Origin of the sequence: Dasania sp. GY-MA-18, assembly GCF_024734385.1 — a bacterium.
In the GTDB taxonomy this organism is placed as follows: Bacteria; Pseudomonadota; Gammaproteobacteria; order Pseudomonadales; family Dasaniaceae; genus Dasania; species Dasania phycosphaerae.
Genome location: NZ_JANHAP010000004.1, coordinates 230686 through 276616 on the forward strand (window position 1 = coordinate 230686; position 45931 = coordinate 276616).

The following is a 45931-nucleotide window of genomic DNA, read 5'->3' on the forward strand; positions in this document are numbered from 1 at the left end:
GCCCTGCTTAGATAAAAATAATTTTTTAACGCCACTGGATTTATTTTTACAATCTACGTTGTTTAGACAAAACAATGAAACCATAGATACGCAAGGCGACCTCAACACACTGCCACAAGACAATATTAAAAACGTTGATTACTATGAAATCATCAACAAAAAATCGGGCTACACCATTATTCGCAACAACCCGATTAACCACGAAGGCTGCCCCAGCTTTTTTAATGTGCAAGCCATAGGCAGCCGCGATAACAATGGCTTACTACTGTTTACTATTTACTGCGACCAAAAAGAGTTTAGCGAGCAGGAATATGGCGAACAATTATATAACGCTGTAGCCCAGCACATACTGCAACGCCGGCAATCCAAAGAGCGCTACCCCTGCTACATTACCGACTTGGATTTAAGCCTAAGCAATGAAAAATCCGGCGACAGCACCCCCACTAACCGCTACTTGTTTTATAAAAAGCGCTTAGAACAGGCGCTTAACGCCGCCCTGCTGCAGGTTTAATTGATAAGCCAGCCCAAAAGCCAATAGCCCTATTCAAGCTTTCCCGTAATGGAAACAAAAAAAACAATGATACACAGCGCAAACTATCAAGCCGTATTTCACGAGGTTGTAGCCGAGTTAAAAAACGTGGCCGACCAAGGCGAGGTCGCCTCATACATACCCGAATTAAGCAAGGTTGACCCCAATAAGTTAGGCATACATCTTTCTACCACCCAAAAAGAGCAGCACAGTTTTGGCGATGCCGACGAAGCATTTTCCATTCAAAGCATAGCCAAAGTGTTTTCGCTAACCTTAGCGTTAAAAATCATAGGCAAAGACCTATGGAAGCGTGTAGGTGTTGAACCTTCCGGCTCACCGTTTAACTCTTTGGTGCAGTTAGAATACGAAAAAGGCATACCCAGAAACCCCTTTATCAATGCGGGGGCCATTGTGGTATGTGATATTTTGGTTAGCCACTTAAAAAATCCCAAGCAGGATTTATTGGCATTTATTCGCAAAACAGCGGGTATAGCAAGCATTGACTATAGTGCCAAACTCGCCGATTCAGAAAAACAAACTGGCTATAGAAACTATGCCCTGGCCAATTTTATGAAAGACTTTGGCAACATACACAATGATGTGGAGACAGTATTAGATTTATATTTTCACCTGTGCTCCATAGAGATGAGCTGCAAGGACTTAACCCAAGCCTTTTTGTTTCTCGCTGCGGGCGGCGTTAACCCTATGACGGGTGAAACCGTTATCAGCCAAGAAAGAACCAAACGTATTAATTCCATTATGCTGACCTGTGGTTTTTATGACGAGGCCGGTGAATTTGCTTTTAAAACTGGACTGCCCGGGAAAAGCGGCGTGGGCGGCGGCATAGTCGCCATACACCCCGGTGAATTTTGCATTGCCGTTTGGAGCCCCAAACTAAATCGCCGCGGCAACTCTTATATGGGCATGAGGCTGCTAGAAGCCTTTACCACCAAAACTAAGTCTTCAATATTTTAAGTGGTTAGTCGATAACCAGAGACTGACTACATCCCCTCCAAAGCCTTATTGCGTGCCTCTAACTGCGCCCGCACTTTTTTTGCTTCTTCGACTAACTCTGGCGCTTTACTCATATCAACTGTGCCGTCGGTGTTGAGCAGCCGGCTAGTAATTTCAGGGCTTTGTTCCGGCTCTACTACAGGTGGCGCGGCCATGGTGTTGACTGCCCTGGGCATATCCTGAGCCTGCAATTGTTTTAAGGCGTAATCGGGTATTTGATTATAGTTATCGGTAAACTGCCAGTTACCTTCTTTATCTTGCCATTTGTAGAGCTGCTTTTTATTGCTTTCAAAGACCTTGCGGCCTGCGGTAAATTCGCTGGTGGTATTGGCAACCTTGCTGACGCTTTTGGTAATTGTCTCCAGCGTTTTTTCATCGGGTAGCCAATCCTTAGGAGTCATAATCGGCTGGCCATCACTGCCGGGCATAATCATAGGCACCACAAAACCCAAAACAATTAAGGGCAAAAAAACGCGTATATACTTCCACATAGTTCAGCCTACCTCCATTCACCCATTCTTAAAGCAAACATAAAGACGACATCGGGTGCTGTTTCTACGGCTATGTCTTCGCTGATAGCAAAATCAAAAAATAATTTATCAGTGACCTTAACACTGGCCCCCAGCAACAATTGCACCGAGTCATCGCCTATTTGTTTTAGGGCGCTATCATAAAACGCGCTGTGAAAATCCAGCTGCGTTTTAAATGACAAACTCTCGCTATAGGCCCAGCTTAAGGTAGTGGAGCCAAACCAAACCTGGTCCTCTTGTTGCTGAGCTAATACCTCGCCATCCCCCAGATTTAACAGGCCGCCACTGAGGTGAAAATTAATACCGTACGCTTCTTTTAAGCTGCGATCACTTAGGTGCAAACTAATATAACTATCTGCCGCATCAGAGCCTCGCAGCCTATCGACATTGCCTGTGGCAAATTTGTAGCCGGCGCGCACAGCCCAACTACGACGGGTATTTTTGGCGAGCTGGTAAGCCAGGCTTAGCGACACATCCCCCAGGCCTTCGCCATTATCCTGCATATCCAATAGCACCTGCTCTCCGTTTTGGTAGGCATAGCGCAGCTGATCTTTAGGGTAATCCACCCGGTCGCCATCGGGTAAACCAAAGGTATCGTGCCAGCCCTCTATAAAGCCATCCATGCCACCCGCTTGCTGGCTGATCACCGGCAGGCTTAAACCCAGCTCCCAGCCCTTGGCTAGGCCGTATTTCCAGTTAAGGGTGGAGCGGTAGGTTTCGCCATCCAAAATTATAGCCTCACCCTCTCGGCTTTCAGCCACAAAGGTATTGCTGCTTTCAGCGCTTAAGGCCCCCTGCCAATAGCCGCTGCGGGTGAGTTTGGCGCTTTGCGCATCGGGTAGGCCGTGTATTTGTACTAGGGGGTTACGGTTAGCACTCAAAAAAGGCTGGTCTAAACTGCTGCCCTGAGCCGCGCTACCGCTGGCCACGCTCACTAGCAAGGCCACTTTAGTTACCGCTGAATATTTTTGCACTCCACACTCCTTGAATGGGTTTAGGGTTGTTTCATAACGCTAAGTCTAGCAAAGCTTAGATGAAACCTTTGCTACCAAGGTGGGCAACGGTATAATCGCCGCTCACTGACTTGGACTTGATTATGCGCCTGCCTGCACTTTATCTATCGATTAGTTTGTTACTGCTATTAGCTGGCTGTGGCCAAAAAGGGCCTTTATTTTTGCCCTCTGATCAGCCCCCCGCGCAAGCCAGCCCAGAGCTAACCCCACCGCTGGCCGATAGCGACGCCAGCGCCGAGTAAATTCTCTTTATTTTCTACCCTGTTATAGGTTTCAACTTATGGACGCTTTTCTATACCAAAACAATGAGCTATTTGCCGAGCAAGTTGCCCTTAAGCAAATTGCCCAAACCTATGGCACCCCTACTTATGTGTATTCGCGTCGCCACTTGGAAGAGCGTTTTTTATCTTACCAAAATGCCTTACAGGGCCGCGAGCACTTAATCTGCTATGCGGTAAAAGCCAACTCTAATATCGGTGTGTTAAATGTCTTGGCGCGCTTAGGCTCGGGCTTTGACATAGTCTCTATAGGCGAGCTGGAGCGGGTATTAGCCGCGGGTGGTGAGGCCAGCAAGGTAGTGTATTCCGGCGTGGCCAAAACTAAAGCCGATATCGCCCACGCCCTAAAGGCGGGCATACACTGCTTTAACGTAGAGTCTGAGGGCGAGCTAGAGGCCATTAACCAAGTGGCCGCCGAACTGGATATGCAGGCCCGTATTTCACTGCGCCTCAACCCCGATGTGGATGCCAAGACCCACCCCTATATCTCTACCGGCTTAAAAGACAATAAATTCGGTATAGATATAGAGCGCGCCCCGGCGGTATACCAGCGCGCCAACAGCCTCAGCCATATAGAGGTTATTGGTGTGGACTGCCACATAGGCTCGCAGCTCACCGAAATCAGCCCCTTTTTGGATGCTTTAGATCGCCTGCTGAGCTTAATTGATAGCCTGGCCGAGCAAGGCATAGTGATTAAACACCTGGATTTAGGCGGCGGCCTAGGGGTGCGCTACCAAGATGAAACCCCGCCCGAGCCCGGCGAATATGTAGCCGCCGTGCTAGAGCGCTTGGGCGAGCGCGAGTTAACCCTGGCCTTTGAGCCCGGCCGCTCCATCGCCGCTAATGCCGGGGTGCTGCTGACTAAGGTGGAATACCTCAAGTGCAACCCCCACAAAAACTTTGCCATTATCGATGCCGCCATGAACGACATGATACGCCCTGCCCTATACCAGGCCTGGCTTAATATACAGCCAGTCACGCCCAGAGCTGAGGGGGTATCCAAGCGCTACGATATAGTTGGCCCGGTATGTGAAACCGGTGATTTTTTAGGCAAAGATAGAGAGCTCATTTTAGAACAGGGCGACTTATTGTCCGTGGCCGGTGCCGGTGCCTATGGATTTACCATGAGTTCCAATTACAATAGCCGAGGTCGAGCCGCAGAGATCATGGTCGATGGCGACAGCTGCCATGTGATACGCGCCCGCGAAACCATCGCCGACCTGATGCTAGGTGAAGCCTTACTGCCTGAATAAGCAGGCCTTAGCTAGGCAGCTACCAGCATGCACATTTAACACGCGCTCCCTTTAGCCCAACGCCATCGCTAAAGCCCAGCGCCCTAATGAGTCGTTTAGCCGGCCTAGGCCGTTAAGCCGCTCTGGATACAGCCATGCTGTTACACTTTACAAAAATGCACGGCCTAGGTAACGACTTTGTAGTGATAGACCTTATCACCCAACGTTACCGCCTGCGCCCCAAAGACATACTGCTAATCGCCGACCGCCACTTTGGCATAGGTTGCGATCAAGTGCTGGTGGTAGAACACCCCCGCAACCCCGATGTAGACTTTCGCTACCGCATCTACAACTGCGATGGCAGCGAAGTAGAGCAATGTGGCAATGGCGCGCGCTGCTTTGCCAAGTTTGTGCTGGATAAAAAACTCACCGGCAAACGCAAAATCAAAGTAGAAACCAGCAGCGGCATTATCGAGCTGGGCGTCACCGCCGATAAGCAAGTGCGGGTGAATATGGGCAAGCCACAATTAAAACCGGCCGACATCCCCTTTCAGGCCGAGGCAACAGCGCCCAGTTACAACCTAGACGTTGACGGCCAAAGCCTAAGCTTAGGGGCAGTCTCTATGGGCAACCCCCACGGCGTATTAGTGGTAAATGATGTAGCAACAGCCCCCGTGCTAGAGCTAGGCCCCGTGCTAGAGGCCCACCCGCGCTTCCCCCAAAAAGCCAATATAGGCTTTATGCAAATCATTGACCGCCGCAATATTAAGCTGCGCGTGTTTGAACGCGGCGTGGGCGAAACCCTAGCCTGCGGCACCGGTGCCTGCGCTGCCGTAGTGGCCGGGCAAGAGCAAGGCCTGCTGGACCAAAGCGTTACCGTCACCCTACCCGGCGGCGCACTATTGATAGAGTGGCGCGGCCAGGGCCATCCCGTTATGATGACAGGCCCTGCCACTACCGTCTTTGAAGGCGCCATACAACTATAAAAAGCAACTATAAACACAACATAAACAGGCAGCTATAAAACAGGAACTTTGCGTGAGCAACCATAATAACGATATTGAAGTCACTGAAGAGCAAGTGGCGTTATACCTTAAAAACCACCCCGGCTTTTTTTTAAAGCGCGACGACCTGCTCTGCGAAATAGAGCTGGCTCACTCCAGCGGTGAGGCCGTATCGCTACTGGAGCGGCAGGTTAGCCTATTGCGCGAGCGCAATATGGACATACGCAACCGCCTTAACAGCCTATTAGACAACGCCCGCAACAACGACCGCCTGTTTGAAAAAACCAAAGCCATAGTGCTGGCCCTGCTAGAGGCCAAAAGCCTGGATAGCATAGTCAACACCTTTACCCGCGGCCTAAAAAACGAATTTGCCATGGACTTTGCTAGCCTAATCCTCTTTGCCGATCCGCAAAGCCAGCGCAACAGCGCCTCGCGCATAGTCCCCTTGGATGACGCCTTTCACGCCATCCCCGGCCTACTTAAAAGCAACAAAGCCACCTGCGGCGTACTGCGCCCCGAAGAGCTGAGCTTTTTGTTCCCCAACCAACACAAAGAGGTAGGCTCCGCTGCCGTGGTGCCACTGAGCTTTGGCCACTCGCTAGGGGTTATCGCCATAGGCAGCAAAGATGCCCACTACTTTCGCTCCAGCATGGGCACCTTGTTTTTAGGTTACATAGCCGAGGTGCTTAACCGCATATTACCTCGCTATCTTAGCTTAGGTTAGGCCCATGAACGGCGAGGGCTGGCAGCAGCAAATCGATGACTTTATCGACGAGCTGCGCACCGTGCGCCAGCTTTCACCCCATACCCTAAGCAGCTATCAGCGCGACTTAAACAGCTTTGCCCAGTATTGCCACAGCATAGACATCAACAACGCCGAGCTAGCCCTTAGCGCCCATGTGCGCCAGTGGGTGGCCGCGCGGTTTCGGCAAGGTGCCAGCGGCCGCAGCCTGCAGCGCGGGCTATCGTCACTGCGCAGCTTTTACAAATACCGCAACCGCAAAGGCAGCCCCCACAACCCCGCGCTGGGCATACAAGCACCCAAGTCTGCTAAAAAATTACCCAAGGCCTTAGATGCCGACAGCGTAGGCCAACTCTTAAACCTAGACGACGGCGACTGGCTGGGGCTGCGCGACCGCGCCATAATCGAGCTGTTTTATTCCTCGGGCCTGCGGCTATCCGAATTAGTTAGCATTAACCTAGGCGACATAGACTGGGGCGACGCCCTGCTCAGCGTTACCGGCAAAGGCAATAAAAGCCGCAGCCTGCCCATAGGCCGCTATGCCATAGAGGCCCTGCAAGCCTGGCTAACCGTGCGCGAGCAGGCAGGGCCTGTGGATCAAGCGTTGTTTATAGGCAACAAAGGCAAGCGCCTAGGCCAACGCGCCATACAACTGCGGCTAAAAAAACACAGCCTGGCGCAGGGCATGGGCCAAAATGTAAACCCGCATATGCTGCGCCATTCCTTTGCCAGCCACATTTTGGAATCCAGCGGCGACCTGCGCGCGGTGCAAGAGCTATTAGGCCACGCCAATATCTCTACCACTCAGGTCTATACCCATTTAGATTTTCAACACCTGGCCAAGGTCTATGACTCGGCTCACCCGCGCGCCAACCGCAACAAAAAACGCAAGGATTAAAGCAGCCACTTATGCCAAGCATTAAAACTATCACCTTTGATTTAGACGACACCCTTTGGCAGGTTAAACCCACCCTGCAACATGCCGAGCAGCAAACCTATCAGTGGCTACAAACCCACACCCCCGCACTCACCGAAAAATTTGACCTAACAAGCCTGATGCAATGGCGTATGCAGCTGCATAACAACCGGCCAGAGCTGGCCCACCAAATCAGCGAGTCGCGAAAAATCGCCATCGCCGAGGCGCTGATTAAAGTCGGCTACCCCCACCAGCAGGCACAAAACTTATCGGCGCAAGCCTTTGCCGTATTTATCAAAGCCCGCCATCAGCTGGATATATTCGACGAGGTAGAGCCGCTGCTGCAACAACTCAAACAACGCTATCAACTGGGCGTACTCACCAACGGCAACGCCGATGTGCGCAAACTGCCCATTAGCCACTACTTTGATTTTGCCTACAGCGCCGAACAACTCAACGCCAGCAAACCCGCCCCCGATTTATTTCACGCCGCCCTGCAACACAGCCAATGCCAGCCCCACGAACTAATACATATAGGCGATCATTTAGAGCACGACGTACAAGGCGCACTGGATGCAGGCTGCCATGCAATTTGGTTGAATTGGGGGACAGAGGTTTTGCCGCAACAGCATCGGGCGCATGAGGTGAAGGATTTGGCTGAGGTGCCAGAGGTGGTGGCGCGGATAGAGGGTGGTGGGAAGTAAGGCGTTGTCAGTATGTAATTATTTCGGTTTTTTTATTGTTGAAATATAAGGTGGATGATTGATACTGGTGGGGACATTTAAAAATAAATTGTTCTGATGTATTCATTAAACTGTTAAGTGAGAGAGGAAGCATGGACCCGATTATTGGTTATATCGCAACTGGAGTTATCAGCCTTACAGTTGGCCTCTTACTCCAATTTCTTAAGTCCAAACCCAGATTAAAATATTTTCTGCCAGGAACCTTTCTTTTTCAGATTAATGAGCCAAGGGCCGACATAAGGACTGACTCTTTAACAATTGAGAATTTTGGGCTCAAGACTGCAACCAATATCGAAATCATTCATAAAGACAAACCAGATCACTTCCAATTCTCTCAGGCTATAGGATTTAGTGAATCGACGAACCCCGACGGTAGCCATATCACAAAAATACCGTCTCTCGGCCCAAAAGAACACGTGAATATTCAGTATCTAAGTCACGCTAAGGCTCCCGTACTTCTAAATATTCGATCTGACTCTGGCACGGCAAAGCAGATACAAGTTCGCTTTTTGCCTGTTTTTCCAATGTGGTTTAATGTTGGAGCTTGCGCACTAACATTAGTGGGACTGGGTACTACTGCATATGGGCTATATACGTTAGGAATGATCATATATGGCATCACCTAACAAAGCGATCAAAGCACAGGAACAAATGACTCAGAGTCTTTAAAATTTATGTTCGTGGACCCATCATTCTAACATTCTAGGGGGGAGTGATCACTCTTACCCACTTAAAATTCAGTAAACTGGATTAGGGCATGAATTTAATAAGCCAAGGTTATAAGGCTATAAAAGATTTACAAGATCAAATTTACGTCGCCTTCACCACTTTCACCTACCAATAATCTTGGAATTAGGTTATCGAGCTATGAAATCAAGCAACCGCGTAATCATTATTTTATGCTCAACTTTCATAATGATGAGTATACTTTTCCCGCCCTATAGCCGGCTTGATGTGTTTTCTGGGTTTTATTTTATTTTTGGAAAAAGCGCCTCTCGTCATTTGGAAATCGACCATGTAAGACTTGGCGTTATCGTTTTATGCATAATTTTGTCTACAATTATTGCAGTGACAGCCTCATCAATGAATGCATTTCAAAACATGCAAATAGCCCTAACAAAATTTATAAAAAGCCCCGCTATGACTAAGATTTTTTACGCATCTAAAGCAGGTTTGGATAAATTACTGAAAGCAGGAAGCGCAGCATGGATGTTTATAGAAAAATATTGGATCTGGGCCTTCATTATTGCAGCAATATTAAAAGCCATCTCATTTGGCATACGTAATTAAAAATCAACAACAAGGACACAGTCAATTAAATAACACGACTTATATCACCCTACAAAGGATCAACCCCATGAACACCTTAAAATACAGCACCCTCTTCGCACTCATCATCCTTATAGCAAGCTGTGGCAAGTCCGAAGAGCCAGCAGGCGTAATTCCCGAGCATCAAATGCAAGCGCTGGAATCGGCAAAAAATGTAGAGCAAGTATTAAAAGATGCCGAGCAACAGAACCGGCAGCAAATAGAACCCACACCATAAAAGCCTAAAGCTATAATAAGTTCTGCGGCTTGTACGCTATAACCCTATAATGGCCGCTACTTAATAGCAGTAAAAAACCTATACCTTCTATGCAAGAATACGCCAACAGCCTAGAGCACTTAGGCTTTGCTATCAGCCAGCAAGGCCGCGACGATTTTTTTAAAACCCTCAGCCAGAGCTTTGTTGAATTGCCGCGCTGTGGCGGCCATGTGGTGATTTTATATTACCCGGCTAATGACAAGCCGCGCTGCCTATACAACGACTGCAAAAGCGCTGAGGCTTACCAGTTAGAAGTGCAAGCTTATATTGATGGTCCCTATATTTTTGACCCCTATTACCAAGCGCAATTAGATGGCCTGCCAGATGGCGCCTATCGCTTACGCGATATAGCACCCGATAATTTTAAGAAGACGGAATACTACAAGCACTACTATATGCCTTCGCTGCTGGCCGACGAGCTCTGTTATTTGGTGACTTTAGGTGATAATGAGTACCTGCATTTTTCTATCACGCCTGCGGATATCAGCAGCAAGTTCCCCAAAAGCGTTTTGCGTTATTTAAACAGCCTGCACACCGTAATACCGGCCCTAATCCAACAACACTGGCAGCTAAGCCAGCCACAAAAAATAACAGCTGCTGGTAGTAGTTTTAATAACACCCTGCAACACGCGCTAAAACATTTTGGCAGCTCGCTATTATCACCCCGCGAACAGCAGGTTTTGCATATGCTATTACGCGGCCACTCTGGCAAGTCTGCCGCGCAACGGCTAGCGATTTCCAGCGAAACGGTAAAACTGCACCGCAAAAACATTTATCAAAAGTTAGATGTGAGCACGCTATCCGAATTATTTTATTTGTTTATAGATTCACTGCCACTCACCAATGTAAACAGCGCCAGCGACCCTTTAGAAAAATATATGGGGGTTAAGCCGCTAGTTGAGAGTCGCTAGATTCCAGTCCAAAGTCTCTAGTCTCTAGTCTCTAGAGAGAATTCAAAACAAAAAAGGCCAGCCCCCTAAGGGGCCAGCCTTGCTACTTAGCGACTATCAACTAGATACTGTTATCTAGCGACTAGAGGCTCTCAACTAGCGACTGAAATCATATCGGCCTATCACCATAACGGCTCAACGGTTTTTTCGGCGGCGCGGCGGTTACGTGCGGCTCTATTTGCTGCACCTTGCCACCCTGGGCCAAAAAGCGCGCCACGGCGTCGTCTATTTGATCCCTCACTTGCTCCTTGGCGGCCACGGTATGTGACTCCGGACTTTCATCGACTTGTTTTATAGAAGACATATCCAATGCGTCCTCCACTGCCCTGTGTACGGCAGGCTTTTTTGACATTGAAGGCGACTGTTTAGCCATACCCGCAAACCCTCTCTCGTTAATACTGTGTGGCTCAAACTATGCACCCCGCTTTATACCTGGCTAGACAACTTCTGCTTTGCAACACGGCTATTGCGCAGAGAAATATATATAGCTCAGTGGCGTTTAGCTGCCATGGTTTTACGGTGTTTTTATAGTTTGATTTGCTCTATCAGCTTGCGCTTACATTACTTTGTATTCCCTCAGCGATTAAAAGCAGTCTGTAATACATCGGCAAATATCCCAAAAGCTGTAGTGCTAAACCGCTAAAATATGTGTTTTTAACGGCCACAAAAAAGCCCGCAAGCGAGAGCTGACGGGCTTTTGACGGTTTTGCCAGGCGACGGGGTTTAAACTGCTTCGGCGCCAGTTTCACCGGTGCGTATGCGGATGATTTGCTCTATAGGCGAAACAAAGATTTTACCATCGCCAATTTTGCCGGTATTGGCGGCATTGGTGATGGCTTCTATCACCTGCTCTACCCTGTCGTCGGCTACGACTGTTTCCAGTTTAACCTTGGGTAAAAAGTCCACCACGTACTCGGCACCACGGTATAGCTCGGTGTGGCCTTTTTGGCGGCCAAAACCTTTAACTTCCGTTACAGTAATACCTTGCACCCCTATCTCTGATAAGGATTCCCTCACATCATCCAGCTTAAACGGCTTGATCACAGCGGTTACCAATTTCATGTAAAAAGTCCTCTAGGGTTCTATTCAGTTAATGGCGCTAATCATAGCAAGCTTTGCGCGCTAAAGCGGGCTTTAGCTTGGCTACCCGCACAATTTTTGGCTTTCAATTACTGGCTCATAAATTCAGGGTAGGCCTCCATACCGCACTCGGATAAATCACCGCCTTGGTATTCCTCTGCGGCGCTTACCCGTATACCCAGGGTGGCCTTAATTAGCGCCCAAACCGCTAAGCTGCTAACAAACACCCAAGTGAAAATCGTTACCGCCCCTATGATTTGCCCCAGTAAGCTGGCGTTGTCGTTGGTTACCGGCACTAGCAATAGGCCCAGCAAGCCCACCACCCCGTGTACTGATATCGCACCTACGGGGTCGTCGATTTTTAATTTATCCAGGCCAATAATGCTAAACACCACCAACACCCCTGCCACTAGGCCAAATAAGGTGGCCAGTAAAGGCGTAGGCGTAGAGGGCTCGGCGGTAATCACAACCAAGCCCGCCAACACACCGTTTAACACCATGGTTAAATCGGCCTTGCCGTACAGTAAACGCGCCGCTAGCAATGCGCCTACCAAGCCGCCCGCCGCCGCCATATTGGTGTTCATAAACACCACTGCTACGCTGTTGGCCGAGTCTACACTGGCGGTAGCTAATACCGAACCACCGTTAAAACCAAACCAGCCCATCCATAAAATAAAGGTGCCCAAGGTTGCCATAGGGAGGTTGGCACCGGGTATGGCCACTACCTGGCCCTGGGCATTGTATTTGCCCTTGCGCGCACCCAGCAATAACACCCCTGCCAAAGCCGCTGCCGCGCCCGCCATATGGACTATGCCTGAACCGGCGAAGTCAGAGAAACCTAAATCACCCAAGTTATAGAGGCCGAACACGTCCATACCGCCCCAGGTCCATGAGCCTTCTACGGGGTATATCACCGCGGTTAAGACCACCGCAAATAATAAAAAGGACCATAGCTTCATGCGTTCAGCCACTGCACCCGAGACTATAGACATAGCGGTAGCCACAAACACCACCTGAAAGAAAAAGTCTGCCGAGGGTGCATAGCTGGCTTTTTCTTCCGCGGCAGCTCCGGCAACACCATCACCCATAATGCCGCTAAGAAACATGCCCAAACCTTTGTCGTACATTAGCTCATAGCCCACTGCCATATACATAATGCAGGCAACGGCAAATAGGGCGATGTTTTTAGTTAAAATTTCTGTGGTGTTTTTAGCGCGTACTAAGCCGGCTTCTAGCATGGCAAAGCCCGCGGCCATCCACATAACTAAGGCGCCACAGACTAAAAAATAAAAAGTATCTAAGGCGTACTGCAATTCAAAAATCGGGGTTTCCATAAACTAAGCCCTCCACCAGCTTAGGTTCTTTTCAATAAAATAGCGCTAGGCACTATCGCTTATAAATCAAACTGTTTGCCTAGGGTAAAAATTAATGCCTCACCTTGAGTGGCATTACCGCTGCTATTGCTTTGATCTGATATTTCTTTGCTATTAACAATTAGCACTATGCCCAGATCGATTTCACTAATCGTGGTGCCATAGCCCAGCTCTACAAATTCACCATCAAAGTCATCACTGTAGCTGCCATAGCGGGCATAGGCACCCGAGCTATGCTGATATTTAATTTCGCTAAAGGTGTAATCTAATTCTGGGCCGGAAAAATTTTGATAATCACCAATGCTGTGCATCGCACTAACCGGGCCCCAGCTGGCACCTAAATTGATTTCTTTATACGTGTCATCAAACTCGCCGGTGTAGTAATAATTGGTAAAGCCTACGCTAAACTCAAAGGCCTCTACGGCGAAGGCATAACTGCCATACACATCTACCTCTACGCCATCACCCACATCGGCAGCCCATACACCGCCCTGCAATTTACCCAGCTTAGTCTCGCCCAGGCTAAACTCACTAAGCGCATAATCTAAACCTGCACTGGCAGAAGATTCATTTTGAAAAATACCTCGATAATAATACTCAGAGGCATAACCTATATTTGCCGAGAGCTGCCCCTGCGCCAGCACAGGCGCTGATAGGGCCAATAGGCCTGGTAACGCCATAGCCGTTATTGCGGTACTTGTTTTCATCACTGCGGTATCCCCTATATTGTCTTAATATTGTTTTTTTAATTATCGGTTGCCTGTAGCAGCGCGTACCCAATAGCCATAGCAGATGCCATACCAAAAAATTAAAACCCTTATAATTCAAAGTGTTGAGTTTTTAACTAGGCCAGCACCTATACTGCTCAGCACCAACATGGTGCTGACTGATCCAAAATGCAGCAAACTAAAAGCTATGACTGTTTCAGCATAGCCAAGTTAGGCAATAAGCCATACAATCGCAGCCACAACCATTATTCGACGACGCCCCACATGAATGACCGCATAGAACAATTTATCGCCCAGGCGAAACAATTTTTACCCAGTGACAGCATGGGTAAAGAGCTAGAAAAGAACTTACGAGCCTTGGCCAGCAGTACCTTTAGCAAGATGGATTTGGTAAGCCGTGAAGAGTTTGAAGCCCAAACCGCCGTGCTGGCACGCACCCGCGAAAAATTAGAACAACTAGAGCAACAGCTAGAACAATTAAGCCAACAGCCCTAACAAACTCATTGGCAAGAACAAGCTCAACAACAAGCCCAATAACAATAAAGTGCCCTGCATGATGCAGCGGCCAGACACAACAAGGATGTATGATGTCACTCGCCATTGTTTACACCCGTGCCAAACGCGGCATAGAAGCACCACTGGTTAGCGTAGAAACGCATTTATCCAATGGTTTACCGGCACTTAATATAGTCGGGCTGCCAGAAACAGCGGTGAAAGAGTCCAAGGACCGAGTACGCAGCGCTATTATTAACTCCCACTTTGAGTTCCCCGCTCGCCGCATCACCATTAATTTAGCCCCTGCCGACTTACCCAAAGAGGGCGGCCGTTTTGATTTACCTATAGCACTGGGGATTTTAGCCGCTTCCGGACAAGTGCCCATAGAATCGCTGCGCAACACCGAATTTATAGGCGAGCTAGCCTTAACCGGTGATTTACGCAGCGTTACCGGCGCGCTGGCCGCCTCACTGCAAAGCCAACAAGATCAGCGCGCCATTGTGGTCCCAGCCGCCAATGCCGACGAGGCAGCCTTGGCCGAAAAAAGCGTTGTATTCAGCGCCAGTAATTTATTACAGCTCTGTGCGCACCTGCACCAGCGTGAACAGCTCAGCCCCCATGTGCGCCCACCGCAAACCGGGGCCAGCATTAAATACCCTGACCTTAGTGATATTAAAGGCCAACAGCAGGCGCGCCGCGCTTTAGAAGTAGCCGCTGCCGGGCAGCACAATCTATTGTTTAGCGGCCCACCCGGTACCGGTAAGACCATGTTAGCCAGCCGCCTACCCGGCATACTGCCACCGCTAAGCCAGGATGAAATGCTAGAAGTGGCCAACCTTTATTCCGTTAGCCAGCAATACAAGGCCACGCTTTTGTATCAGCAGCGGCCTTTTCGCAACCCTCATCACAGCGCCTCAGCCGTGGCCTTGGTGGGCGGCGGCAGCAACCCCAAACCCGGTGAAATTTCACTGGCCCATAATGGCGTATTATTTTTAGATGAGCTGCCAGAATTTCAACGTAATGTATTAGAGGTGTTGCGCGAACCCTTAGAGTCGGGGGAAATATTGATTAGCCGCGCCAACCAGCAAGTATGTTTTCCCGCCCGGTTTCAGTTGGTGGCCGCCATGAACCCCTGCCCCTGCGGCTACTATGGTGACAGCGAACGACTATGCCGCTGCACGCCCGACCGTATCAACCGCTATCGCGATAAAATCTCTGGGCCTTTATTGGACCGCATAGATTTGCAGCTCAGCGTTAATCGCATAGCGCCAGAGTTACTCGCCAATAATAAAAATAGTGCAACGGAAAACTCAGCCACCGTCGCCAAAAGAGTATTGGCGGCTAGAAACGTGCAATGGCTGCGCCAGCAAAAAACCAATGCACAATTAAACAATCAAGAAATAGAGCAGCACTGTGCGCTAAATGACGAGGGCCTGCAATTACTCACCCAGGCCAGCCATAAATTGCAGCTTTCGCCGCGTGCCTATTACCGCATTTTGCGGGTAGCTCGCACCATAGCCGACTTAGCCCACAGCCCAGATATACGGCTATGCGATTTAAGCGAGGCTATAGGCTACCGCGGTGCCAGCAACTAATTAGTTTTAACAAAAAAAAACGGCACCTATGATAGATGCCGTTTTATTAAACTCGCCGTACTAGCAAGCCAGTTTATTTGATATTGCGTCTCGCCGTTACTAAACCTACCAAGCCCAAACCTAATAACGCCAAGGTACCTGGCTCAGAAACCGCTGAGGCGGTGATCGCAGTAGTGAAGTAGTTGTAATTTTCATTATAAGGATCAGCTGACCATATCCATTCAGCACCGGCGCTAACACCAGGTCTATAACCCCAAGGCCAGTTACCATTGCTACCCAAAGAACGCGGTGCTTGGTAGTTATTCCAGCCGCTGGTGCTCACTGACCAGTCAGTAGTATTAGTCGTCAAGTTAGAGCCGCCGTTAGCGAAGCTATGGTCAGTGCCCGTCAAATTAAACTCACCTAAAAAGCCGGCAATGCCACCTTGGTCGTAGGCGTAGATATGTAAAAAATAATCCTGGCCTTGCGCTAAGCTAACGTTGTTGAAGCTGTAGGTATGACCCCAGTTATTACCCTGCGCAAGATACACACCTTGCGTATTATCGTCGGTTGCCAAGTAGGCGACAAAACCATTATCGACGTTCAAGCCACCTGACAATAAGGTGGCCATTGCATGGCTGCTCGCCAACAAGGCCGTTACCGCCGCGGCTTTTATTACTTTTGCAAAGTACTTCTTCATATCACTAAACCTATATTGCTCACAGTTATCTCTAAGGGGCGAGACAGCCTTTCTATGCAGAGTATTTAGCAAAATAGAGGCCAATTAAATTTTATCTATTAAAATCAAATATATAGATAACTTAACATCTGATTAAAAATCGCTAAATGTAATGTATTTCGACACTATAATCGTGAGTTAAGCAAAGACCACAGCCCCCTAACGAGCGCCATTAGCCATAAGCGCTATACTACTTAAACCGCCGGGATGCAGAGCAGGTGACGGCTAATAACCACTAAGAGGTGCGCCATGACCATAGAACAACTCAGCCAGCTGTTGCTATACAGCACGCTACTCAATTATGGCTTCCTGCTATTGTGGCTGCTTATGCTGAGCTGGCCCAAATCTTGGCTGCGGCGCCTGCACGGGGTCTGGTTTAATATTAAGGCTGAGCGCTTTGACCTTATCCATTACCAACTGATGGGCGCTTATAAATTACTGATTTTAATTTTTAATTTTGTGCCTTATCTGGCTCTCAAAATGCTTTTCTAAAGCTTCAGCATTAATGCCTCAGGCAATTGGTAATGCTGTTGGCTGCCGCTAACGGGGCAACAAAAAGCCAAGCTATAGGCACAGAGCTGTAAGTTTTGGCTATGACTTTCGCCATACAGCCTATCGCCCACTATGGCAAAACCGCTATGGGCCAAGTGCTGACGTATTTGATGCTTGCGCCCGGTTTCTATACTCACATCTACTAAGGAGTGATTTTTTTCTGCGCTATAGGCTAAGTGATAAAAATGGCTGCAAGCGGCTTTATTATTCACTGACTCGCGAACAGTGTAGGGTTTGGGCTGCTGGCTAAAATCACCCACTACCACGGCGTGATATTTTTTTTCTAACTGGCGCGATTCAAATAGCGAAGAAAATTGCTGCGCCACTTTTTTACTATGGGCAATAATAATCAAACCGCTAGTTGCCCTATCTAATCTATGCACAATAAAAGCGGGCCGCTGGGGCTGCAGCTGAATTTCAGCCCAACGGCTAATGGTGCAATGATCGCCCCATTTAGAGCCCTGCGACAACATGCCATAGGGTTTATACCAAATACTGTAAGCCCCCTCATCGGCCAGCAATTGCGCCGCCGGCACTACCGCCTCTAACACTGCATGATTGATATAAAGATGCAATTCATCGCCGCTATTAAGCTGCGTTTTAGCACGCCGTAAACGCCGGGTATGCTTACCACGGCTTAACCACAGCGCACCTTTATGCATAAAGCCTTTAATCGCCTGCTTAGAATAACCAGAAGCAGATGCCAGTGCATCGAGTACCTGTGCAGGCTCAGTAATAGCAAGGTGAAATTCTTGTACTGCCTCTAAAGGATTATGATCCATACTGCCATCCCATTAGCTCGGCTGTAGACTGTAGACTGTAGACTGTAGACTGTAGACTGTAGACTGTAGACTGTAGACTGTAGACTGTAAAAATTATGCCGTAACAGTAACACGCTGATCGATAATAGCAGTAAAGTCTTGCACACTCACCGCCGGGCTAAAGTAGTAGCCCTGTACTTGTTCACAGTTATGCTCCCATAAAAACTGTATCTGCTCTAAGGTTTCGGCACCTTCGGCTATGACTTTTATTTTTAAGCTATGGGCTAGGTTAATCATGGCTTTGACGATTTCAGCGTCGCCAAAATCTTCGGTGACATTACTGACAAAGCTGCGATCAATTTTAAGTGCTGAAATAGGCAAACGCTGTATGTGGGCAAAGGAGGAAAAGCCAGTACCAAAATCATCCAGCGAAAAAGTAATGCCCAATTGGCTTAAAGCCATCATGCCTTCATAGGTTTGTTGAAAATTCGACATGATGGCGGTTTCGGTTAATTCAAACTCTAAGCGGTGGGCATCCACACGGCTATCTTTAATAATACGCGCAGCCGTTTCTACAAACATATTATCTTGCAGCTGTTTAAAGGATAGATTTATGGCCACGTGTAAATCGTGGTTACCGCAATCATCAAAATACTTCATATCCTTGCAAGCTTGCTGTATTACCCAATAACCTATGGGGATAATCAAGCCACACTCTTCGGCCAAGGGAATAAACTCTGCTGGCGACACCAAGCCACGCTTGGGGTGATGCCAACGAATTAAGCCTTCCATACCTACGGTTTCGCCACTGCGTAAATCTACCCGTGGCTGGTAATACATTTCAAACTGATTGGCGCGCAAGGCTAGGCGTAAATCTTTTTCTAAATTGACGCGCTGCAAGGCACCTATTTGGGTTTCCTCACTGTAAAAATGATATTGGCTGCCGCGCTCTGACTTGGCCTCCATCATCGCCATATTGGCACGTTTAAGCAGGCCGTCTACCGTCTCTCCCGACTCCGGGTACATGGCCACGCCTATGCTGCAGCTAATAATCACCGGCGCGCCCTCTATCATATAGGGGGCCGATAACACATCTATCACCTTTTGTGACACCAGAGCTACATCTTCAGCGCTGCGACAGTCATCTAATATCAAGGCGAACTCATCACCGCCCATGCGCGCTAGGCGATCACTTTTACGCACGCAACGCGCCAAGCGCCGCGCCATGGTGCGCACCATTTCGTCGGCGGTATCCATGCTATAGGCTTGGTTGATGCGCTTAAAACCATCGAGATTAATTAACAATAAGCCCAGCTTGGCGTGCTGGGCTTTGGCAGAGACTATGGCAGCATCCAGGGTCTGCCTAAACATCTGGCGATTGGGTATGCCGGTTAACGGATCATAGAGGTGAGATTGTGAAAGTTTCTGGTCAACAACGCTGCGATCCAAAGCATAGCGAAAGGAGCGCTCCAGTATGGCAACATGCAGGTTGTCGGTAGTTAGGCAGTCTACTGCCCCTAGGTCGTGAGCCAGCACCGATAACTCGCTATCGCTGTGCTCAAAAAGAGTGATGCAGGGCAAAGCAGCGCCTTGCTGTATATAACTTAATAAATACAGTGCGCGCTCTGGGTCGGCTTGGCAATCGATCAAAACCAGATCATAAGACTCGGCCGCAAGTTCACGCTCTGCACGGTCGTGGTCCTCAGACCACACCAGCAAATAGGGCTGACGTTTTATGTGTTGCAACTGCTCGATAAGCAGCTGATATTGGCTTTGCGTGCCGCCGGCTAATAAAATCCGTACTGAGGCATCTCTCATACATCTACCTTTGACGGATCCAATCCCTGGGCCCTAGATACTTCTCTGACTTTTGTTAATTTAATTATAAATAATTCAAGCAGTTATAGCTGCCTTTTGAGAAAAATTCTAGTTATTTTTGTTAAATAGTACCGCTCGCAGCCCATAATACACACTCCCCAAGCCTTTAGGCTAGCCAGCTGCTACAATGCGCGCCTATTAATCACTAGAGTTGCTTGTAGTTCTGTGTCCAAACTCAACCCCCGACAACGCGAAGCGGTAGACTATATAGACGGCCCGCTACTGGTATTGGCCGGTGCTGGCAGCGGTAAAACCAGCGTTATCACCCGCAAAATCGCCTATATGGTCAACCACTGTAACTATAAGGCTGCCAATATAGCCGCGGTGACTTTCACCAATAAAGCGGCCAGGGAAATGAAAGAGCGGGTGGGGCAGCTGATCAAGGGCCCTGCTAGCCGTGGCCTTACGGTATCGACCTTCCACAACCTAGGCCTGACCATCATACGCAAAGAGCATAAGGTGCTGGGCTATAAAGCTGGCTTCTCTATATTTGATCAGCAAGACGCACAAGCGCTGATTAAAGACCTGCTCATACAACAACACGGCGGCGATAGCGACCAAGCCGAGGCTATACAGCACCGTATTTCCAACTGGAAAAACGATATGGTCAGCCCGGCCCAAGCCATAGCCCAGGCCGATGGCCCCGCCGACATACTCAGCGCCACCGCCTATGAACACTACCAGCGCGCCCTTAAAGCCTACAACGCCCTAGACTTTGACGACCTGATACTAATACCCGTGCAGCTGTTTTTAGGCCAGCCCGAGGTACTGGAAAAATGGCAGCGCAAAATCCGCTATATGCTGGTGGACGAGTACCAGGACACCAATATCACCCAATACCTGCTGGTAAAGCTAATCGTGGGTGACCGCGGCAAGCTCACGGTGGTAGGCGATGACGATCAGTCCATTTACGCCTGGCGCGGTGCCAGGCCCGAAAATATGGTGCAGCTGCAAACCGACTACCCGCAGTTAAAAATTATCAAGCTGGAGCAAAACTACCGCTCCACCGCTCGTATACTCAAGGCCGCCAACCAGGTGATTGCCCACAACCCCCATGTGTTTGATAAAAGCCTGTGGAGTGATTTGGGCTACGGCGACCCCATACGTATACTGCGCTGCCGCAACGAAGAGGTAGAGTGCGAGCGGGTGGTCACCGAAATACTGGACCATAAACTACGCAACAACACCGAGTTTTGCGATTACGCCATACTCTACCGCGGCAACCACCAATCCCGGCTGCTAGAGCTAAAACTGCAACACCACCAAGTGCCCTACAACCTCACCGGCGGCACCTCGTTTTTTTCACGCCATGAAATCAAAGACATCATGGCCTACCTCAAGCTTATTATTAACACCGATGATGACAACGCCTTTTTGCGCCTAATCAACACCCCGCGACGCAAAATCGGCGCCGCCACCCTAGAGGGGCTGGGCACCTACGCCACCCAACACGACATCAGCATGTACACTGCCTGCAATGAACAAGGCCTAGAGCAACAAGTGGGTGATGCTGGCGTCAAGCGCCTGCGCGAGTTTACCTATTGGTTTGATAAGGTCAGAGAAAACTGCCAGGGTGAAAAACCCATCTGGGCCATACGCGAGATGATAGCCGATATAGACTACGAGGCCTGGCTGCATCAAAACAGCGCCAGCAGTGCCACCGCCGAAAAGCGCTACGCCAACGTCAATATACTCATAGAGTCTTTAGAAAATACCCTCGCCAAAATTGACGAGGACGATAACAATATAGAAACCGCCATCAGCAAATTAGTGCTGCGCGATTTAATGGAACGACAAGAGGAAGAGGACGAGGCCAGCGGCAAAGTACAGCTCATGACCCTGCATGCCTCTAAAGGCCTAGAGTTTCCCCATGTTTATATCATAGGCATGGAAGAGGAATTACTGCCCCACCGCAGCAGCATAGAAGAAGATAATATAGAAGAAGAGCGCCGCCTCTGCTATGTGGGCATTACCCGCGCCAAACGCAGCCTCACCCTTACCCTATGCGCCAAGCGCAAACAGTTTGGTGAGATGCTGGACTGCGCCCCCAGCCGTTTTTTGGATGAATTACCCTACGATGATATCGTATGGGAAGGCGGCCCCGAACAAGACGCCAGCCTAGCCAAGGAGCGTGGCAAGCAAACTCTGGCCAGCCTGAAAAATTTATTTGCCGATTAAACGGCAAGCCAGCATCAATCTTCTATGCTTAAATAGCAGCATAGGCTTAAGCGCCTCTCTCTTATAACTAAACAGAGCAACTAAATGGCAGTAAGACCATCTCCCTTCAACACCTGTTTTTGCCTTTTAGTACTCGCCACTACCAGTGCTAAAGCCGATCACATGGTCTGCGAGCCCCAAGCCGCAGGCAGCGGCCAAACCACGCCGCTAGAGCAGGTAGCTGTTAAGCATATTACTATTAACAACCGCCCTATCTTTGAAGAAGATGACAAGGCCATTTGGCTGCACTATCTTGCCAACAACCTGCACATAAAAACTCAGCCTCATATTATTGAAAATCATCTGAGTTTTGAAAAAGGTGACACGATTAGCCTGGACGACGTAGAGGAAAGCGAACGCTTATTAAGGCAGCTGGACTATTTACGCGATGCCAACGTGCGCTTTGAAAAAGATTGTAACCATCAGCCCAACGGCAATATTAATGTCACCACTTGGGATCACTGGACACTATACCCAAAAATAAATTTCAGCCGCTCCGGCGGCGAAAACAAATACTCCTACGGCCTTAAAGACGACAACTTATTAGGCTTAGGTATACAGGGCAATTTTCGTTATTTTGCCGATAAAGATCGCACCGGTTACGGCATTAAAGTCGACGCCCCCATCACCTATATCAAGCACAGCGAACTATCGCTAGCAGCTTTTGATAATGATGATGGCTACCGCTATGGCATAGCCTGGCGCAAACCTTTTTATACTTTAAATACTACTGACAGTTACTATTTTGATAACGACCACAGCAAACAAGATTTACACATAGACCAAAACGGCGATGATGAAAATGTTTTTATCGCCAAGCGCAAATTTTTCGAAACCGGCTATGGCTGGTCGCAAGGCAAGGTGGATGGCTGGACCCGCCGCTGGACGCTAGGCCTTACTGCCAGCGACGAAAGCTTTGCCCCCATTATGGATAGCAACGACGTTAGCCTAGCGGTGCCCAACGACCGCCATTACATATACCCCTGGTTACAGTATCAAGTGATAGAAGATGATTTTGAAGTCATCTCAGACGTGCATTTTATCCACGAAAAAGAAGATCACCATTTAGGTTGGCGCCGTTTTATACGCCTAGGCTTTGAAGCTGACAATGACGACAGCGATAAAGATTATGCCGGCCATCTTAGAGCCTCGATTAGCAAAGGCATGTTAGTCGGCAAGCATTTATGGTTTGGCTCAGCAAGCGGCACGGTGGACTTTGGTGTGGCCGAGGATGATTATTATAAAGCTTCCGCAGGTTTTGAATATTTTTATAATTGGACTCCCGCCAACAAGCTCTATGTTAAAACCGAAATCACCTTAAGCGGCAACAACTACATAGACCAACCCATCACCCTGGGCGGCAACCGAGAAGACGATGACAATAGCTTTGGCTTTAGCCCAGCCGCACAGCCCACTGTAAGAGGCTACCCCTCGCAATACCAACACGGCAATAACCGCTGGCAAACCACTGTGGAAGCCCGCCACTATCCAAGCATAGAGCTATACCGTTTAGTACGGGTGGCTTGGGTGGGCTTTATAGACGCAGGCCGCGCCTCAGGTACTGAAAACATCGTCAGCAATAATGAACAAAGCGGCACCTTAGCCAGCATAGGCTTTGGCCTGCGCCTAGCCTCCATACGCTCCAGCGGCCAAAACGTCATTCACATAGACATCGCCAAACCCCTAACCACCGGCGACAATGTGGACAGCTGGTCAATTAGCGCGCATGCGGAGAAGAAGTTTTAAATCAGCCTCTAGCTCCTAGTCTTTAGTCGCTAGAAAAGCGGGCACAAAAAAACCGCGACTAAAGCGCGGTTTTTCTATCGACTAGCTTCTAGAGACTAGCGACTTCTCTACTGACTATTCTCAACGATATAATCAACCGTCGCTTTAATTTCATCATCCGAGCAGCTCATGCACAAGCCCTTGGGCGGCATGCCGTTAAAGCCGTTTAAGGCATGGTCGTGCAAGGTGTCTAAACCTTTAGCAATACGGGGTGCCCAAGCACCAGCATCACCCAACTTAGGCGCGCCAGCAGCACCGGTGCCATGACAAGCCGCACAGCTGCCGTTATATACATCTTCCGCCGACTTAGGGCCACTCGCTACAGCTGCTACCGCAGCACCACAGCTGTCATCACCCTCTAAGCACACTTTAGCTACGGGCTTGGTGCGCTCTTTAATGGCTTCTAAATTCTTCTCTGAAACTGCATACGCTGAAAGGCTCAACACTGAAGCCAATACCAATAAGCTCAACTTAATCATCGCGTTATTCTTAATGTTGTTCACTATCGACGCCCTCTAAAATCAATAAACGGCCTATAAACCCAGCCTTGTAATAGGCAGCGATTATAGCCAGTTATCCCGCTTGCGGAAACCCTAAGCCCGCTTATACACAAAATCCGCAAGAAAGCCGTGCCAAATAAAGGCGAATCTGTATAATTCCCCTTTCCAAAAAGTAGCCGATAGCCCTTGCGGCCACTAGCTGCTCATATTTTGCACACATTAAATGCGCCCGCTTGGAGCTTTTATGCCCGGAACGGGTACCGCTGGATAGAGCAGTGGCTTCCGACCCAATACATGCATTGGGAACGAGGAGTGAAACGACGAAGCCCCGAAGGGGTGTTATTAGCCTTAAGCTAATAACATTAAACCGTTGGCTGCCAACGGCTTAAACTGAACAACAAAATTTACACGAGTTATGCGCCCGTAGCTCAGCTGGATAGAGTAGCGGCTTCCGAAGCCGTTGGTCACAGGTTCGAATCCTGTCGGGCGCGCCAATACTAAAAACCCGGCCTAGCGCCGGGTTTTTAGTATTGGCTTGTTTGACGATGAGAGCCTGTCGTTCGAGACGAAGTTTACGCAGTAAACGGAGACAACGCCTGCTTTACTCAAGGCGCCCGTAGGGTACTTGCAGCCTAAAGCTGCAAGTATCAATCCTGCTCCCCTCACCCAAAACAAAACCCACCTCCTAAACTGAAGCGCCGGGTTTTTAGTGTTGACTGGCCTAGCGGCAAGATCGCAACAACATTACACCGGCCGCCGTTTGATACCTAACTACAACCCACTCTCCTCCCCATTCCCATAAACCACAGTACAGTTCTTATTAAAGGGGAAATACCACAGGCCGGTTTCGCCAATTAGCTCAACATTATTAATCTCACCATTCTCGGCAGCACTGATAATGGAACCGTCACCGAGCATGGGAATAAAAAATAAGAGATTCCAGGTGCAGGCTTCGCCTTTTTTACGAGTGCGTAAATTTTGAAATTCTATATTTTTAACGCCAACTCTCTGGCCATCGGCATAACGCAAGGTATTGGCTAAATCTTTGGTGGCTGTAGCACAACCTGTTACTAGTATTATTGCGATACTTAAGACTAGTTTTTTAAACATTTTTCTTTCCTCCGTTGCATTTTCCCAGGCACTAAACCTTTATTTACAGAGGCGATCAATGAATAGTTAAAGAGTAGCGCTATGCTTACCCACAGGCATTACATACTAAGACTATTTTTTACGGATGCTTTCAAATAAATTATATTGCCAACGCCTAATAGCCAGCACTACGGTATTGCCGTGCTTATTATCCATAGGTAGAGCCATGTCGTGCTGAGCAAGTTCACTAAATTCCTTAGCCAAGCGCTGCATCTTTTTTTGAAACTCAAGATTACTAGCTTTAGATAGCAAGCCATTAACTACAATCAGGCTTTCATGGTCTTGATCGAAGCCCGTACTAAAAAACTCTTGTTCAACTTTTTCTTGGAAAAATTTTTGTATGGGGCCATTACGCTGCCAACTGAAATTAGCAGCCACCAGTAATTTAATTCTATTATTCGGTAATAATTCAATAATTTTTAAACGGTCCAAAGCGGCTAGCTTTTGTATGCAGTCGGTTGGTTTTATGTCGTATTGATCAATCAAATCCTGGTAGCTATAACCATTAATCACACAGGCGGTCACCATCAGCAGTAATAGATCCGAGGCTATTTCCTGCTCCTGCTCTAATGACAGCTGAATAATTTTACGCTGCTCTCCTTCCATAAGCTGCACTAGCTCCGATATCTCCAGCCCCATCATGTGGCAGATTTGCTCAAGTCGCTGCAGAGTGAAATTTTGCTCAGCAAATAAGCGCTTTACCGAAGCCTCACTTAAATCCAGTAATTTCGCCACATCAAGATAAGTGTGACCATTAGCCTTAAGCTGTTTCTTCAAAGTCTTAATCAAGGGGGATATTTGCGGCATTTAAACTCCAAGAACAAAATAGTATCAATATTTAATACTTTATAGCTTGCATGCAGCTACAATTCAACAGAAGGTTGCTAAGGCGCAATAAAAAACTCATTATGCGGCCACTACCACATAGATACAGATAACGATAAAGGACACATCATGAAAGCTCTGTTTAAGTTGCCTGGTGCACTCGCCTACCTAACGGTTATTTTCCTCAATGCCTTTGTCGACCTAGGGCACAAAATCACTTTACAAAACACTATCTTTAAAGTTTATGATGGCCATACCCAAATCATCTTAACCGCAGTGATAAATGGCTTAATCTTATTACCATTTATTTTGTTATTTAGCCCTGCCGGTTATATTGCCGACCGCTACGCTAAAAACAAAGTCATGCGCGTAGCCGCTTGGTTTGCTGTATTTATTACTTGTGCGATTACCCTATGCTATTACCAAGGCTGGTTTTGGCCAGCATTTATTTTAACCTTTTTACTAGCAGTACAGTCAGCAATATATTCACCCGCAAAATACGGCTATATCAAAGGCTTGTTTGGTAAGGAGCACCTAGCTGAAGCTAACGGTTTAGTTCAAGCCATTACCATAGGCGCAATTTTGCTGGGCACTTTTCTCTTCTCTGTTTTATTTGAAAGCTGGTTTCCCCATACAGCCAACACAAAGGATGTCATTCTTACAGCTATCGCCCCCATAGGCTGGTTACTTGTAATTAATAGTATTTTTGAATTGCTGATGGCTTATCGCCTACCTGCTACCGACAAAGGTAATCCACAACAACAATTCGTGATCAACGATTATCTTACTGGTAAGCTCGTTGCCAAAAACCTTCAGCCTTTAACAAGCAACAAAACTATAAAACTCTCAGTCATTGGCCTAGCCATTTTTTGGTCTGTAGGGCAAGTTATATTGGCAGCTTTTCCAGCTTTTGCTAAACAATCTCTGGCTATAGATAACACAATTGTTATTCAAGGCATATTAGCCACAATCGGTATTGGCATAGTTATAGGCTCAACTTTAGCGGCCAAGTGGTCCAAGGGCTATATAGAAACAGGCTTAATACCTATAGGTGCCGCGGGTATTAGCTTAGGCTTAATCCTACTCACTCAACTTTCTTCTGTTAGTGCTCATGCCCTCAACTTTTTATTCATAGGCTTTATGGGTGGGCTATTTATTATCCCTTTAAACGCGCTTATACAGTTCAATGCTAAAAATGAAAGCTTAGGTACGGTATTGGCGGGTAATAATTTAATTCAGAATATTTCCATGCTCGCCTTTTTAGTACTCACGGCGATCTTCGCAATTTATGGCCTGAGTAGCAAAACCCTATTACTACTAATGGCTGCAGTTGCAGTGCTAGGCGGCTTATACACCATTTATAAATTACCCCAAAGCTTGGCAAGAATTATTCTTAGCTTATTAATGACACGTCGATACAAAATTAATGTTCAAGGATTAAAAAACATCCCTGAACAAGGCGGCACCTTATTATTAGGAAATCACATTAGCTGGGTAGATTGGGCCATTATACAAATTGCGTCACCTAGACCCGTACGCTTTGTCATGCTAAAGAGCATTTATCAACGCTGGTATTTAACATGGTTTTTTAAGTTATTTGGCGTTATTCCTATTGAATCTGGCCCTAGCAGCCGAAACTCACTCAATACTATTGCCGACCTATTAAACAAAGGCCACTTAGTTTGCTTATTTCCCGAGGGGAGCATTTCTAGAACCGGTCATCTTGCTGAGTTTAGAAAGGGATTTGAGCGGGCCTGCGAGCAATGCAACAATGACGTTGTGATTGTTCCTTTTTACTTACGCGGCTTATGGGGCAGCCAATTTTCTCGATCATCTGACCAATTAAAAACTATAAGAAATACCGGTTTATCACGAGATTTAATTGTAGCCTTTGGTGAGCCATTGCCTAAGTCAACTACTGCTGATGTGCTCAAACGCCGTGTTTTCGATATTTCGATTAGCTCATGGCAAGAACATACTAAATCTATGAATAATTTGGCTGATTCATGGATAGACACGGTTAAACGTGTAGGTAGTGAAATGGCCATTGCCGACACTTTAGGTACAACGCTATCTGCGAGGCAGGCATTAACTGCCAGCATCGCTTTTTCAAAACGCATTCAGCGTATTAGCCCAGAACAAAACATTGGCCTATTATTGCCAACCTCTGCAGGTGGTGTACTGGCCAACATGGCGGTATTACTAAGTGGAAAAACCGTAGTCAATTTAAATTTTACTGCCAGCCTGCCTGCATTTATATCATCTATTGAACAAGCTGGAATTAAAACGATTTACAGCTCTAAAAAATTTATTAGCAAATTAGAACGAAAAGGTATAGACATAAAAGTAATGTTGGGCAATACCAACGTGGTTTATTTGGAGGATTTAAAAGCCTCTATATCTAAGCTAGAAATGCTACGTACACTTTTTATGGTGAAATTTATACCCAGTACACTTTTAAAATTAATATACTCAAAGCCTATCGGCACTGAACAAACAGCTGCCATTTTATTTTCTAGCGGCAGCGAAGGGCAACCCAAAGGCATAATGCTAAGCCACAAAAATATTATGGCGAACCTTAAACAAATTTCGGATGTACTCAACACACAAAATAATGATGTGGTAATGGCATCTTTACCGTTATTTCATGCTTTTGGCCTTACCGTAACCCAATTTATGCCTTTAATAGAGGGGATACCGTTAATAGCGCATGCAGATCCTACTGATGTATTGGGCACAGCCAAGGCTATAGCTAAATTTCGTGGCACCATCCTTTTTGGCACTTCTACATTTCTGCGACTATATACTAAAAACACGAAAGTAAACCCACTCGCTTTAGAAAGCTTGCGTATAGTAGTTGCCGGTGCAGAACGTTTAAACCCCGATATACGTGACGCTTTTCAAGCCAAATTTAACAAAACTATACTGGAAGGTTACGGAGCCACTGAAACAACACCTGTAGCTAGTGTTAATCTACCTGACGCTTTAGACACCGATTACTGGCAGGTTCAACTAGGCGGCAAACTTGGTACCGTAGGCATGCCTCTGCCAGGCACCAGCTTTAAAATTGTTGATCCTGACACATGGCAGGAAGTGGCCACAGGCGAAGATGGCATGATACTTATTGGCGGCTGCCAAGTAATGCATGGATATCTTAATGACCCTGAAAAAACTGAACAAGTTATCAAAGTAATCAACGGTGTCAGATGGTATATCACTGGTGATAAGGGCCGTATCGATAGTGATGGGTTTTTAACTATTATTGATCGCTACTCTCGCTTTGCTAAGCTAGGTGGCGAAATGATTAGCCTATCTTCGGTTGAAGACTCTATACGGCTAGCGCTAAATAATTCTGAACTGGAACTGGTTGCCGTTAACCTACCTGATGACAAGAAGGGTGAAAAAATTATTGCCTTAATTGCAGAGAGTATTGACCCTGAGCAACTAAAGCAAACTTTGCTTAGCCAAGGCTGCCAACCTCTGATGATCCCATCTTCCTATATACAAATTGATGAAATACCTAAGCTAGGCTCTGGTAAAACAGACTACGCTCAAGCAAAATCACTAGCCCTAGCTAAGCTGTCTGCATGAATTTGCCTTTTTTTGCTAAAACGGCCGGTGTAGTGCTTAATCGCTCTGCACCAGCTAACAATACTGCATTTATTTGCTAACACCATTGATTAAAGAAATGACTGCCATGACCAAACCCAACATCTACATAGCCTACACTGGCGGCACTATAGGTATGCAAAAAACTGCGCAGGGTTATGCGCCTGTGGCCGGTTTTTTAAGTGACTTTATTAAAACGCAGCCCGCTTTTTACCATGAAGACATGCCCAGCTTTGATATACATGAGTACAGCCCGTTAATTGATTCGGCCAATATGTCACCCGCCGATTGGCAGCTTATTGCCGACGATATAGCGGCTAATTATGATAGCTACGATGGCTTTGTGGTTTTGCACGGCACCGACACCATGGCTTATACCGCCTCGGCCTTGTCGTTTATGCTGCAGAATTTAGCCAAGCCGGTTATTGTGACGGGTTCGCAAATTCCCTTGGCACAGTTGCGCTCCGATGGGCAAACCAACCTATTAAACGCTTTATACTTAGCCGCCAATTATCCTGTGGCCGAGGTGTGTTTGTTTTTTAATAATAAATTATTCAGAGGCAACCGCAGTACCAAGGTACACGCCGATGGCTTTGATGCCTTTGCCTCCCCAAACTACCCTTTGCTATTAGAGGCAGGCATTAAAATACAGTGGCGTGCAGGCCAACCGCTAAGCTCAACAGCAACGCAAAAAAAACTGCAAGTGGCCCAGATTAAACCGCAGGCCATTGCTGTGCTTACCCTGTACCCAGGTATTTCAACACAATTACTACAACAGGTTTTACAGCAGCCTATTAGGGCGTTAATTTTATTAAGCTTTGGGGTGGGCAATGCGCCTCAGCACAAAGCGTTTATTGATGTATTAAAGCAGGCGCAACAACAGGGCATTATTATTGTTAACCTCAGCCAGTGTTTGCAAGGCAGTGTTAATATGCAGGGCTATGCCACCGGTAATGCTTTGGCAACGGCCGGTGTTATTAGCGGCCACGATATGACTATAGAGGCGGCGCTGACCAAACTGCATTATTTATTATCGCAAGACATGCCTTTAGCCGATCTTAAGCTTGCCATGCAGAAAAATTGTCAAGGTGAGTTGAGTAATAACTGACCTTATAAACAGCACAATCCAGGCACAAAAAAAGCCGACATCATGTCGGCTTTTTATTAATAACTTTTTAGTAGTTAATTTTACGCACCTACTAAATAAGTATCGTATTCAAAGGCGCTAACGCGGCCCTCAAACTCGGCTTGCTCGGCGTGTTTTACTGCACTGAAAGCTTCTTGAAAGGGCGCACCTAAATGTTCTTTTACATAGGCAGATTCTTCAAACACTTGTAGTGCATCGCGCCAGCTGCGTGGCAGTGAGGCCTCCGGCTTGTTAACGCTATCGTTGAGTGGCGCATCGGCTTCTAACTTGTTTTCTATGCCGTATAAAATACCCGATAACAAAGCCGCTTGTGCTAAGTAGGGGTTTAAGTCGGCACCGCCTACGCGGTATTCGATGCGGCGCGCTTTAGGGCTGCCGTTAGGAATGCGCATGGCAACATCGCGGTTTTCATAACCCCAAGTCGGTGCGTTAGGGATATGGCTACCCACTTTAAAACGACGGTAGGAGTTCATATGCGGGGCAAAAATTAGCATGGTGTCGGCCATGGTTTGAGCTAAGCCGGCAATCGCATGGCGCAAGGTATCGGTACCCTTGTCAGTGCCATCATCAAAAATATTATTGCCGTCTTTATCTAACACGCTGCAATGTATGTGCATGCCATTGCCATCCATATCACCAAAGGGCTTGGCCATAAAGGTGGCGATATAACCGTGCTTTTGCGCAACACCTTTAATCACACGCTTTAGCATTTGGGCGTTATCGGCTGCGTGCAGGGGGTTGTCTATGTGGTTTAGATTAAGTTCGTACTGGGCAGGCGCTAATTCTTTTAGCAGGCCGTCTAGAGGCAGGTCCATCTCTTTGGCAGCATCGCGTATCTCGTGCATTAACTCTGCCTGCTCTTGCATAACATCTATGCCATAGAGCTGGCCGGCCATGGTGGTGCGGCCATTAATGCGGCTGGTAGGCAATTGTGGCGTGCCCATCTCATCGCGCTTTTCAAGAAACAGGTGAAACTCTAACTCGGGAGCCGTTACCGGGCGTAAACCTAAGTCTTGGTAACGCTTATAAACGTTTTGCAATACTACCCGTGGGTCGTAACCCCAAGGCTGGCCATCGTCGCCGGTTAACTGCATAAACATTTGCGCTGTAGGGCGCTTTAACCAAGACAGGCGTTTTAGCGTGCTGACTATAGGTTCACAAACGCCATCACCGTCACCGGTTTTATCGCATAATGAGCCCACGTCTCTGCCCCATACATCGGGAGTAACCGTGGTGAGGGCAACTTTTACATCGCCTTTGAATACTTTTTCTAAATTATCGCGGGTTAACCACTTGCCTCTAAAGCTGCCGTTAAGGTCGGTTAGCATCACCTCTATGGTTTCGATATCCGGATTATCGTTTAAGAATTGACGCGCTATTGCTAAATCATCAGTCTGTTGGGCTGTCACAATTAGTCTCCTACTATAGATGGCAGTAAGGATAAATAATTGTCAATATATAACAATACTCCAAGAGTGGTGGTTTCCAAGCTGGGCTGAACAGCCCTAAACAGCAGCAGAACCGAAGGTAAGCCATTGTTATATATAATAATTATTCTGTTTCACTGAATCCAAGCTGCGCTGCTGCAGGTGCCGGTTAAACATTTTAGCTAAGCTGTCTACCCACGTTTGCGGCATGATGCCAAACATTTTTACCTATCAGCCAGCTGCCAACCGTCGTTTGCTGGCTAGTCTTTAGCCACCACTTACCTGTATGTTTTGCTTAGGCTATGCGATTGATTGCCTTAGCGGGGATATATACATCGCGGATTTAATGATAACGCTTACTGTAGCTCTATGGGGCTTAACCAATCCAAGCCAAATTGCTTTTGCAAGGCCTGCACCTCGCCTTGTTGATAAAGTTTGCGCAGCTGCGTGTCAAATTGTTGCAGCAGTGTTTTAGCTCGCTCACTGCGGCCAAAACCCAAGTAAGATTCTTTTTGATAGACATGCTCAATACGAAACTGACCGGGATGCTGAGTAAAGCGCTCGCTGTATACCTGTAGCGGCATAATACCTTCAATAATAAAGTCTACCCTATCAGCCACGAGTAATTTCCACAGCTGTGTATCACTGGAAACCTCCTGTAACTTTACGGGAACAGCCAACTGCTTATGCAAGTCATAGCCACGCAGCATACCTAAGGTGCCACCCGACATGGTTTGCTGCCCTTGCCACTGTGGCCAGCGCTGCGCTTTAAAAGCAACGGCAATTCGCTCTATAAAAACAGGGTAACGATTTACTTGCATATATTGGCCCATAAAAGACTCATCGTCATAAACACTAACAATGATATCAGCCCGCGATTCCATCACATCTTGCACGCAGCGCTTCCAAGGGCAAAATTTAAACTGCAGCTGATACCCTAAAGGCTCAAAAGCTGCCCGCAGTAATAGAAACAGATAGCCTTCACCAGCCTCACTATAGCCATACCAGTTTTCTGAGCGAACTTGAATAACCCTATTATCTAGCGGCTGGCCATCGCTTAACTCAGCCCTAGTAGTGGCAGCTAGCAGTAATGCCAACAGCGCGCAAAATCCGTATTTTATAAAATGGCCCAAACCTGTTTTCACTAATAGCTGCATAGATAAACATCGCTGATTAAAAGAACAACATCATACTATGACTATAGTCTTACAGCCTCTTAATGAAAAGCCATGGCTTGGCTATCACCCAAAAGCCAGCAAGGCATGACTGCAGGGCAGTATAAAAAATGGGGCTAGCCCTAAAGCTAGCCCCATCTATGGATAATATTGACACAATGTCTATAGCATCCTTAAGCTTTTCAGCCTAGATCGTATTGCCCATACCAGCTTTACGACTTTTAATAGCTAAGTAGCTAGGCGCAGTCCGCCTTAGATTCCCTACTGACGTCATTCAATACATAGGCCTTTACATTTCGGCTGATGATGCTTATCGCGTGCTTACAGCAAGCCATGCTCACGTAGTATTTCATCAACTCTACCATTGTCTGTAATTATCTTTAGCCCTGCATTGAAATCCGCAATCTTTTTATCAGCATTGACAGCCTTTTTGCACATCACTAAATACTGTTCATTCTTTTGTATTGAGGGTTCGACCCACGTAAGTCTATTACGATGTTTTTCTTCTATCTGGGTGTTTATCAGATATTTCGCTTGTGCTTTATCAAGCAGCGCAAGGTCGATGCGTTTTCTAAGCAATTTTTTTAAGTTATTTAAATCTGTGTTGACCACTTTAGTTTGCATGCCAGAGTTTAAGAATGAATCTGGATACACATAGCCATTTACTATACCAACACTAATATTGTCTTTATTGGACTTTAGATCTGAGAGCACCTCAGAATTATCATTATGGCGGTAAAAGCCTATTTCATTAGCCGGAGGAATAGGATCTGAGAATATTCCCCAGGCTCTACGTTCAGGCTTATCCCAAGGCGGGAACATGCCATCAACCTTACATTCCGCAGCTAATTTTTCACCGCGCACCCACGGGTAAAACTTAATGTTAACCTTATGGCCAACCGCCCCGAATGCTTCTCTGACTATCTTAGTAACAGGCCCTTGGTCCTTTATATCCTTACCATAGAATGGGGGATAATCTGCTGAGGCCAGATTAATCGTATCAGCAATGCTGGAACTAGAAAGTAATATAATAATTGGCAATAAAAATCTCACGAAAATTTCCTCTAATAGTTATTATTAATACCTGACGATTGCCATAACCTTGCAAAATTTTGACCCCAACCCAAAATTATTGCTAGGCATCTAAAAGCAACGCCCAAACATCCCACTTCAACAGCTTTCACTTTACAGCTAAGAGTTACTCACACAAAAACATATATTTTTAATCTGGAGCTCAAAAATATTGATGGCGAGAAATTAACAATAACAAGTCGGATTTTATAATTTTAGATATGATTAGCTAAAACATAGCTAGACACATGCGATTTGATTACTTCGATAAAGCCAGCAACGCAGGATGGCACCCGACGCTGCTAGCTAATAGGAGAGATTTGACAGATGCTGTTTTATAAATAGCGTTGAGATTTTTTTGCTTGCGCCTCGTGGGCCTGCTGATATTCAGCTTTTAAGCGGCTAACCAACTCAGCGGTAGTGGGTACATCGTGTATGCCACCTGCTCCTTGGCCTGCAGACCAAATATCTTTCCAGGCCTTTTTCTTATCGGTTTTATCTTCGCCTACCATTTCAGCACCAAAATCTATTTCGGCAGCGGGGGTTAAGTCATCGGGATCGTAACCGGCATCAATCACACTCTCGCGCATAAACGACGCGGGCACACCAGAAATAGCAGGCGTATACACAATATCAGCGGCGGAAGAGCGTACGATCATGTCTTTGTAATCATCGACTACACGGCACTCTTTAGTCGCTAAAAAGCGCGTGCCCGCATAAGCTAAGTCGGCACCCATCATTTGGGCAGCGGCAATATCGCTACCGCGTGAAACACAACCGGCCAGCAATATGGTTTTATCAAAAAACTCACGCAGCTCGCCGATTAGACTTAAGGGGTTCCAATGGCCAGCATGGCCGCCAGCGCCACCACAAACGGCAATCAAGCCATCCACATTCATAGAGGCGGCTTTTTTAGCAAAGCGCACATTCACTACATCGTGAAACACTATGCCGCCATAGGCATGTATGCGATCTATTACTTCCGCATTGCAGCTTAAAGAAGTAATTATAAGTTTCACTTGGTGCTTTTCTATGATGGCCAAATCATCAAGCAGGCGTGGGTTAGATTTGTGTACTATCAGGTTCACGCCGTAAGGGGCAGGCTTTTGGCCCGTCTCTTGCTCAAACTGTGCTAATTGTTTATCGATTTCGTTTAGCCACTCGTCCAGTTGCTCGGTGGTACGCGGGTTAAGCGCAGGAAAGGTTCCCACTACGCCTGCCTTGCAGCACTCAATCACTAGCTCCGGACCAGAAGCTAAAAACATAGGTGCCGCAATTAAAGGCAGCGATAAACGATCTTTTAATACTTCGGGTAATGACATTTCAATAATCTCGTCAATTAATTCGACTTAAATTTACAATTATTTCGTCATGCTGGTTTGATCCAGCATCCATCTTACTATTTAACGCTCGTGGATTCCGGGTCTAGCCCGGAATGACAATTTTTCTGTCATGCCGGACTTGATCCAGCATCTATCTTTCTATAAAAGCCTGTGGATTCCGGGTCTAGCCCGGAATGACTTTATTTTCCTGTCATGCCGGACCTGATTCGGCATCCATCTTTCTATAAAAGCCTGTGGATTCCGGGTCTAGCCCGGAATGACAATTTTTCTGTCATGCCGGACTTGATCCGGCATCCATCTTTCTATGAAAAACCTGTAGATTCCGGGGCTAGCCCGGAATGACGATCTAATGCATTTTTCTAGCGACTATTTACTAGAGACTTTTTTTGCCACTTGTAGCTGCCGCTTTCAAAAGCGTTACGCGCTTTTGGATAGATCACTCCACAAGCCTTGTTTTTCTAAATCAAGCATTACCGCCTCTATACTTTCACGCAGTGTAGACACAATGTGGTCAACTTGCTCTTTGGTTAAAATGATTGGCGGAGACAATACGTTTAAGTGGCCTATAGGGCGAACCAATACACCGCGTTTAGCGGCTTCATCAGTAATCCAACGGCCAATATCTAACTCTTCGGCAAATAATTCTTTGGTTTGTTTATTGGCAACATTCTCAATACAAATCATAAAGTTTTTGCCGCGCACTTCACCAACAATGGGCAGGTCTACCAATTTCTCTAGCTCTTGCTGGAAGTATGGACCTACTTCACGTACGTGCTCTAGAATTTTTTCGTCTTCAATGATTTCAATATTTTTCAAAGCAGCACGGCAGGCAACAGGGTGACCTGAATAGGTAAAGCCGTGAGCAAAGTAACGGCCTTTACCGCTAGCAGCAATCACATCCCAAATACCATCAGAGAAGATGGTTGCACCCAATGGCTGATAGCCTGAGGTTAAACCTTTTGCCGAGGTGATGATATCGGGCTGAATAGCAAACACATCTTCAGAGGCAAACCAGTGGCCTACGCGACCAAAAGCGGTAACAACTTCGTCGGATACGTAAAGAATATCGTTGGCTTTGCAGGTTTCCCACATGCGCTGGATGTAACCTTTAGGTGGCACGATAACACCGCCAGAACCCATGATAGGCTCTGCAAAAAACGCCGCCACTTTACCGGCACCGCCTAGCTCTTCGATTTTATCTTCAAACTCTTTGATTAAAGTATCGGTATATTCTTCTTCACTCAAACCTTCTGGCGCACGATAGTAATACGGTGTTGAGATGTGGTGAATAGTATCGGTAATGTAATCAAATTCTTTAACGTGATCGGCTTTTTTACCGCCTATAGACATGGCCGCATAAGTTGAGCCGTGATAGGCCTCTTTGCGCGCGATGATGTGTTTTTTATCGTGCAGGCCACGGCAGTTTTGATAAAAGTGAATCAAGCGGAAGGCAGTATCCACAGCGGTAGAGCCACCGCAAGATAAAAACACGTGATTCAAATCACCTGGCGCAAGCTCGGCTAATTTTTTCGCCAGTTGGCCAGCGGGGATATTAGTCATATCCACCATGGGGTTGGCATAAGCCATTTGACGAACCTGGTCGGCGATAGCTTCAACCATATCTTCGCGGCCCAGGCCTATGTTGGTACACCACATGCCACCAATGGCGTCTAACATTTTGTTGCCATCAGTATCGTAGATATAAGCGCCTTCGGCCTTGGCGATGGGCAGCGCGCCTTCTTCTTTGAAGCTATCGAAATATTGCCAAGGATGTAAGAAATGGTTTTTGTCGTCTTCTACGATTTGGTTTGTGTTGTACTGATCGAATTCGCTCATGATTACTTCCTTTTTCATCAGCCCCTTGGGCTGAGTTTTAAGTTTCAAGTGGCAAGCTTTAAGCAAAGCATTCTAGTGCCGACTTGTTGTGATTTTTTCAGCCCTTTGGGCTGAGCTTTAAGCCGCAAGTGGCAAGCTTAAAGTGGATTCCGGCTTTCGCCGAAATGACTGCATTTTTTCTGTCTTGCCGGACTTGATCCGGCATCCATCTTTCTAATTTAATTCCATAGATTCCGGGTCTAGCCCGGAATGACGAAATAGCATGTTATTCTTGAGACTAGCGACTACCCACTAGAGACTTTTCTCTTACCTCTTGTAGCTTGCCTCTTGCCGCTTTCAAAAGCTCACTGAGCTTTTGAAATCAGCGCATCCACCGCCACCGCACCTTGTCCCTGCGGTAACACCATCAAAGGGTTTACATCTAGCTCTAGCACTTTATCGGCATTGTCTACGGCGAAGTTGGCCACTGCCATAACGGCATCGACAGTAGCTTCTAAATCCCCCGCCTCTTTACCGCGGAAACCTTCAATCAGTTTGTACACTTTTAGTTGCTTAATCGCATCGCGCACGGCATCGCGGCTGCTAGGCAGTAGTAAGCTCACGCTTTCTTTCATTAGCTCTACTAAAATACCGCCGGCACCAATCACTAGTGACAAGCCAAAACCTTGTTCGCGTTTAATGCCTACAATTAATTCGGTCACCGGCGCAGCTGACATTTTTTCTACTAGTATGCGGCTGGTATCTACCTGCGGGTGGCTTAGGCTAATTCTGGCCACCATATCTTGGGCAACGGCTGCAGCTTCGGCAGGAGTTTTGATATTGACTTTAACCGCACCAGCTTCGGTTTTATGGGGCAGGTCTTTGCTCACCATTTTTACTACGACTGGGCAGCCTAGCTCTGCAGCGGCTTGCTCTACTTGATCTGCACTAACTAATTTTGCGGCGGGTACAGGTAAGCCATATTGTTGTAGCCATTGTTTTGAATCCCATTCATCCATGGCGATGGCGTCACCGCTTAAGGCATCGGCAGGGCATAGCGCTTGGGTAGATTCGTCTTGGCGGCTCAATATTTCTTGGCGGCGCTGGCTATAGGCCATCACCTTGCCTATGGCGGTGACCGCATCTTCTAAACCCTGCAAAGCTGGCACGCCTATGCTGTGCATATGCTGGCGTGTTTTTTCTTGCATTAACTCGGGAAATACCGAGGCAATAGCGCCAGGTACATTGTGTTTTTTGCAGCATTCTTGAAACACATCAGCGATTAATTCGCACTGTGGGTTTTCACCCGAAGCTTCGCCGGGGAAATCTAAAGGCAGCAAACAAAAATCGTAATCGTCGCCAAATAAATTATCCATGCACTGAGTTAATGCGTCGCGGTCGCCCCAAATAGCGGTGGTAAAATCTAAGGGGTTAGCGACGTTGGCGTAGGCGGGTAATAATTCGCTAATATTTTTGACGACGTCTTCTGATAATTTTGGCAAGGCTATGCCCTGGTTATCGCTGTAGTCTGCTATTAAACCGGCATCACCCCCAGAGCTAGCTAAGGCCACTAAGCGATTGCCTTTAGGCACTGCACCGCAGGCAAATATTTTTAAGGTTTCTACAAAAGGCACTGGCCCGGTTACGCGGGTAATGCCTACGCGTTCAAATAAGGCATTATACAAATCATCAGAACCTGCCAGTGAGCTGGTGTGGCTTAGCGCCATCTCGGCTCCAATTTCTGAGGTGCCGGTTTTTAAAGCCACTATAGGTACGCCTTTTTCTAAGGCACGCATAGCGGCGGCGGCAAAGTTAGGTACATTTTTTAAGCCTTCTAAGTGCAGGCCTATAGCGGTCACGCGCGGCTGTTCTAAAAACGCATCAATTAAACCGGCCACATCCACTTGCGCCTGATTACCTACGCTAACCATATAGGCGATAGGTAAGGATCTATCTATCATGGAAATGTTGTAAGCAAAGTTACCGCTTTGGGTAATGATGGCCATGCCCTGCTCTACCATTTTGCCACCGTGGGCAACGGGCCAAAGCGCTGAGCCGTGTAAGTAATCTAATAGGCCGTAACAGTTGGGACCCAGGATAGCTAAGTCACCAGCAGCAGCTAATAACTCCTGTTGTTTAAGCTCGCCTTCCTTTTCGCCATCTTTATCCATCTCAGCAAAACCTGAGGCGTAACACACTGCACCTCCGGCACCGATTTCATTCAGTTCTTTGACAACGGGAATCGTGGTATCGCGTTTGGTGCCTATAAAAGTGGCATCGGGGGCGCTGGGTAAATCTTTGACTGAGGGGTAACATTTAACGCCGTTGATTTGGTCTTTAACGGGGTTAACTAACCAGATGTCACCGGTGTAGCCACCTTTTTTACAACGGATAACGGCGTCGGCCATGGCACTACCGCCTACGAAGGCGATGGTTTTTGGGTCTAACAAACGACGCATGTTTTCTTTGTTGGCCATAATGCGCAACTCCAAACACTATTTTTAGTTTTATCTTTACTGCGGATCTTAAAAATAGTGTGCGGCGCTTAGCCTATACGTCTTTTTTTAAGCCTAGGTAAAGAGGCGTTTAATAAAGTCTAAACACGCTGCTTCGCCCTCTTGCGGCACAAACGCGTCTGGATCTAAGCACCACTCCAACCACAGGCCATCCATTAATGCGGTCAAACTCAGCGCGGCGCGCGAGCTGTTAATGGTGACTTGTTTTTCGTCGGCCACGGCATCGATTAATTGGGCAATGCTGCGGCGGTATTTGTTGTAGTGGCGCTTATTTAAACCATTTATTTGTGGATCGACTTGTGCGAGATTCCAAAGGCTAATCCAAATGGATAAGTCTTCTTTGGTAAAGGTAGGCGGGCTAAAGGCGGCTTTGATCATGGCCTCTAGCTGAGCTTGTGGCTCGCTACCAATTTCTTCAATCAGGCCTCGGGTACTGTTGTCTAACTTATCCGACATGTACTCGTAGGCTTGAACAATAATATCGCTCTTGCCGTTAAAATGATGGTTGAGCAGGCCGCGTGATACTTTTGCGGCTTTGCAAATAACCTCTACGGTAGTACCGCCATAACCATATTTAGCCAGGCAACGCAGGGTGGCCTCGATTAATAGTTTGCGCCTGACTTCAGGCTCTTCACGCACAAACTTTGGTTTTTTGGGGTTATCACTTAGCTTTGCCATCATGGTTCCACGGGTAGTTTTTGATGCGGCTATTTTTTCATGGCTACAACAATTAGGCCACTGCCAATTCGCCGCATCTAAACCCTAGTCGTAAAGACCTACCAATAGGGTGCTACCAGTACGGTGCTAGCAGTTCCTTAGAAATAATATGGCGCTGTATTTCCGAGGTACCTTCCCAGATGCGCTCTATGCGCGCATTGCGCCACATGCGCTCTACGGGTGTTTCATCCATTAAGCCCATGCCGCCGTATATTTGTACGGCTTCATCGACGATGCGACCCAAAGCTTCGCTGGCAAACAGCTTGGCCATGCCAGCATCGGCATCGGTTAAGGTGCCCAGGTCCATTTTTTGCGCGGCGTGTAAGGTCATTAAATCGGCGGCGCGTATTTGGGTAGCCATATCGGCTAACTTAAATGACACCCCTTGGTTTAAGCCTATGGCTTTGCCAAATTGTTTGCGGTCGGCAGCCCAGCTCAGCGAGGCGTCCAGCGCGCGCATAGATTGGCCTACGCAGTTAGCCGCAACCATTACTCGGCCAGCAGTTAGCCATTGGTTGGCCACTTCCCAGCCTTTGGCCACTTCGCCCAGCACTTTTGACTCGTGTACCACGCAGTCATCAAAAAATAATTCGTAGGTGTGATAGCCGCGGTTGCTTACCCCTTTAGGGCCACGGCGTATGGTCATGCCGGGGTTGTCGTTGTCGACTAAAAAGGCGGTCACTTCGTTTTTCTGCCGGCCCTTGTATTCAAAGGTGCCGGTCACAGCAAATACGATAGAAAAGTCGGCATTACCCGCATGGCTGATAAAGTGCTTGGCGCCATTGATCACGTAGTTCTCGCCCTGCTTTACCGCCTTGGTTTGTATAGAGGCGGCATCTGAACCAGCACCGGGCTCGGTAAGTGCAAAGCAGTCGATTTTTTCACCGGCCACACAGGGGGCTAAGTACTCTTCGATTTGATCGCCCTTACAGGCCATTAAAATATTGGAAGGGCGGCCAACATTAACGTGTAAGGCCCAACCACATTTGGACAGCTCACGCTCGATTAACGCCTGTGACACATGGTCCAAACCTAGGCCACCGCCCTGCTCGGGGATATTAAAAGCATACAGCCCTGCCTCTAAGGCTTTTTCACGAATTTGCGCGGCCAGCTCGGCGGGCACTTCGTCGGCACGGTCTACGGCTTCTTCGTGGGGCAGTAATTCTTTTTCAACAAATGCCTGTACGGTTGATACCAGCATTTCTTGTTCTTCGTTTAATTGAAAGTCCATCGCGTTTTCCTACAGCTAGTTGCGGCTACTTAAATGATCTGTTGTTTAAGCTATTTATTGGCCTGTGAATTCGGGGCTACGTTTTTCTATAGAGGCTTTTAAGGCTTCATCGGCATCTTTGCTGCGGCCGCATAATAGCCCCGCCGCTTGCTCTAGGCTTAGCTGCTCAACCAAGCTGTTGCGGCTGCTTTGCTCTAATAACGCTTTGGTTTGGCCATAGGCAAAAGTAGGGCCTGCGGCTAAGGTGGCAGCGACGGCATCAACGGCAGCCGTTAAGGCCTCGGGCTCATGCACCTCGGTAACTAAGCCTGCGGCCAGCGCTTGCTCGGCAGGCCAGGCCTTATCAAAAAACAAAAACTGCTTAGCTTTTTCCAGGCCGATTAAACGCGGCAAGTGCCAGCTGCTACCTGCATCGGGGCAGTAAGCCATGGTGGTATAGCCAGCTTTAAATTTGGATTTAGTAGAGGCGTAGCGAAAATCACAGCACAGCGCCAAATCAACCCCGGCACCGACTGCCGCGCCGTTAACCTCGGCAATAACGGGTTTAGGCAGGGCGTAAAGCTTGGCCATCATGGCGTGGGCCGCTTCGGTCCAGCCGTAGGTCTCTAGGGTGCCATTGGCCTCAGCCTCAGCCCACTCGGCTACATCAGCCCCAGCACAAAAGGCGCGGCCACTGCCGCTAATCACCACGCAACGCACCTCGGCATTGCTGGCCGACTCGTCTATGCACTCAGCCAACGCCTTGAGTACCGGCACGCTTAACGCGTTGTACTGCTCGGGGCGATCTAGGGTGATGCGCCTTACGCCGTTATTGGTTGCTACTGTAAAGCCCATAAGGCCTCCGTTATTGTCAATGAGTTTGCGATTACCCTGCACAGCATAGGGGCTTAGTTGCAATGTTGCGTATCATTTCAGAAATTATACGTTTGTTCAACAATATTTTTGTTATTACTATGTTCACAATAGTAACAAAATCGTTTAAAACTTTTATTAATGAAAATAGTTCATATTTATCAATACTTTACAGCTATATAAAAAGTGCTAGCGACTACCTGCATAAGCGCAGCCCATAATATTATTTGAACATTCATATAAGTATATGGGATGATTCTTACATACTTAACCGCAGCCGGTCATTCCGGGCTAGACCCGGAATCCATTAGCCTGCCAATTAGAGCTGGATGCCGGATCAAGTCCGGCATGACAAAGTGTGATGCCAGCATGACTAGGTGAGGTGTAGACATAACACGCACTGCAGCCTGTCATTCGGGCTGGACCCGGAATCCATTAGCCTGCCAATTAGAGCTGGATGCCGGATCGAGTCCGGCATGACAAAGTTTGATGCCAGCATGACTAGGCGAGGTGTAGACATAACACGAGCTGCTGCCGGTCATTCCGGGCTGGACCCGGAATCCATTAGCCTACAAATAGAAGGCTGGATGCCAAATCATGTCCGGCAGGACGGGGTGGGCGATCAGCAGGATAGGATGGATAACCGGCAAAACGAGAAGCGCAACACACAAAAATAGACTGTTTCTTTGCGATGCCCCTCCATGCCGTTAGGCTGGAGCAACGAACACAACCGTAACAAAAACAAGAATAATGCGAGCCATACCATGAGCACAGCCCCAACCAGCAATGACATCCCACTCAATAATGGCCGCAGCGTTTGGGTGGCGGTATTATTTTTATCGGTGGCTTATTTAATCTACAACACCCTGCCGGTGGTGCTGGGGGCCGCCGCCGATGCCATGGGTTTAAGCGATGTGCAGATTGGCTATTTAGGCTCCAGCTATATGCTGGGGGCGGTAGTGGTAGGTGTTAGCTCTATTTTTTGGGTACGCCGTGTTAACTGGCGCTGGGTGGTGGCTATCTCATCGCTAACGGTACTAGCCTGCTACGCCAACGCCTCGTTTGTGAGTTACGACATATTAAAACTGGCTTTTTTTGGGGTGGGCTTTGCCAATGGCGCCATCGTTTCTTGCGTGCTCACCTATTTTGGCGATACCGCCACCCCCGACCGCAACTTTGGCTACGGCGTGGGCACCCAAGTATTACTGGCAGGTTTGGCCGCGTACTTTATGCCTATATTTATCACCCCGCAGTGGGGCTTTGGCGGCATTATGTTGCTGTTTTGTGCCATGGTAGCCATCACCTTGCTGCTACTACCCTTCTTCCCCGCTAAGGGCTGCCGTGGTTATGAAAAGCCCAGCCAGCTGGCAAGTACTCACTCACAAGCGTTAGCAGGCTCATTACTAGGCGTCATGCTTGGCGTTGCCGGTATGTTTATCTACTTTTTAGGTGAAACCGGGGTATGGGCCTTTTTAGACAGGGTGGGCCTAGCCAATGGCCTAAGCTACGCCGCCATGGGCGAGGCCTTTGGCATCTCGCTGATTATCAGCGCCGCCGGTGCTTACCTGGCCTCGTACATGGGCGACCGCTATGGCCGCATCATCCCCATTATGGCCGCCACCCTAGCCCTTATCGCCGGCTTACTGCTGATGCTTTATACCCGCTCCGCATTTAACTTTGGTTTGGGCATGCTGCTCTTTGCTGGCGCCTGGAATTTTGTACTGCCCTTTCAAATGAGCTTAATCTCAGAAGGCGACACTAGCGGCCGCCTCACCCCGCTTATCCCCACCTGCCAACTACTAGGTTCAGCCATAGGCCCAGCTATTGCCGGCCACATGGTGATAGATGGCAGCTATTTTTATGTGTACCTGTTTGCTTTTGCGGCGGCGATTATCAGTACCATATTGTGCGTGGGGGTGGAGGTGTTTGTTTATAGGCCTATGCGGCAGTCACTAGTGTTGAGTCGCTAGTTCCTAGATGGCCTACTCCACTGTTTTGCTTGCAACTATCTTCTAGGGGCTCTTCCAGCGACTAACTGCTAGCGACTAGAGACTCCCCCCTGTAGACTGGCGCGATGCGCAAAATCTTCATCATCGGCCTCCCCCGCACCGGCACCACCAGCCTTTGTGCCACGCTGCTAGAGCTGGGCTATAGTGTGGCGCATACCGCTTTTACCCAAGCGGCTATAGAGCAGGCCGAAGTAGTGGCTGATACCCCGGCCTATTGTGATTACCCGTTTTTAGACCAACGCTACCCCGGCGCTAAGTTTATTTACCTGGAGCGTGACCTCAGCCTGTGGCTGCCCTCTATACAGCAGCTGCTTAAGCGCATGATTAAAAATATTAACAACGACAGCGGTGGCTTTAACCCGATACTCAAGCGCTGTTTTAAAAGCATTTTTAATCCTTTTGAACTGGCGGCGATCAATAACCCACCACATCTCAGCCACTGCTACCAGCAACACCGGCAGCAAGTGCTGAGGTATTTCGCCCACAGGCCGCAGGATTTACTGTCACTTAACATAGCCGACCCGCAAGCCCCACAACAGCTGCTGGGCTTTTTAGGCCATGCCGCCGACCCCAGCCTACAATTCCCGCAACTCAACCAAGGCCAAAAAATCACCGCGTGGAATAAAATAGCGCACCCCTTAAAAGTTGCCGCCAACCTGCCAGGCCAACATGGCCGAAAGTATTTTGATATTTGAGGCAAGAGGCAAGAGGCAAGAGGCAAGAGGCAAGAGGCAAGAGGCAAGAGGCAAGAGGCAAGAGGCAAGAGGCAAGAGGCAAGAGGCAAGAGGCAAGAGGCAAGAGGCAAGAGGCAAGAGGCAAGAGGCAAG

The 45931-nt window shown here is 47.7% G+C and carries 42 protein-coding genes and 1 tRNA gene (1 of these 43 cut by a window edge); 22 read left to right on the forward strand and 21 right to left on the reverse strand.

Annotated features, from left to right (window positions below):
• Positions 1-511, forward strand: partial view of a class I adenylate cyclase gene (locus tag NO559_RS06960; protein WP_258331087.1) — the final stretch only. It extends 2402 nt beyond the left edge of the window; only the last 511 of its 2913 coding nucleotides appear in the window; the start codon falls outside the window, past its left edge; its stop codon occupies positions 509-511.
• Between the two features lie 48 nt (positions 512-559).
• A complete protein-coding gene (locus NO559_RS06965; protein WP_258331088.1) occupies positions 560-1504 on the forward strand; it encodes a glutaminase in 945 nt (314 codons plus the stop codon).
• A 26-nt stretch (positions 1505-1530) separates the two neighbouring features.
• On the opposite strand, the gene NO559_RS06970 is transcribed toward NO559_RS06965, so the two are convergent.
• Both NO559_RS06970 and NO559_RS06975 read right to left on the reverse strand, forming a co-directional pair.
• Positions 1531-2034: a hypothetical protein gene (locus tag NO559_RS06970; RefSeq protein WP_258331089.1), complete on the reverse strand. Its 504-nt coding sequence runs from the start codon at positions 2032-2034 to the stop codon at positions 1531-1533.
• An 8-nt stretch (positions 2035-2042) separates the two neighbouring features.
• Positions 2043-3047, reverse strand: a complete 1005-nt coding sequence (locus NO559_RS06975; protein ID WP_258331090.1) for a DUF3187 family protein — start codon at positions 3045-3047, stop codon at positions 2043-2045.
• Positions 3048-3169: 122 nt separating this feature from the next.
• Between NO559_RS06975 and NO559_RS06980 the strand changes: the two genes are divergently transcribed.
• The 10 genes from NO559_RS06980 (at position 3170) to NO559_RS07025 (ending at position 10497) form a co-directional block, all read left to right on the forward strand.
• Positions 3170-3328, forward strand: coding sequence for a lipoprotein (locus NO559_RS06980; RefSeq protein WP_258331091.1), 159 nt, complete (start codon positions 3170-3172; stop codon positions 3326-3328).
• A gap of 38 nt (positions 3329-3366) precedes the next feature.
• Positions 3367-4617 carry a diaminopimelate decarboxylase gene (gene lysA, locus NO559_RS06985; protein ID WP_258331092.1) on the forward strand — a complete coding sequence of 417 codons (1251 nt, stop codon included), beginning with the start codon at positions 3367-3369 and terminating at the stop codon, positions 4615-4617.
• Between the two features lie 134 nt (positions 4618-4751).
• Positions 4752-5582, forward strand: a complete 831-nt coding sequence (gene dapF / locus NO559_RS06990) for a diaminopimelate epimerase (RefSeq protein ID WP_258331093.1) — start codon at positions 4752-4754, stop codon at positions 5580-5582.
• 52 nt (positions 5583-5634) lie between these two features.
• Positions 5635-6324, forward strand: coding sequence for a DUF484 family protein (locus NO559_RS06995; protein ID WP_258331094.1), 690 nt, complete (start codon positions 5635-5637; stop codon positions 6322-6324).
• A gap of 4 nt (positions 6325-6328) precedes the next feature.
• Positions 6329-7240, forward strand: a complete 912-nt coding sequence (xerC, locus tag NO559_RS07000) for a tyrosine recombinase XerC (RefSeq protein WP_258331095.1) — start codon at positions 6329-6331, stop codon at positions 7238-7240.
• A gap of 11 nt (positions 7241-7251) precedes the next feature.
• Complete coding sequence (locus NO559_RS07005; RefSeq protein ID WP_258331096.1) at positions 7252-7962, forward strand: HAD family hydrolase; 711 nt, start codon at positions 7252-7254, stop codon at positions 7960-7962.
• 131 nt (positions 7963-8093) lie between these two features.
• On the forward strand, positions 8094-8627 hold the full coding sequence (locus NO559_RS07010) for a hypothetical protein (protein ID WP_258331097.1): 534 nt from the start codon (positions 8094-8096) through the stop codon (positions 8625-8627).
• 241 nt (positions 8628-8868) lie between these two features.
• Positions 8869-9291, forward strand: a complete 423-nt coding sequence (locus tag NO559_RS07015; protein ID WP_258331098.1) for a hypothetical protein — start codon at positions 8869-8871, stop codon at positions 9289-9291.
• Between the two features lie 67 nt (positions 9292-9358).
• Positions 9359-9547 (forward strand): hypothetical protein, encoded by a 189-nt coding sequence (locus NO559_RS07020; protein WP_258331099.1) that lies wholly within the window; start codon positions 9359-9361, stop codon positions 9545-9547.
• A gap of 89 nt (positions 9548-9636) precedes the next feature.
• Positions 9637-10497: a helix-turn-helix transcriptional regulator gene (locus NO559_RS07025; RefSeq protein WP_258331100.1), complete on the forward strand. Its 861-nt coding sequence runs from the start codon at positions 9637-9639 to the stop codon at positions 10495-10497.
• Between the two features lie 148 nt (positions 10498-10645).
• Here the strand turns inward: NO559_RS07025 and NO559_RS07030 are convergent, their stop codons facing one another.
• The 4 genes from NO559_RS07030 to NO559_RS07045 form a co-directional block, all read right to left on the reverse strand.
• Positions 10646-10909: a hypothetical protein gene (locus tag NO559_RS07030; protein ID WP_258331101.1), complete on the reverse strand. Its 264-nt coding sequence runs from the start codon at positions 10907-10909 to the stop codon at positions 10646-10648.
• Positions 10910-11259: 350 nt separating this feature from the next.
• On the reverse strand, positions 11260-11598 hold the full coding sequence (gene glnK, locus NO559_RS07035) for a P-II family nitrogen regulator (RefSeq protein WP_019528474.1): 339 nt from the start codon (positions 11596-11598) through the stop codon (positions 11260-11262).
• 107 nt (positions 11599-11705) lie between these two features.
• Positions 11706-12950, reverse strand: coding sequence for an ammonium transporter (locus NO559_RS07040; RefSeq protein ID WP_258331102.1), 1245 nt, complete (start codon positions 12948-12950; stop codon positions 11706-11708).
• A gap of 59 nt (positions 12951-13009) precedes the next feature.
• Positions 13010-13696 carry a TorF family putative porin gene (locus NO559_RS07045; protein WP_258331103.1) on the reverse strand — a complete coding sequence of 229 codons (687 nt, stop codon included), beginning with the start codon at positions 13694-13696 and terminating at the stop codon, positions 13010-13012.
• A 285-nt stretch (positions 13697-13981) separates the two neighbouring features.
• Between NO559_RS07045 and NO559_RS07050 the strand changes: the two genes are divergently transcribed.
• Both NO559_RS07050 and NO559_RS07055 read left to right on the forward strand, forming a co-directional pair.
• Entirely contained in the window at positions 13982-14212 is a 231-nt protein-coding gene (locus tag NO559_RS07050; RefSeq protein ID WP_258331104.1) for an accessory factor UbiK family protein, read from the forward strand.
• A 92-nt stretch (positions 14213-14304) separates the two neighbouring features.
• Entirely contained in the window at positions 14305-15807 is a 1503-nt protein-coding gene (locus NO559_RS07055) for a YifB family Mg chelatase-like AAA ATPase (protein ID WP_258331129.1), read from the forward strand.
• Positions 15808-15880: 73 nt separating this feature from the next.
• Here NO559_RS07055 and NO559_RS07060 read toward each other — a convergent pair whose 3' ends face one another.
• A complete protein-coding gene (locus tag NO559_RS07060; RefSeq protein ID WP_258331105.1) occupies positions 15881-16486 on the reverse strand; it encodes a PEP-CTERM sorting domain-containing protein in 606 nt (201 codons plus the stop codon).
• Positions 16487-16774: 288 nt separating this feature from the next.
• On the opposite strand from NO559_RS07060, the gene NO559_RS07065 reads away from it, so the two are divergent.
• Positions 16775-17017 carry a DUF6868 family protein gene (locus NO559_RS07065; RefSeq protein WP_258331106.1) on the forward strand — a complete coding sequence of 81 codons (243 nt, stop codon included), beginning with the start codon at positions 16775-16777 and terminating at the stop codon, positions 17015-17017.
• Here the strand turns inward: NO559_RS07065 and NO559_RS07070 are convergent.
• Together NO559_RS07070 and NO559_RS07075 are read right to left on the reverse strand one after the other, a co-directional pair.
• Entirely contained in the window at positions 17014-17859 is an 846-nt protein-coding gene (locus tag NO559_RS07070; protein ID WP_258331107.1) for an RNA pseudouridine synthase, read from the reverse strand. The genes NO559_RS07065 and NO559_RS07070 overlap by 4 nt on opposite strands.
• A gap of 93 nt (positions 17860-17952) precedes the next feature.
• A complete protein-coding gene (locus NO559_RS07075) occupies positions 17953-19656 on the reverse strand; it encodes a bifunctional diguanylate cyclase/phosphodiesterase (protein ID WP_258331108.1) in 1704 nt (567 codons plus the stop codon).
• A gap of 225 nt (positions 19657-19881) precedes the next feature.
• Here NO559_RS07075 and rep point away from each other — a divergent pair, with 225 nt between their 5' ends.
• Positions 19882-21894, forward strand: coding sequence for a DNA helicase Rep (rep, locus tag NO559_RS07080; RefSeq protein ID WP_258331109.1), 2013 nt, complete (start codon positions 19882-19884; stop codon positions 21892-21894).
• Between the two features lie 84 nt (positions 21895-21978).
• On the forward strand, positions 21979-23679 hold the full coding sequence (locus NO559_RS07085; protein ID WP_258331110.1) for a hypothetical protein: 1701 nt from the start codon (positions 21979-21981) through the stop codon (positions 23677-23679).
• A gap of 107 nt (positions 23680-23786) precedes the next feature.
• On the opposite strand, the gene NO559_RS07090 is transcribed toward NO559_RS07085, so the two are convergent.
• Positions 23787-24197 carry a cytochrome c5 family protein gene (locus NO559_RS07090; protein WP_258331130.1) on the reverse strand — a complete coding sequence of 137 codons (411 nt, stop codon included), beginning with the start codon at positions 24195-24197 and terminating at the stop codon, positions 23787-23789.
• 438 nt (positions 24198-24635) lie between these two features.
• Here NO559_RS07090 and NO559_RS07095 point away from each other — a divergent pair.
• A tRNA-Arg gene (locus NO559_RS07095) sits at positions 24636-24712 on the forward strand.
• A gap of 277 nt (positions 24713-24989) precedes the next feature.
• Here NO559_RS07095 and NO559_RS07100 read toward each other — a convergent pair.
• Both NO559_RS07100 and NO559_RS07105 read right to left on the reverse strand, forming a co-directional pair.
• Positions 24990-25328 carry a TRL-like family protein gene (locus NO559_RS07100; RefSeq protein ID WP_258331111.1) on the reverse strand — a complete coding sequence of 113 codons (339 nt, stop codon included), beginning with the start codon at positions 25326-25328 and terminating at the stop codon, positions 24990-24992.
• A gap of 111 nt (positions 25329-25439) precedes the next feature.
• Positions 25440-26174 carry a helix-turn-helix transcriptional regulator gene (locus NO559_RS07105; protein WP_258331112.1) on the reverse strand — a complete coding sequence of 245 codons (735 nt, stop codon included), beginning with the start codon at positions 26172-26174 and terminating at the stop codon, positions 25440-25442.
• A gap of 147 nt (positions 26175-26321) precedes the next feature.
• On the opposite strand from NO559_RS07105, the gene NO559_RS07110 reads away from it, so the two are divergent.
• A complete protein-coding gene (locus tag NO559_RS07110) occupies positions 26322-29783 on the forward strand; it encodes an acyl-[ACP]--phospholipid O-acyltransferase (RefSeq protein ID WP_258331113.1) in 3462 nt (1153 codons plus the stop codon).
• A 106-nt stretch (positions 29784-29889) separates the two neighbouring features.
• Complete coding sequence (ansA, locus tag NO559_RS07115) at positions 29890-30909, forward strand: asparaginase (RefSeq protein ID WP_258331114.1); 1020 nt, start codon at positions 29890-29892, stop codon at positions 30907-30909.
• 80 nt (positions 30910-30989) lie between these two features.
• Here the strand turns inward: ansA and NO559_RS07120 are convergent, their stop codons facing one another.
• From NO559_RS07120 to NO559_RS07160, 9 genes are all read right to left on the reverse strand, one after another.
• On the reverse strand, positions 30990-32357 hold the full coding sequence (locus NO559_RS07120) for a glutamine synthetase family protein (protein WP_258331115.1): 1368 nt from the start codon (positions 32355-32357) through the stop codon (positions 30990-30992).
• A 374-nt stretch (positions 32358-32731) separates the two neighbouring features.
• Positions 32732-33520: an ABC transporter substrate-binding protein gene (locus NO559_RS07125; RefSeq protein ID WP_258331116.1), complete on the reverse strand. Its 789-nt coding sequence runs from the start codon at positions 33518-33520 to the stop codon at positions 32732-32734.
• A 351-nt stretch (positions 33521-33871) separates the two neighbouring features.
• A complete protein-coding gene (locus NO559_RS07130; protein ID WP_258331117.1) occupies positions 33872-34603 on the reverse strand; it encodes an ABC transporter substrate-binding protein in 732 nt (243 codons plus the stop codon).
• A gap of 353 nt (positions 34604-34956) precedes the next feature.
• Entirely contained in the window at positions 34957-35943 is a 987-nt protein-coding gene (locus NO559_RS07135) for a nitronate monooxygenase family protein (protein WP_258331118.1), read from the reverse strand.
• Positions 35944-36381: 438 nt separating this feature from the next.
• Complete coding sequence (locus tag NO559_RS07140) at positions 36382-37800, reverse strand: aminotransferase (RefSeq protein WP_258331119.1); 1419 nt, start codon at positions 37798-37800, stop codon at positions 36382-36384.
• Positions 37801-38144: 344 nt separating this feature from the next.
• Complete coding sequence (locus NO559_RS07145; protein ID WP_258331120.1) at positions 38145-40256, reverse strand: acetate--CoA ligase family protein; 2112 nt, start codon at positions 40254-40256, stop codon at positions 38145-38147.
• Between the two features lie 93 nt (positions 40257-40349).
• Entirely contained in the window at positions 40350-40973 is a 624-nt protein-coding gene (locus NO559_RS07150; RefSeq protein ID WP_258331121.1) for a TetR family transcriptional regulator C-terminal domain-containing protein, read from the reverse strand.
• A gap of 112 nt (positions 40974-41085) precedes the next feature.
• Entirely contained in the window at positions 41086-42243 is a 1158-nt protein-coding gene (locus tag NO559_RS07155; RefSeq protein ID WP_258331122.1) for an acyl-CoA dehydrogenase family protein, read from the reverse strand.
• A 54-nt stretch (positions 42244-42297) separates the two neighbouring features.
• Positions 42298-43077 carry an enoyl-CoA hydratase/isomerase family protein gene (locus NO559_RS07160; RefSeq protein ID WP_258331123.1) on the reverse strand — a complete coding sequence of 260 codons (780 nt, stop codon included), beginning with the start codon at positions 43075-43077 and terminating at the stop codon, positions 42298-42300.
• 782 nt (positions 43078-43859) lie between these two features.
• On the opposite strand from NO559_RS07160, the gene NO559_RS07165 reads away from it, so the two are divergent.
• Together NO559_RS07165 and NO559_RS07170 are read left to right on the forward strand one after the other, a co-directional pair.
• A complete protein-coding gene (locus NO559_RS07165) occupies positions 43860-45065 on the forward strand; it encodes an MFS transporter (RefSeq protein ID WP_258331124.1) in 1206 nt (401 codons plus the stop codon).
• Positions 45066-45169: 104 nt separating this feature from the next.
• Positions 45170-45799: a sulfotransferase family protein gene (locus NO559_RS07170; RefSeq protein ID WP_258331125.1), complete on the forward strand. Its 630-nt coding sequence runs from the start codon at positions 45170-45172 to the stop codon at positions 45797-45799.
• The last annotated feature ends 132 nt before the right edge of the window (positions 45800-45931 follow it).

Bases quoted from the DNA above. Each gene is read 5' to 3' on its own strand.
- NO559_RS06965 (WP_258331088.1), top strand. From the start codon at position 560: ATGGAAACAAAAAAAACAATGATACACAGCGCAAACTATCAAGCCGTA.
- NO559_RS06970 (WP_258331089.1), bottom strand. From the start codon at position 2,034: ATGTGGAAGTATATACGCGTTTTTTTGCCCTTAATTGTTTTGGGTTTT.
- NO559_RS06980 (WP_258331091.1), top strand. From the start codon at position 3,170: ATGCGCCTGCCTGCACTTTATCTATCGATTAGTTTGTTACTGCTATTA.
- lysA (WP_258331092.1), top strand. From the start codon at position 3,367: ATGGACGCTTTTCTATACCAAAACAATGAGCTATTTGCCGAGCAAGTT.
- dapF (WP_258331093.1), top strand. From the start codon at position 4,752: ATGCTGTTACACTTTACAAAAATGCACGGCCTAGGTAACGACTTTGTA.
- xerC (WP_258331095.1), top strand. From the start codon at position 6,329: ATGAACGGCGAGGGCTGGCAGCAGCAAATCGATGACTTTATCGACGAG.
- NO559_RS07005 (WP_258331096.1), top strand. From the start codon at position 7,252: ATGCCAAGCATTAAAACTATCACCTTTGATTTAGACGACACCCTTTGG.
- NO559_RS07010 (WP_258331097.1), top strand. From the start codon at position 8,094: ATGGACCCGATTATTGGTTATATCGCAACTGGAGTTATCAGCCTTACA.
- NO559_RS07015 (WP_258331098.1), top strand. From the start codon at position 8,869: ATGAAATCAAGCAACCGCGTAATCATTATTTTATGCTCAACTTTCATA.
- NO559_RS07020 (WP_258331099.1), top strand. From the start codon at position 9,359: ATGAACACCTTAAAATACAGCACCCTCTTCGCACTCATCATCCTTATA.
- NO559_RS07025 (WP_258331100.1), top strand. From the start codon at position 9,637: ATGCAAGAATACGCCAACAGCCTAGAGCACTTAGGCTTTGCTATCAGC.
- NO559_RS07030 (WP_258331101.1), bottom strand. From the start codon at position 10,909: ATGGCTAAACAGTCGCCTTCAATGTCAAAAAAGCCTGCCGTACACAGG.
- glnK (WP_019528474.1), bottom strand. From the start codon at position 11,598: ATGAAATTGGTAACCGCTGTGATCAAGCCGTTTAAGCTGGATGATGTG.
- NO559_RS07040 (WP_258331102.1), bottom strand. From the start codon at position 12,950: ATGGAAACCCCGATTTTTGAATTGCAGTACGCCTTAGATACTTTTTAT.
- NO559_RS07045 (WP_258331103.1), bottom strand. From the start codon at position 13,696: ATGAAAACAAGTACCGCAATAACGGCTATGGCGTTACCAGGCCTATTG.
- NO559_RS07050 (WP_258331104.1), top strand. From the start codon at position 13,982: ATGAATGACCGCATAGAACAATTTATCGCCCAGGCGAAACAATTTTTA.
- NO559_RS07055 (WP_258331129.1), top strand. From the start codon at position 14,305: ATGTCACTCGCCATTGTTTACACCCGTGCCAAACGCGGCATAGAAGCA.
- NO559_RS07060 (WP_258331105.1), bottom strand. From the start codon at position 16,486: ATGAAGAAGTACTTTGCAAAAGTAATAAAAGCCGCGGCGGTAACGGCC.
- NO559_RS07065 (WP_258331106.1), top strand. From the start codon at position 16,775: ATGACCATAGAACAACTCAGCCAGCTGTTGCTATACAGCACGCTACTC.
- NO559_RS07070 (WP_258331107.1), bottom strand. From the start codon at position 17,859: ATGGATCATAATCCTTTAGAGGCAGTACAAGAATTTCACCTTGCTATT.
- NO559_RS07075 (WP_258331108.1), bottom strand. From the start codon at position 19,656: ATGAGAGATGCCTCAGTACGGATTTTATTAGCCGGCGGCACGCAAAGC.
- NO559_RS07085 (WP_258331110.1), top strand. From the start codon at position 21,979: ATGGCAGTAAGACCATCTCCCTTCAACACCTGTTTTTGCCTTTTAGTA.
- NO559_RS07090 (WP_258331130.1), bottom strand. From the start codon at position 24,197: ATGATTAAGTTGAGCTTATTGGTATTGGCTTCAGTGTTGAGCCTTTCA.
- NO559_RS07100 (WP_258331111.1), bottom strand. From the start codon at position 25,328: ATGTTTAAAAAACTAGTCTTAAGTATCGCAATAATACTAGTAACAGGT.
- NO559_RS07105 (WP_258331112.1), bottom strand. From the start codon at position 26,174: ATGCCGCAAATATCCCCCTTGATTAAGACTTTGAAGAAACAGCTTAAG.
- NO559_RS07110 (WP_258331113.1), top strand. From the start codon at position 26,322: ATGAAAGCTCTGTTTAAGTTGCCTGGTGCACTCGCCTACCTAACGGTT.
- ansA (WP_258331114.1), top strand. From the start codon at position 29,890: ATGACCAAACCCAACATCTACATAGCCTACACTGGCGGCACTATAGGT.
- NO559_RS07135 (WP_258331118.1), bottom strand. From the start codon at position 35,943: ATGTCATTACCCGAAGTATTAAAAGATCGTTTATCGCTGCCTTTAATT.
- NO559_RS07140 (WP_258331119.1), bottom strand. From the start codon at position 37,800: ATGAGCGAATTCGATCAGTACAACACAAACCAAATCGTAGAAGACGAC.
- NO559_RS07145 (WP_258331120.1), bottom strand. From the start codon at position 40,256: ATGGCCAACAAAGAAAACATGCGTCGTTTGTTAGACCCAAAAACCATC.
- NO559_RS07150 (WP_258331121.1), bottom strand. From the start codon at position 40,973: ATGGCAAAGCTAAGTGATAACCCCAAAAAACCAAAGTTTGTGCGTGAA.
- NO559_RS07155 (WP_258331122.1), bottom strand. From the start codon at position 42,243: ATGGACTTTCAATTAAACGAAGAACAAGAAATGCTGGTATCAACCGTA.
- NO559_RS07160 (WP_258331123.1), bottom strand. From the start codon at position 43,077: ATGGGCTTTACAGTAGCAACCAATAACGGCGTAAGGCGCATCACCCTA.
- NO559_RS07165 (WP_258331124.1), top strand. From the start codon at position 43,860: ATGAGCACAGCCCCAACCAGCAATGACATCCCACTCAATAATGGCCGC.
- NO559_RS07170 (WP_258331125.1), top strand. From the start codon at position 45,170: ATGCGCAAAATCTTCATCATCGGCCTCCCCCGCACCGGCACCACCAGC.